Origin of the sequence: Pontibacterium sp. (assembly GCF_964228735.1) — a bacterium.
In the GTDB taxonomy this organism is placed as follows: Bacteria; Pseudomonadota; Gammaproteobacteria; order Pseudomonadales; family Balneatricaceae; genus Pontibacterium.
Map to the genome: position 1 here is coordinate 1 of NZ_CAXRBQ010000028.1, position 42,886 is coordinate 42,886.

The 42,886-nt window shown below is 55.7% G+C and carries 39 protein-coding genes; 22 read left to right on the forward strand and 17 right to left on the reverse strand.

The window, feature by feature from the left end; genetic code table 11:
• Positions 1 to 491 precede the first annotated feature (491 nt).
• From tatC to ACEQ15_RS02675, 10 genes are all read right to left on the reverse strand, one after another.
• Positions 492 to 1,310 carry a twin-arginine translocase subunit TatC gene (tatC, locus tag ACEQ15_RS02630; RefSeq protein ID WP_370277474.1) on the reverse strand — a complete coding sequence of 273 codons (819 nt, stop codon included), beginning with the start codon at positions 1,308 to 1,310 and terminating at the stop codon, positions 492 to 494.
• Positions 1,310 to 1,741, reverse strand: coding sequence for a Sec-independent protein translocase protein TatB (gene tatB / locus ACEQ15_RS02635; RefSeq protein WP_370277475.1), 432 nt, complete (start codon positions 1,739 to 1,741; stop codon positions 1,310 to 1,312). Before tatB ends, tatC begins: the two co-directional genes overlap by 1 nt.
• Positions 1,742 to 1,755: 14 nt before the next feature.
• On the reverse strand, positions 1,756 to 2,004 hold the full coding sequence (gene tatA / locus ACEQ15_RS02640) for a twin-arginine translocase TatA/TatE family subunit (protein WP_370277476.1): 249 nt from the start codon (positions 2,002 to 2,004) through the stop codon (positions 1,756 to 1,758).
• A gap of 22 nt (positions 2,005 to 2,026) precedes the next feature.
• Positions 2,027 to 2,362 (reverse strand): histidine triad nucleotide-binding protein, encoded by a 336-nt coding sequence (locus ACEQ15_RS02645; RefSeq protein ID WP_370277477.1) that lies wholly within the window; start codon positions 2,360 to 2,362, stop codon positions 2,027 to 2,029.
• Positions 2,363 to 2,366: 4 nt separating this feature from the next.
• Positions 2,367 to 2,699 (reverse strand): phosphoribosyl-ATP diphosphatase, encoded by a 333-nt coding sequence (locus ACEQ15_RS02650; RefSeq protein ID WP_370277478.1) that lies wholly within the window; start codon positions 2,697 to 2,699, stop codon positions 2,367 to 2,369.
• A gap of 6 nt (positions 2,700 to 2,705) precedes the next feature.
• Positions 2,706 to 3,095 carry a phosphoribosyl-AMP cyclohydrolase gene (gene hisI, locus ACEQ15_RS02655; RefSeq protein ID WP_370277479.1) on the reverse strand — a complete coding sequence of 130 codons (390 nt, stop codon included), beginning with the start codon at positions 3,093 to 3,095 and terminating at the stop codon, positions 2,706 to 2,708.
• A 102-nt stretch (positions 3,096 to 3,197) separates the two neighbouring features.
• Positions 3,198 to 4,829 (reverse strand): ubiquinone biosynthesis regulatory protein kinase UbiB, encoded by a 1,632-nt coding sequence (gene ubiB, locus ACEQ15_RS02660; RefSeq protein WP_370277480.1) that lies wholly within the window; start codon positions 4,827 to 4,829, stop codon positions 3,198 to 3,200.
• Positions 4,830 to 4,905: 76 nt separating this feature from the next.
• Positions 4,906 to 6,480 (reverse strand): diguanylate cyclase, encoded by a 1,575-nt coding sequence (locus tag ACEQ15_RS02665; protein ID WP_370277481.1) that lies wholly within the window; start codon positions 6,478 to 6,480, stop codon positions 4,906 to 4,908.
• Positions 6,481 to 6,645: 165 nt separating this feature from the next.
• Positions 6,646 to 7,281 carry a thiol:disulfide interchange protein DsbA/DsbL gene (locus ACEQ15_RS02670; protein ID WP_370277482.1) on the reverse strand — a complete coding sequence of 212 codons (636 nt, stop codon included), beginning with the start codon at positions 7,279 to 7,281 and terminating at the stop codon, positions 6,646 to 6,648.
• Positions 7,282 to 7,401: 120 nt separating this feature from the next.
• Positions 7,402 to 8,004, reverse strand: a complete 603-nt coding sequence (locus tag ACEQ15_RS02675; RefSeq protein ID WP_370277483.1) for a cytochrome c — start codon at positions 8,002 to 8,004, stop codon at positions 7,402 to 7,404.
• Positions 8,005 to 8,213: 209 nt separating this feature from the next.
• On the opposite strand from ACEQ15_RS02675, the gene yihA reads away from it, so the two are divergent.
• Positions 8,214 to 8,870, forward strand: a complete 657-nt coding sequence (gene yihA / locus ACEQ15_RS02680) for a ribosome biogenesis GTP-binding protein YihA/YsxC (protein ID WP_370277484.1) — start codon at positions 8,214 to 8,216, stop codon at positions 8,868 to 8,870.
• A 216-nt stretch (positions 8,871 to 9,086) separates the two neighbouring features.
• Here yihA and polA read toward each other — a convergent pair whose 3' ends face one another.
• On the reverse strand, positions 9,087 to 11,834 hold the full coding sequence (polA, locus tag ACEQ15_RS02685) for a DNA polymerase I (protein WP_370277514.1): 2,748 nt from the start codon (positions 11,832 to 11,834) through the stop codon (positions 9,087 to 9,089).
• 90 nt (positions 11,835 to 11,924) lie between these two features.
• On the opposite strand from polA, the gene ACEQ15_RS02690 reads away from it, so the two are divergent.
• From ACEQ15_RS02690 to ACEQ15_RS02730, 9 genes are all read left to right on the forward strand, one after another.
• The gene (locus tag ACEQ15_RS02690) at positions 11,925 to 12,200 is read left to right on the forward strand and encodes a DUF2782 domain-containing protein (RefSeq protein ID WP_370277485.1); all 276 of its coding nucleotides are present in this window, start codon (positions 11,925 to 11,927) and stop codon (positions 12,198 to 12,200) included.
• Between the two features lie 4 nt (positions 12,201 to 12,204).
• Complete coding sequence (locus ACEQ15_RS02695; protein ID WP_370277486.1) at positions 12,205 to 13,176, forward strand: homoserine kinase; 972 nt, start codon at positions 12,205 to 12,207, stop codon at positions 13,174 to 13,176.
• Positions 13,177 to 13,254: 78 nt separating this feature from the next.
• The gene (gene uvrD, locus ACEQ15_RS02700) at positions 13,255 to 15,462 is read left to right on the forward strand and encodes a DNA helicase II (RefSeq protein WP_370277487.1); all 2,208 of its coding nucleotides are present in this window, start codon (positions 13,255 to 13,257) and stop codon (positions 15,460 to 15,462) included.
• A gap of 533 nt (positions 15,463 to 15,995) precedes the next feature.
• Positions 15,996 to 17,276: an alkaline phosphatase family protein gene (locus ACEQ15_RS02705; protein ID WP_370277488.1), complete on the forward strand. Its 1,281-nt coding sequence runs from the start codon at positions 15,996 to 15,998 to the stop codon at positions 17,274 to 17,276.
• Between the two features lie 75 nt (positions 17,277 to 17,351).
• Positions 17,352 to 18,827 carry an ABC transporter substrate-binding protein gene (locus tag ACEQ15_RS02710; RefSeq protein WP_370277490.1) on the forward strand — a complete coding sequence of 492 codons (1,476 nt, stop codon included), beginning with the start codon at positions 17,352 to 17,354 and terminating at the stop codon, positions 18,825 to 18,827.
• A 73-nt stretch (positions 18,828 to 18,900) separates the two neighbouring features.
• A complete protein-coding gene (locus ACEQ15_RS02715; RefSeq protein WP_370277491.1) occupies positions 18,901 to 19,848 on the forward strand; it encodes an ABC transporter permease in 948 nt (315 codons plus the stop codon).
• A gap of 16 nt (positions 19,849 to 19,864) precedes the next feature.
• Positions 19,865 to 20,758: an ABC transporter permease gene (locus tag ACEQ15_RS02720; protein WP_370277492.1), complete on the forward strand. Its 894-nt coding sequence runs from the start codon at positions 19,865 to 19,867 to the stop codon at positions 20,756 to 20,758.
• An 18-nt stretch (positions 20,759 to 20,776) separates the two neighbouring features.
• On the forward strand, positions 20,777 to 22,813 hold the full coding sequence (locus ACEQ15_RS02725; RefSeq protein ID WP_370277493.1) for a dipeptide ABC transporter ATP-binding protein: 2,037 nt from the start codon (positions 20,777 to 20,779) through the stop codon (positions 22,811 to 22,813).
• 53 nt (positions 22,814 to 22,866) lie between these two features.
• The gene (locus ACEQ15_RS02730) at positions 22,867 to 23,523 is read left to right on the forward strand and encodes an HAD family hydrolase (RefSeq protein ID WP_370277495.1); all 657 of its coding nucleotides are present in this window, start codon (positions 22,867 to 22,869) and stop codon (positions 23,521 to 23,523) included.
• 103 nt (positions 23,524 to 23,626) lie between these two features.
• On the opposite strand, the gene ACEQ15_RS02735 is transcribed toward ACEQ15_RS02730, so the two are convergent.
• From ACEQ15_RS02735 to ACEQ15_RS02745, 3 genes are all read right to left on the reverse strand, one after another.
• Entirely contained in the window at positions 23,627 to 24,541 is a 915-nt protein-coding gene (locus ACEQ15_RS02735) for a LysR substrate-binding domain-containing protein (RefSeq protein ID WP_370277496.1), read from the reverse strand.
• 218 nt (positions 24,542 to 24,759) lie between these two features.
• Complete coding sequence (locus ACEQ15_RS02740; protein WP_370277497.1) at positions 24,760 to 25,269, reverse strand: hypothetical protein; 510 nt, start codon at positions 25,267 to 25,269, stop codon at positions 24,760 to 24,762.
• Between the two features lie 278 nt (positions 25,270 to 25,547).
• Positions 25,548 to 25,949 (reverse strand): acyl-CoA thioesterase, encoded by a 402-nt coding sequence (locus ACEQ15_RS02745; RefSeq protein WP_370277499.1) that lies wholly within the window; start codon positions 25,947 to 25,949, stop codon positions 25,548 to 25,550.
• A 341-nt stretch (positions 25,950 to 26,290) separates the two neighbouring features.
• On the opposite strand from ACEQ15_RS02745, the gene ACEQ15_RS02750 reads away from it, so the two are divergent.
• The 6 genes from ACEQ15_RS02750 (at position 26,291) to ACEQ15_RS02775 (ending at position 34,737) form a co-directional block, all read left to right on the forward strand.
• Positions 26,291 to 27,262: a PstS family phosphate ABC transporter substrate-binding protein gene (locus tag ACEQ15_RS02750; RefSeq protein ID WP_370277500.1), complete on the forward strand. Its 972-nt coding sequence runs from the start codon at positions 26,291 to 26,293 to the stop codon at positions 27,260 to 27,262.
• A gap of 162 nt (positions 27,263 to 27,424) precedes the next feature.
• On the forward strand, positions 27,425 to 29,698 hold the full coding sequence (locus ACEQ15_RS02755) for an ABC transporter permease subunit (protein WP_370277501.1): 2,274 nt from the start codon (positions 27,425 to 27,427) through the stop codon (positions 29,696 to 29,698).
• Positions 29,699 to 29,724: 26 nt separating this feature from the next.
• Positions 29,725 to 31,413 carry a phosphate ABC transporter permease PstA gene (gene pstA / locus ACEQ15_RS02760; protein ID WP_370277502.1) on the forward strand — a complete coding sequence of 563 codons (1,689 nt, stop codon included), beginning with the start codon at positions 29,725 to 29,727 and terminating at the stop codon, positions 31,411 to 31,413.
• Between the two features lie 37 nt (positions 31,414 to 31,450).
• Positions 31,451 to 32,284, forward strand: a complete 834-nt coding sequence (gene pstB / locus ACEQ15_RS02765) for a phosphate ABC transporter ATP-binding protein PstB (protein ID WP_282355187.1) — start codon at positions 31,451 to 31,453, stop codon at positions 32,282 to 32,284.
• Between the two features lie 84 nt (positions 32,285 to 32,368).
• Positions 32,369 to 33,106, forward strand: coding sequence for a phosphate signaling complex protein PhoU (gene phoU / locus ACEQ15_RS02770; protein WP_370277503.1), 738 nt, complete (start codon positions 32,369 to 32,371; stop codon positions 33,104 to 33,106).
• Between the two features lie 113 nt (positions 33,107 to 33,219).
• Positions 33,220 to 34,737 (forward strand): diguanylate cyclase, encoded by a 1,518-nt coding sequence (locus ACEQ15_RS02775; protein WP_370277504.1) that lies wholly within the window; start codon positions 33,220 to 33,222, stop codon positions 34,735 to 34,737.
• A 43-nt stretch (positions 34,738 to 34,780) separates the two neighbouring features.
• On the opposite strand, the gene ACEQ15_RS02780 is transcribed toward ACEQ15_RS02775, so the two are convergent.
• A complete protein-coding gene (locus tag ACEQ15_RS02780; protein WP_370277505.1) occupies positions 34,781 to 35,365 on the reverse strand; it encodes a DUF1415 domain-containing protein in 585 nt (194 codons plus the stop codon).
• A gap of 122 nt (positions 35,366 to 35,487) precedes the next feature.
• On the opposite strand from ACEQ15_RS02780, the gene ACEQ15_RS02785 reads away from it, so the two are divergent.
• From ACEQ15_RS02785 to ACEQ15_RS02805, 5 genes are all read left to right on the forward strand, one after another.
• Positions 35,488 to 36,027, forward strand: a complete 540-nt coding sequence (locus ACEQ15_RS02785) for a chorismate lyase (RefSeq protein ID WP_370277506.1) — start codon at positions 35,488 to 35,490, stop codon at positions 36,025 to 36,027.
• A gap of 27 nt (positions 36,028 to 36,054) precedes the next feature.
• Entirely contained in the window at positions 36,055 to 36,942 is an 888-nt protein-coding gene (ubiA, locus tag ACEQ15_RS02790; RefSeq protein ID WP_370277507.1) for a 4-hydroxybenzoate octaprenyltransferase, read from the forward strand.
• 131 nt (positions 36,943 to 37,073) lie between these two features.
• On the forward strand, positions 37,074 to 37,769 hold the full coding sequence (phoB, locus tag ACEQ15_RS02795) for a phosphate regulon transcriptional regulator PhoB (RefSeq protein ID WP_282355197.1): 696 nt from the start codon (positions 37,074 to 37,076) through the stop codon (positions 37,767 to 37,769).
• Between the two features lie 9 nt (positions 37,770 to 37,778).
• The gene (gene phoR, locus ACEQ15_RS02800; protein WP_370277508.1) at positions 37,779 to 39,107 is read left to right on the forward strand and encodes a phosphate regulon sensor histidine kinase PhoR; all 1,329 of its coding nucleotides are present in this window, start codon (positions 37,779 to 37,781) and stop codon (positions 39,105 to 39,107) included.
• A 159-nt stretch (positions 39,108 to 39,266) separates the two neighbouring features.
• Entirely contained in the window at positions 39,267 to 40,289 is a 1,023-nt protein-coding gene (locus ACEQ15_RS02805; RefSeq protein WP_370277509.1) for an IS110 family transposase, read from the forward strand.
• Between the two features lie 343 nt (positions 40,290 to 40,632).
• On the opposite strand, the gene cysZ is transcribed toward ACEQ15_RS02805, so the two are convergent.
• Together cysZ and ACEQ15_RS02815 are read right to left on the reverse strand one after the other, a co-directional pair.
• On the reverse strand, positions 40,633 to 41,406 hold the full coding sequence (gene cysZ, locus ACEQ15_RS02810; RefSeq protein WP_370277511.1) for a sulfate transporter CysZ: 774 nt from the start codon (positions 41,404 to 41,406) through the stop codon (positions 40,633 to 40,635).
• 8 nt (positions 41,407 to 41,414) lie between these two features.
• Complete coding sequence (locus ACEQ15_RS02815) at positions 41,415 to 41,642, reverse strand: hypothetical protein (RefSeq protein WP_370277512.1); 228 nt, start codon at positions 41,640 to 41,642, stop codon at positions 41,415 to 41,417.
• 133 nt (positions 41,643 to 41,775) lie between these two features.
• On the opposite strand from ACEQ15_RS02815, the gene ACEQ15_RS02820 reads away from it, so the two are divergent.
• Positions 41,776 to 42,714, forward strand: coding sequence for an NADP-dependent oxidoreductase (locus ACEQ15_RS02820; protein WP_370277513.1), 939 nt, complete (start codon positions 41,776 to 41,778; stop codon positions 42,712 to 42,714).
• Positions 42,715 to 42,886: the final 172 nt, after the last annotated feature.

Genomic DNA, 42,886 nt, shown 5'->3' on the forward strand with positions numbered 1-42,886 from the left:
CACTTGGTTGCTTATCTGGATAAAGTTTTTTGTGCTTTATCCTGACAAGCGCCCACACGAATTATCTGATCAATTTGTTAAAGAGCGGCTTGTGACGCTGCGTTAGCGTTGTCTCAAGCGAGGCGCATATTTTACTGCGCACGGTGTCGTTGTCAACCGTTTATTTGCAAGTTTTTCAAAAGTTTTTGAAGCTTGCCGGTGAAAACGACGGTTCAAATAATCCGTTAATTTATCATGTAAATCAACAACTTATTCAAACCCATCTCAGCGATTAATCTGTGCTGCGTTGCAGCGTCGCTGTGATGTGGGGGCGCATTCTACAGACCTCAGAAATGCCGTCAACACCCTTTTTAAAAAAAACGTCAAAAAAGGTAAATAAATTACAAAACGATTAAAAAACCACCAGCGCTGATTAATAAATAGCCAATCCTGAACGACAAGCACAAAAAAGGCGCATGCCGGCGCCTTTTTAGAATCTTTGCTAAGTGCTGTTAGTCGCGATTGTTTGTTTCCTCTTCACGCATCGCGTCTTCAAACTCATCATCAAACTCGTCATCATCTTCATCCTTGTCTTTTCTGACCAGGATACGTCCCATCAGGATACCGAGCTCAAAGAGCAGCCACATCGGCACCGCCAATAGACTCTGGGAGATGATGTCCGGTGGAGTCAACAGCATGCCCAACACAAAACAGCCAACCACCACGTAGGCACGCTTTTGCGCCAGACTGTCCGGTGTTGAAGCGCCGGTCCAGATCAACAGTAACGTGGCAATCGGGATCTCGAACACAATACCGAATGCAAAGAACAGCTTAAGAACAAAGTTCAGGTAGCTGCTGATGTCGGTCATCACATCGACATTCTCGGGACCCACACTGGTGAAGAACCCAAAGATCAGCGGGAATACGACGTAATAAGCAAATGCGATACCGGCGTAGAACAGGAACACACTGGATACCAGCAGTGGTACCGCCAGGCGTTTTTCATTCTGATAGAGACCCGGTGCGATAAAACCCCAGATCTGGTGCAGGATCACCGGCATTGCCAGGAAGATGGAGGCAACCAACGTTAACTTGAATGGCGCGAAGAACGGCGAGGTTACATCCGTGGCGATCATACTGGTCCCTTCCGGCAACAGCGCGGTCAGCGGTGCAGAAAGGTAGCTGTATAGATCGTTAGCAAAATAGAACAGTCCCAGGAAGATCAGCAGAACAATCAGCAGGACACGCATCAAACGCTGACGCAGTTCCAACAGATGCGAGATCAGCGGTTGTTCCTGATCCTGGTCGGGCAGATGATTGGTGTCGGTCATTATTTCTCTGCCTTAGTACCGGTCTCAGAGGTGCCGGTTTCTGTACCGGAAGAAGGAGTCTCTTCCTGTGCAGGTGGGGCAATACTGTTTTCAGAGGGAGATTCGTGTTCCGCTTTCTGCTGTTTGGACTGCAGCTCTTCCGGAGAGGAAACACTGTCACCGAACGGCGAGTAACTGGATTCGGAGCCAAACGGCGTACGCATCTCTGCCAACTCTTTGTCCAGCTCTTCTTTCTTGATCGCTGCGGTACGGCGCATCTCGTCGATACGAAGCTCTTCCGAGATCTCGTTTTGAATACCACTCAGGGTACGACGGATACGACCGATCCAGAGACCTGCCGCACGTGCCGCCGTTGGCAGCTTTTCGGGTCCGAGGACCACAAGCGCCACCACGGCAACGATCAGCAGTTCAGCAAAGCCGATATCAAACATTTATGTCCGCCGGCTTACTTGTCAGACTTGGTTTCTTCTTTCTTCGCCGCAGCGGTGTCCGCCTCGTTGAAGTTAGCGTCTTCTTTGTCGAGCTGCTTAGGCTGCTCTTCTTTTTTCTCGTCTTCGTTGACCGCTTTCTTGAAACCTTTGATTGCGCTACCCAGGTCACCGCCCATGCCACGCAGTTTCTTAGTACCGAACAGAAGAACGATGATCAGCGCTACGATCAAAAGCTGCCAGATACTGATACCACCAAAGCCCATACTAAAACTCTCCGATTTTTTCTTATATCTTGGGCAGTTTTCCGCCACCCATCAGATGAAAATGGATATGGTAGACCTCCTGACGGCCACCCCGCCCGGTATTTGTCACCGTGCGGTAGCCATCGGTCAGACCGTTCTCACGCGCTATCTGCGGGAGGGTCATCATCAGGTGGCTGATCAATTCAGCGTCGTCCACCTGCAGGTCATCTAAATTCCGTATATGTTTTCGCGGTATCACCAAGAGGTGGATAGCCGCTTTAGGCGCCCTGTCCCTGAACGCAACAAGGTGCTCATCCTGATACACAATCTTTGCAGGCGCGTTACCTGCGGCAATCTGGCAGAAGATACACTCTGCCATCTAATTACTTATTGGTGCGGGATGCTTTTTCTTCAAGGCCTGACATGTCAAAACGACGCGCCAGCTCATCCAGCACGGCCTGCGGGCTTTCCCCCAAGTGGGAGAGCATCACCAGGCTATGGAACCAGAGATCTGCAGTTTCGTAGATCACCTCTTTATTGTCACCACTGTGCTTGGCATCCTTGGCGGCAATGATCGCTTCCACAGATTCTTCACCTACCTTTTCCAGGATCTTATTCAGACCCTTGGCATGCAGGCTGGCCACATAGGATTTTTCAGAGGATGCGTTTTTACGCTCTTCCAGAATTACACCCAACTGGGTTAATACATCACTCATTGCGGCCTACTTTTTGTAAATGTTATCCGGGTCTTTCAGCACCGGCTCAACCGGTACCCACTCTTCATCTTTCAGTACGCTGTAGAAGCAACTCTGACGGCCGGTATGACAGGCGATACCTCCCAGCTGTTCTACCTGCATCAGGATCACATCGGCATCACAATCCAGACGGATCTCGTGCAGCTTCTGCACATGGCCAGACTCTTCACCTTTTCGCCACAGTTTCTTGCGGGATCGGGACCAGTAGATGGCACGTTGCTCCTGAACGGTCAGCGTCAGTGCTTCTTCGTTCATCCACGCTACCATCAGAATACGGCCGGTTTCGTGATCCTGAGCGATGGCTGGAACCAACCCGTCGCTATTCCATTTAATCTGCTCAAGCCAAGGTGCTGACATCTGCTTACTTCTTTAGAGAGTGCTAATTCAAAGCCGAAAGCATACCCTAACAGATACACTTCCACCATCCTTTACAACTAAAGCCCCTAGTAGCGGAATTAGCTAGCGCCGTAACGCCAACCAGCCACCAACCGCCACTACCAACCAACTACTTGCCGGCAGTTCACTGAGCCACTGCAAGCTCTGTTCGTTTCCCGCCAACAATGCCACCGCTATCAACCCAATGCCGATATAACGGCCTGGTCGACGCTTTTGCTCGAGCTCTGCTTTCGCAGCAGCATAAGCACGCAGATCACGGGTCCGGTTATCATCCAGACGACGCACCTGGTTGAGGGCATCAAAGACCAGCTGAGGCATATGCGGCATCTTCTCAAGCCAGTCCGGTGCCTGCTGCTTGATGGTACGGTAGACTGCTTTAGGTCCCATCCGTTCCTTCATCCAGCCTTCCAGGAATGGCTTAGCGGTCTTCCACAGATCCAGCTCCGGATAGAGCTGACGCCCCAACCCTTCAATATTGAGCAGGGTTTTCTGCAGCAACACCAATTGCGGCTGTACTTCCATATTGAAACGACGGGCAGTCTGGAACAACCCCAGCAATACCTGACCGAAGGAGATCTCCTTCAGCGGCTTCTCAAAGATCGGTTCACACACGCTGCGGATCGCTGTTTCAAAGGCATCCACGTTGGTGTCGGACGGCACCCAGCCGGAGTCCACGTGCAGCTGCGCCACCTGACGGTAGTCACGCTGGAAGAATGCCAGGAAGTTGCGCGCCAGGTAGCTCTGGTCTTCCGGGGTCAGGGAGCCCACGATGCCAAAATCAACGGCTATATATTGTGGCGACTGCGGATTCTCACGGGAGACAAAGATATTGCCCGGGTGCATATCAGCATGGAAAAAGCTGTCGCGGAACACCTGGGTAAAGAAGATCTCCACACCCCGTTCAGCCAGCTTTTTCATATCGGTGTTTTGTGCGTGCAGCTGATCCACATCAGCCACCGGGATACCGTGGATACGCTCCATTACCAAGACGTTGGCACGGGTGTAATCCCAGTAAATTTCAGGCACATAGAGAATATCGGAACCGGCAAAGTTGCGGTGCAGCTGGGAACCGTTGGCGGCCTCCTTACGCAGGTCCAGTTCGTCAAAAATGGTCTGTTCGTACTCTGCTACTACTTCAACCGGGCGCAGACGGCGGCCGTCAGCCCAGATTGCCTGTACGATCTCTGCCACGCCGTACAACAGGGCCACATCTTTCTGGATGGTCCGTTCAATACCCGGGCGGATAACTTTCACCACCACATCACGGCCATCACCCAAGGTCGCTTTATGGACCTGTGCAACAGATGCCGACGCCAGTGGCTGCTGTTCAAACTTGGCGAACAACTCACTCACCGGCTGGCCCAGTGCCTGTTCGATAATCCGTTGCGCTTGGGCACCCTCGAACGGCGGCACCTGATCCTGCAGTTTTTTCAGCTCTTCCGCCACATCATCTGGCAACAGGTCACGGCGGGTGGAGAGCATCTGGCCAAACTTGATGAATACCGGGCCCAGTGCTTCCAGTGCCAGACGCAGACGCTCACCGCGTGGTTTGTCCGCTGCAATCATGTAACGCCATGGCAGCAGCATCAACAGAGCACGCAGATAGATAGGCAGGTTCAGGCCGTCAAAAAAAGTATCGAGACGGTAGCGAGCGACGACCCGCAGGATTTTAAAACTTCGCAGCAGACGTTTCACAAACAGGAGATCCCGTAATTCAGCTAATTCGGCGCGACAATGCTACACCATTCCAGCAGAAATGCATTGTTGGATATCAGCCGATCACAACCTGGTCACGGCCGTTGGCCTTGGCTTTATAGAGCAGCTCGTCGGCACGGCTGAACAGCGACTCGCCGTTATCCCCTTCCTGGGCTTCGGTTACACCAAAGGACATGGTCACACCCACCGGTTTGCCGTGGAAGTTAAACGGGCTCTTGCTCACCGCCTGGCGGATTTTGTCGATTGCCTTTTGTGCTTCAACCGCGGAGGTGGACGGCATGATGATGACAAACTCTTCACCGCCGTAACGGGCAATAAAATCAGCACCACGCAGTTTCAGTCTAATCACCTTGGCGATCAGGCGCAGCACTTTGTCTCCTGCCAAGTGACCGTAGTTGTCATTGATGCGTTTGAAGTAATCCAGATCCCCAACCGCAACCGAGAAATGGGTGTTGTAACGGCGCCAGCGTTCCACCTCTTCGTTGATACGCTCGTCGTAGGCTGCACGGTTCGGCAGGCCGGTCAACGCATCGGTGGTGGCGCGTGCTTTTTCTGCTTCCATATGAGCCCGTACTTCGCGGGTCTCTTTCTCCATCTGCTCGACCTTATCGAGCAGATTTTCGTAACGTTCACGCAGTCGCTGTTCGCGCTGGTCTTCATCACGCTTAAAGTCATCCATCGCCTGGACCACGTGCTGCAGCTTGCCGGCGACAGCTCTTTTCAGTTCGTTCAGGTCGTGGGTACTTTTCACGGTTTCGTGCAGCTGCTGCACATTGGAACGCACCTGCATGTCCAGCTTTCGCTGGTTTTCACCGATGCTGGTCTGCTCTGACTGGCTGTCCTTGATGAAGTTTTCCACTTCACTCAGCTGCGAGCTCAAATCAAGCAGATAGGATTCAAACTCCTCATTGCCGCTGCTGTAGCTTTTGCCCACCAGCTTAATCACCTGGCGCAAAATTTTCGGCAGATCCGAGAGCACAATACCCTCGTCAATGCTGCGCATCAGTTTGCGGTTTTCTTCCGCTTCTTCACGTGCCAGAGACAAACCGGAGAGCAGTGTATTCAGTTCTGTTGCGATAGCCTGCAGCAGGCGGATCTGTTCTTCAGCAGAATCGCCAACGACTGTTGCTGGGACTGAACTTTCTGACAGCTGCGGGGCAACCTGCTGATCTTCTGCTATACCGGCCTGGAGCTCAACCAGGTCACTCAGCAGAGAGGGAAGTTCGTAAGTTGCGGTGGTCAGGTTGTTGCTGCGCTGTTCACAACCATCGAGCAGGTTCTGAACATTGCTTTCATCGGAAGAGAAGCGCAGTTGGCGAATCCAGCGCTGAACTGCTTCGAGGATGGACTTGGCTTGCTTCTCGCGGGATTCGTCGCGCTGGCGCAGGTGTTTGTCGAGCCCTTTGGCAATACGCGCAAGCGTGCGCGTATCCTCCGTATGCACCAGATTGGCTTTCAGCTCATTCAGTTCCAGATCCAGCTTGGCATCTTCACCTTCCAGGCCCAGTACCATGCTGCCAATAATCTGGTTGAGAAGACTCTCCTGTTTTTCGAATCGGGACTGATTGTCCTCGATCTCAAGCGCCAACTCCCTGTATTTCTGCTTCCAATCTTCTTTCTGTGCTGACACGGTCCACCCCAGTCGAAACAGCTGCACAATATATAACAGTTATCTCCCTATGGTAGAGGAAGCGTGAGCCCAACTCTAGGGATATAAAACAACAAAGCACCACTCAGACACAAAAAAACCGCCCATAAAGGACGGTTTTTTCAAACAGAGGAAGCGGTTTGCTGATTACTGGGCAGCCTTGCGCTCTTTCTCCACCAGGAAGTCGACAACTTCCAGCATTTTCTGGTGGCTACCCGCCATCTGCGCGGTAATACGGTACTTACCGTTCACAACCATGGATGGCACACCATCAACGCCGTAACCACGGATCTTGGAATCACCCTGACGCAGTTTCATAGTTACTGCGAAGGAATCAAACATCTTGCTGAACTTCGCTTTATCCACACCCAGCTGACCGTAGAAGTCCGCTAGCTGCTCTTTGTTACGGAAACGACGACGCTCTACATGCACCGCATTAAACGTCGGCACGTGAGTTTTTTCGACTGTCTTCATTAGCTCAGAGCTATAGTAAGCACGCGCAAACGGCTCCCAGCTGCGACCAAATACCACCGGGATACGTACGAAATTCACATCGTCCGCTTTCTTCTTTTCCCAGTTCTGGATCAGGGGTTCGAAGCTGTTACAGTGTGGGCATGGGTAGCCAAACGCCTCGACCACTTCAACACGGCTCTCATCGCTCGTTTTTACCGGAAACGGCAGCGAGACGTAGTGTACACCTTCTTTGAATTGTTCCGCGGTTGCGACTCCGGACACTAAAGGCAGCACCAGGGCAACCAGCATCATTCCTAGTTTTTTCAGCATTTTTAACTCCAATACACACTCAGGCAGCAGTCTGAGACCATGCCCGGCATCAATAAGTTCGATTCTGCCAATAAAAAAGGCAGCTTACGCTGCCTTTTCTTTATAAAGCCTGAATGTCGCTTAGTTCAGACCCTGAATGTAAGCAGCAACCGCTTTGATTTCAGCATCACTCAGTTTAGCAGCGATGTCGCGCATCATCTTGTTAGGATCGTTAACACGTTCAGCGTTGCGGAACATCTTCAGCTGTTTCTCAACGTATGCAGCGTGCTGACCGCTAACTGCAGGGAATGCTGCAGATGCGTTACCTGCACCAGTTGGACTGTGACAAGCAGTACAAGCGGCTACGCCCTTGTCCGCGATACCTGCACGGTAGATTTTCTGACCCGCTTCAACCTGGTCCTTCGCCGCGTGACCGATCTGAGCGCCCTGCTTTGCGAAGTAAGCACCGATGTCAGCCAGATCCTGATCGCTCAGGTTATCCAGCAGACCGGTCATTTCTACAACCGGACGTACACCGTTTTTGATGTCCTTCATCTGCTTAACCAGATACTTTTCGTTCTGGCCAGCCAGCTTAGGGAAGTTAGCGATTGCACTGTTACCATCGGCACCGTGGCACGCTGCACAAACTGCAGTCTTAGCCTGCCCGGCAGCAGCATCACCTGCCGCGTGAGCTACACCAGTGATACCCAGGGTCAACAGCATGCTGATCAGTAGTTTATTCATCGACGAGAACCCAGACTCTTGATTTTAATAAGTTTTTTGACGAGCACCGACAGTGTTCAGGACTGATTTACGGCGCCCGTGAGAACCTCACTTGCCCGCGACACTAGAGCCTTTCGCATATCGCAGGTAAAATTTGGCGCAATTATAACCTAATATCCATACAAACTGGAACGGCAATATCCGGTCCAACAAGGTGCGAACTCTTATCCATGTCAATAAAACGCTCTCCGATCAGCTACAACTCAGCACGTTTTAATAAAAGTGCAGCCAAACTCAGCCAGTGTCCGGAGGACATCGGTGCGGAGGTAGCGTTTGCCGGCCGCTCCAACGCGGGTAAGTCCAGCGCTATCAATACCTTGACCAATAACAGCAAACTGGCCAGAACCTCGAAAACCCCGGGCCGCACGCAGTTGATCAACTTTTTCGATCTGAATATCGAAAACCTGCGCATCGTCGATCTGCCCGGTTACGGCTTCGCAAAAGTGCCGCTGGAGATGAAGCTACACTGGCAGAAACACCTGGATAACTACCTGCAGAAACGCGAATGTCTGCGTGGTGTGGTGTTGGTGATGGACATCCGTCACCCGATGAAAGAGTTCGACCAAATGATGACGGAATGGTGTAAAGCCACCGGCATGCCGATGCACGTTTTGCTCACCAAAGCCGATAAACTGAAAAAAGGTCCGGCCCAGAGCACCATGCTGAAGATAAAAAAACAGCTGAAAGCCGAGCTGGGTGACAAAGTGACCGTACAGACCTTCTCTGCCCTGAAACGCCAGGGTATCGATCAGCTGACCATGCGCATCGACAGTTGGCTACTGGAGGATATGGAGCAGGAAGCGGAAGTTCAAGACACTGAAGAGTGATCGACGGGATCTAACAAAAGCCTGAATTTCAGGCAAAAAGAAGCCCTGGATACCTGGAAGGGGAACAAGGGGATATCACAGGGCTTCAACGCATGCTTGTTTTTGAGAGCCACTACCATGGCACAGTCTTAATGTGACTCACCTATGTGACCGGCGCGAGTCCGGAAAGTTCAATAACCGTACAGATTAAAATAGTATTGCTGTAAAAACAGGCACTTAGTGTGCCTGCTCCCAGTTATCACCGATACCTGCATCCACCACCAGCGGCACATCCAGATCAGCCGCAGCAGCCATCTTCTCTTTCACCGCTGCGACAAATACCTCCACCTGATCTTCGCGCACTTCGAACACCAGTTCATCGTGCACCTGCATGATCATGCGGGCATCCATCTCACCGCTTGCCAGCCAACCATCCACCGCCAGCATCGCCTTCTTGATGATATCCGCTGCGGTACCCTGCATCGGCGCATTGATCGCGGTACGTTCCGCCGCCTGACGGCGCATGGCATTACGTGCTTTGATTTCCGGTAGGTATAATCGACGGCCAAACAGGGTTTCAACGTAGCCCTCTTCTGCAGCCTTGGCACGGATATCGTCCATGTAGTGCTGCACCCCTGGGTAGGTCTCGAAATAGTGCTCGATATACTGCTGCGCTTCGTTCCGCCCCACACCCAGCTGTTTACCCAGACCAAAGGCAGACATACCGTAGATCAGGCCGAAGTTGATCGCCTTGGCGCGGCGGCGCTGCTCGGCAGTCACATCCTCCACGCTGGTTTTGAATACTTCAGCCGCCGTGGCCCGGTGCACATCGTCGCCGTGGCTGAAGGCATTCAATAAGCCTTTATCCTGGGACAGATGCGCCATGATGCGCAGCTCGATCTGGGAGTAATCCGCCGCCACGATCTTGTAGCCTTCGGGCGCAACAAACGCCTGGCGGATACGGCGGCCTTCGGCGTTGCGTACCGGGATGTTCTGCAGGTTTGGATCGGAGGAGGACAGGCGTCCGGTTGCCGTCACCGCCTGATGGTAGGAGGTGTGGATACGGCCAGTCTGCGGGTTGATCATCAGCGGCAGCTTGTCGGTATAGGTGGACTTCAGCTTGCTCAGGCTGCGGTGTTCCAGGATCAGTTTTGGCAGCGGGTAGTCCAGCGCCAGTTCCTGCAGTACTTCCTCAGCGGTGGACGGTGCACCTTTTGGGGTTTTCTTCAGCACCGGCAGTTTCTTCTGCTCGAACAGGATCGCCTGCAGCTGCTTGGTGGAGCTGAGGTTGAACGGTTCACCCGCTTCGTCGTGAGCGGCTTTTTCAATCTCCTGCAGACGCTCTGCGATCTCCAGGCTCTGTTGGCCCAGCAGATTGGCATCCACCAGCGCACCGTTACGCTCGATGTGGGACAACACACGGATCAGCGGACGTTCGATCTCCTCGAACACCGGTTTCACCGCCGGAGTAGTCTCCAGCTTCGCCGCCAGGGCCTGGTGCAGACGCAGGGTGATATCCGCATCTTCTGCCGCATACGGCGCCGCCTGCTCCAGCTCGATCTGGTTAAAGGTCAGCTGCTTCTTGCCCTTACCGGCGATATCTTCGAAGTGAACAGTCTTAACACCCAGGTATTTGTCGGCGAGGCTGTCCATATCGTGGCGGGTGGCGGTGGAGTTAAAGACGTAGGACTCCAACATGGTGTCGAACGCCACACCACGCAACTCAATGCCGTAACGCGCCAACACGTTCATGTCGTATTTGATGTGCTGCCCCACTTTCAGGTGGTCTTCGCTTTCCAGCAGCGGCTTGAGTTTTTCCAGCAGGCGCTCACGACTGATCTGCTCCGGCGCACCCATGTAGTCGTGTGCCACCGGCACGTAGGCCGCCTTGCCTGGCTCGACTGCAAAAGAGACACCCACCAGCTCCGCTTCCATATAGTTAAGGCTGGTTGTTTCGGTATCAAAGGCAAACAGCTCGGCCTTTTCCAGTGCTTCCAGCCAGCGGTCCAGCGCGGCTTCATCCAGTACGGTTTCGTATTCGACATTTTCCGGCGCCTGCGGCTCGGCATCACCGGCAGCCACATCTTCAGCGGTTGGTGCTTCACCGCTCAATTCACGTACCCAGCTGCGGAATTCAAAGGTGCTGAACAGCTCTTTCAACGCAGCCGCATCCGGCGCGGGTAGGACGAAATCCTCAACTTTACAATCCAACTCCACGTCGGTCTTGATGGTTGCCAGCAGGTAAGACAGTTCTGCCGCTTCGCGGTTGTCTTCCAGCTTCTTCGGCATGGACTTGGAACCGCGGAAACCCAGCGCAGGAATCTTCTCCAGGTTTTCGTATAGGTCCTTGATACCGCCCACACCCTGCAGCAGGGCCAGCGCGGTTTTTTCACCCACCCCCGGCACGCCCGGGATGTTGTCGACTTTATCCCCCATCAACGCCAGGTAATCGATGATCAGGTGCGGTGGGATACCGTATTTCTCTTCCACGCCGGCCACGTCCATTACCGTATCGGTCATGGTGTTGATCAGGGTGACGTGCTTGTCCACCAGCTGCGCCATATCCTTATCGCCGGTGGAGATCAGGGTATCCACCCCCTTGCTGCTGGCTTCTACCGCCAGGGTACCGATCACATCATCCGCTTCCACACCTTCCACGGCGATCAGCGGCAGACCCATCGCCTTAACGATGTTGTGGATCGGCTCAATCTGCAGGCGCAGATCATCCGGCATCGGTGGACGCTGGGCTTTGTATTCCGGATAGATGTCATCACGGAAAGTTTTACCCTTGGCATCAAACACCACCACAACAGGACTCTGTGGGTACTGCTTGATTAGACTGCGCAACATGGAGGTCATCACTCGCACCGCCCCGGTTGGCACCCCGTCGGAGGTGCGAAGGTCCGCTTGCTGGGAGGCAAAAAACGCGCGGTATAAATAGGAGGAGCCGTCAACTAGAATGAGAGGGGAGTGCTGTTCGCTCATGGCGGTATCCATGTTGGTTGCAGTTCGATCGGGTTCAGGGCGACAATCATAGTCCATATCGATGCAGCCAAACACATTAAAGGACATATTATGAAACGATTGCTGCTGACCGCGCTGTTACTGACCGCGCCACTGGCGCAGGCGGAGTCTCTGCCCCAGTTCGATGAAAATGAACCGGAGATCACCATCCGTCACGATGAAGGGTCCACCTTCTATGAATACCGTATAAACGGCCAATTACGTGAAATTAAGGTGGTACCGAAAAACGGCAAACCGTACTATCTGGTTCCGGCTGATGGCGAAGAGTTTATCCGCTCCGATCAGTCGACTCTGTTAATTCCGAAATGGATTCTGTTCCGCTGGTAATTTTGTGGCTGTATATACCGAAGTAACCCCAAACGATTTGGACCTGCTGCTGAAGGATTTTGACCTCGGCACGCAGGTCGCTCTGGAAGGTATCCAGGGCGGTATTGAAAACACTAACTACTTTGTCACCCTCGAGCAGGACAAACAGCAGCAACGCTATGTGCTGACCCTGTTTGAAGAGCTGAGCGAAGAGGAGCTACCGTTTTTTGTCGAACTGGCGCAGTGGCAAGCGAAGCGCGGTATTCCGCTGCCCTATGGCATCCCCGACCGAAATGGCATCGCCCAGAAACGCCTGAATGACCGTCCGGCGCTGCTGCAGCCCTGCTTCAGCGGCCGCATTATCGATCGCACCCAACTGACACCCGAGCACTGTGCCCAGGTGGGTACCGCACTGGCCCAGTTCCACAAGGCAGGCGAGGATTTCTACCTTAAGCGCCAAGCACACCGTGGTGTCTTCTGGTGGCGCAGCGAAAGCAGCCGAATCCAGTCGCATCTGCCGGAAGAGGACGCCAAACTGCTACTGGACGAAGTCGCAGCATTCGACGAACTGCGTGACCATGCAGACAAACTGCCAAGCGGTGTGATCCACGGAGACCTGTTCCACGACAACGTGTTGTTCGACGGTGACCAGCTGAGTGCCATTCTCGATATCTACAACGCAGCGACCGCATTCTGGCTGTTCGACCTGGCGATCGTCGCCAACGACTGGTGCAGCCTGCCCGACGGCAGCATCGACAGCGAGCGCGAAAACGCCCTGCTGAGTGCCTACCATGCCGAGCGCCCGTTTGTAGAGTTCGAATACGAAGCCTGGCCGATCCTGACCCGTACCGCCGCAATGCGCTTCTGGCTGTCCCGCCTGTTGCCGGCGCTGGGCCTTGAAGACAACGGCGACAACGACAAAAAGATCAAAGATCCGGACGAGCTGAAGCAGATCCTGCTGAGCCGCCTCCGCACCCCTGGCGTGCTGCCACGCTAATCAACTGTAAACATATACAGTATCAGAGGGTATAATCGGTACCCTCTGCTTTTAACTTTCACAGACAGCGACAGTTCTATGGACGTTACCCACATCATCGAATCCCTAAACGACGCCCAGTGCCAAGCGGTAACCGCACCGGTGCAAAACATGCTGGTGCTGGCTGGCGCCGGTTCCGGTAAAACTCGCGTACTGGTACACCGTATCGCCTGGCTGATCCAGACCGAAGGGATGTCGCCTTACTCCATCATGGCGGTGACCTTTACCAACAAGGCCGCACGCGAGATGCGGGGACGTATCGAAGAACTGCTGGGCATCAACCCGCAGGGGATGTGGGTCGGTACCTTCCACGGTCTGGCCCACCGTCTGCTGCGCTCCCACTGGCAGGATGCCGGGCTGCCGGAAAACTTCCAGATCATGGACAGCGACGATCAGTTGCGCCTGATCAAACGTCTGGCCAAAGAGATGGGCCTGGACGAGAGCCGTTGGCCGGCCCGTCAGTTCCAGTGGTACATCAACGAACAAAAAGACGAAGGCCTGCGCTCACAGCATATCGAACCAATCGGTGACCAGTTCAACCAGATGATGCTGAAGATGTACCAGGCCTACGAACAGGCCTGTGAACGCGGCGGCATGATCGACTTCGGCGAACTGTTGCTGCGCGCGCTGGAACTGTTGCGCGACCGCCGCCCGAACCTGCTCGCCCATTACCAGGAGCGTTTCCGCTATATCCTGGTGGACGAGTTCCAGGATACCAACAGCATCCAGTACGGCTGGCTGCGCCTGCTGGCCGGTAACGACCGTAAACTCATGGCTGTAGGTGATGACGACCAGTCGATCTACGGCTGGCGTGGCGCCAAGATCGAAAACATCCAGAACCTGGAGCAACACTTTTCCGGTCTGGAAACCATCAAGCTGGAACAGAACTACCGCTCCACCAACACCATCCTGCAGGCAGCCAACGCGGTGATCCGCAACAACATGGGCCGTCTGGGTAAAGAGCTGCGCACCGACTCCAGCGACGGCGAGCCGATCTCGCTGTACGCCGCTTTTAACGAGCAGGACGAGGCGCGCTTTATTGTCGACCAGATCGACCAGTGGGTTCGCGACGGCAACCTGCGCCGCGAATCGGCGATCCTGTACCGTTCCAACGCCCAGTCCCGTGTGATGGAGGAAGCGTTGATCCGGGCTGGTATGCCGTACCGTATTTACGGTGGGCAGCGTTTCTACGACCGCCTTGAGATCAAAAACGCCCTCGCCTACTTGCGCCTGATTGCCAACCGCGATGATGACACGGCGATGGAGCGTGTGGTCAATGTGCCGACCCGTGGCATCGGCACCCGCACCGTGGAGGTGATCCGCGAGCACGCCCGTACCGAGCAGATCTCCATGTGGCGCGCGGCAACTGAGGTTGTGGGTCTGAAGAAACTGCCAGCCCGCGCCAGCAACGCGCTGGTGGTGTTCCTCGACCTGATCAACGACCTGACCCGCGAAACCGAAGGCACCGAGCTGCACGAACAGACCGAACACGTGATCCAGCGTTCCGGCCTGATCGAGCACCACATGAAAGAGAAAGGCGAAAAAGCCCAGTCCCGCATCGAGAACTTGGAGGAACTGACCAACGCCGCCAAGCAGTTCCTCAACCAGTGGGACGAGTCTTTCGAAGAGGCGTTCACTTCGCCGCTGGCAGCCTTCCTGGATCAGGCGGCACTGGATGCCGGTGACGCCCAGGCGGACGAGCACCAGGACAGTGTGCAGCTGATGACCTTGCACTCGGCGAAAGGTCTGGAGTTCCCACTGGTGTTCCTGGCGGGTATGGAAGAGGGTCTGTTCCCGCACAAGATGTCGGTGGAGGAACCCGGCCGTCTCGAAGAAGAGCGCCGCCTCTGCTACGTGGGTATCACCCGTGCCATGCAGAAGCTGCACATCACCTATGCAGAATCCCGCCGTCTGCACGGTCAGGAAACCTTTAACCGTCCATCACGTTTTATCCGCGAGATCCCGGACGAAATGTTGGAGGAGGTACGCCTCAACGCCAGTGTCTCCCGACCTGTGTCAGCCCGCCCGGAGAAATCCAGCCTGTTTGGCGGCGGCAGCTCACTCTCCAGTGCGGAAGTACCGGCCACCAACCTGGCCCTGGGGCAGCGCGTGATGCACCAGAAGTTTGGCGAAGGCACCATCACCAACTTTGAAGGTTCCGGTCCAAAAGCGCGGGTGTATATCAACTTCGACTTTGAAGGTCCGAAGATCCTGATTGCGGGCTTCGCCAACTTGCAGCCGCTCTGATCAGAGCACGTAACTATTAGAAAGGAGGCTTGATGCCTCCTTTTTTATTGCTCGATATTGCCCTTACCTCACATGTACTGCTTCTTTTACAAGACGAAAGCGCCTAAAAAATAAAACCTTAGACACCAGACCCCGCTTATTTTTATCACAGCCCCACGGAGGCCCTCCTTAGAAAAACTAGGCCTGGTCAATTTATACACAGCCATGCCCCTGTGCGCAGTGCTGAGCTAAGTCCCTATCCGCCTCCGGTCGATAACAATTCTCAAACCGACTTTAAACTCAAACGTTTACAGACAAAGTACACAGTGGCGGGCGCTGCATCGCCGTTATCACGAAAAGATCACACGAGTGGTTCCACAACATTGCCACATATGGCAGCCCAGAAATGACGCGGCCTGCAGCCTTACCATTAGACAAACTAGGGCATTTCCCCGAAATGCTATTAGAAAAACTCAGCTTTTATAACGCCGCTGACACATTGCGCTCCTAGGATTCTCCCCATCGAATCCACCCGTAGTGAGGAGCAAAGCACCGTGGGCAAACTCATCATGATCATGATCGACGGCATCAACGCCGATCATTTTGAACAGTACCGTCAGCACTTGCCAAACCTCGACCGTCTGGCACGCACCGGCACGCAGCTGAAGGGGATGCGTCCGGAGATGTGCGGTACCTCCTGCCCGGGCCGCACCTCCATCATCGCCGGTGTTGCCCCGTCCGAGCACGGTGTCTACGGCAACTACATCTTTGCCGACGGCGGTTTCCGCTGGGCCAACCCATACGACGTCAAAGTGGACACGCTGCCCGGTCTGGCCAAAAAGCAGGGTCTGGACGTGGCCTGCATCGGTTACGGCATGGTACGCCCGGAAGACTGCACCTTGTATCACGGTCCGTGGTGGGTCGACGAGATGCTGATGCGCGGCAAAGATGCAGAGCCCCTGCCAGCAGATCTGCAGTGGCAACATGCGGGCAAAACCTACGATCCGGAAAGCCGTATCGCTGCGCTGAACTGCGAAACACCGGAAACACCAAACCACAGCCCGGACATCAAGCTGCAGCTGGGTATGCTGGCCGATCAGCAGCTGCTCGACATCGCAGCCGGTCTGGCTTGCTCGGAGCAGGCGCCGGATTACATCCTGCTGGAGATCGCCATTACCGACTACTTCCTGCATAAGTACGGCCCGGATCACGCCCTCACCCGTTGGTCCCTGCGAGTCGCAGATGCACAGATCGGTACCCTGCTGGCCCGCCTGGATGCAGCCGGAAAAGGTGATCTGTACAACTTTGCCATTGTCAGCGACCACGGCCATGCGGGTATGCCACAGGGCCTCTACGTTGACCGCCTGCTGGGCGACGACGTGACTTGGTCCAGTGAAGGTGGCGTGCTGCTGGTGAAACCACGCGATGCCGTTCAGGCACAGGAAGTCAGTGATAAATTGCTCGCGGAAGGTATGGAGATCTGCAGCAGCGACTTCATGCCAGCCGAACAGCAGGAACAGCTGATCGCCTTTATGGTCCCGGCCGGTTCCGATATCAGCTTTGAAGCCGCGGTCCCAGGTACCGAAGGGATCTACGGCCCGTCCAAGTACACCTCCAACCACGGAATGCGCCCGGGCACATGGGCCGATTTCCGCTTCTGCATCTTCAGCGGACCGGATGTCCCCCAGCAGCGGCTGGGCATCGCCGACAACACCCGTTTTGCCCCAACCATGGCGCAGATCCTGGGTGTAGAGACCCCATGGCAGGCCACCTCCCTGCTGGAGCAGCCACCGGAAACCCACGATTTCTCTGAATACCTGCAGCAGTCGCGCTAAAGCGGCTGCGCAGTTCAAGTTCGAACGTTCCCGATTCTTAATTTAGACAGACTCTTGAAGTTACAGGAGACCACCATGAAACACCTGATGACCTCCCTGGTCGTAGCGACCTCCCTGATCAGTACCGCCGCCGTTGCCGGTACTTTCCGTCTGGCCCACGACGTAGGTTACGCCGGTGCCGAATCTCTGGACCCGATCTCCCCAAGCCGTTTCTTCTACGCCAATCAGATGCTGTACAGCCGCCTGGTACGCCAGGACGCCAACGGTCAGCCAAGCCCGGATATCGCCACCCAGTGGTCTGCATCTGCCGATGCGAAAACCTGGACCTTCGAACTGCGTGAAGGCGTGACATTCCACGACGGTTCCGACCTGACTGCAGCCGACGTTAAGTACACCCTGGAGCGTATCAAGGACCCTGCAATCGACTCCCCGGTGGCGGCCGTACTGGGTGTAATCGAGAAGGTGGACGTAATCAACGATCACAAGGTTGAGATCAAGCTGTCTGCCCCACACGCTGACCTGCCGCTGCTGCTGATGGACTACCGTGTTCGCATGATCCCGGAAAACAGCGGTGACACCATCGCCAAAACCGGCATCGGTTCCGGTCCATTCATGCTGGAAGAACTGGACGCGGAAGGTACCACCGTACTGAAAGCCAACCCGAACTACTGGGAAGGCGCACCAGCCGCTGACGCCATGGAGATCATCGGTATCCCTGACTCCCAGGCCCGTGTACAGGCCCTGATGGCGGGCCAGATCGACTTCGAAGACAGCGTACTGTCCCAGCAGAAGCGTCTGTTCACCAGCAACCCACAGTTCAAGACCCAGAGCATCGCGACCGGCGAGTGGCGTGCCCTGGTATTCCGTACCGACACCGCGCCATACGACAACGCCAAGGTACGTAAGGCGCTGCGTCTGGCGGTTGATCGCAACGAGATGATGAAGCTGGTATCCGGCGAAGGCGCAGGCACCGTGACCTGTGACCACCCGGTATGGTCCGGCGATCAGTACCGCACCGAGATCAACTGTGACCAGAACATCGAAGAAACGAAACGTCTGCTGAAAGAAGCCGGTTTCGAAAACGGTATCGATGTTGAGATCAGCGCGGCGGACAACGAGCCGGAATGGATTCGCATGATCGAGGTGTACCAGCAACAGGCGAAGAAAGCGGGCATCAACATCAAGCTGAACATGGTGCCGTCTGATGGTTACTGGAGTGATGTCTGGATGAAGCACCCGGTGGTTGCGACCCGTTGGTCCCAGCGCCCGGCTGACCAGGTTCTGAACGAAGCCTTCCGCTCTACCGCGGCATGGAACGAGACCTACTTTAAAAACGCCAAATTCGACTCCGCCCTGGACGCTGCACGCAGTGAACTGGACTTCGAAAAACGTAAAGGCCTGTACGCCAACCTGCAGAACACCCTGTGGGAAGAAGGCGGCGCAATGATCCCTTACCACCTGAACCAGACCCGCGTACTGCGCAGCGCAGTAACCGGCCTGGACGCGGTAGAGAACTTCTCTATCCGCTGGAACAAGGTCGACGTTAACTAAGACCTGTCTTAACCCTGCCCGTGATCGCGGTACGCCGCCGGTCACGGGCATTTTTCGTTCTGATTGAGTAGCTATGTTTAAACTGATTCTGCAACGACTTGGCCTGGCGGTATTCACACTGTTCACCGTCTGTGTGCTGGTGTTTGGTGTCACCGAAGCACTGCCTGGCGATGTCTGTACCGCATACCTTGGGCGTGACGCTCAGGGCACCCGTCTGGAAAACTGCCGACAGGCCCGCAATCTGGATCAACCCGCACTGCAACGCTTTGCCGACTGGGGTAAGGGTGTATTGCAGGGTGACTTGGGCACGTCCCTGAAACGGGACAAACCGATCAATGACCTGGTCGCTACACGGATGCGTAACACCGCAGTATTGGGCTTGGGCGCCGCGCTCATCGGTATTCCACTGGCGATCTTCCTCGGTGTACTGGCCGCCCTTCGGCGTGACCGCACCCCCGATATGGTGATATCGGGCAGCTCCATCTTCGCCATGACCATCCCCGAATTCGTCACCGCCACGGTGCTGATCTACGTGTTTGCCATCCAGCTACAGTGGTTTCCGGCGGTCACCACCGTGCGCCACAACGCACCGCTGGAGCAACTGATTCCCAACATCATCCTGCCGATGATCACACTGGCATTGGTGATGATGGCGCACATCCTGCGCATGATCCGCAGCGCCATGATCGACGTGATGGCCGGTGACTTCGTGCAGATGGCGCGCCTCAAGGGTGTGCCGTACTGGCGCATCGTGTTCCTGCATGCTCTACCAAGCGCCATGCTACCGGCGATCAACATCATCGCCCTGACCATAGCCTGGTTGCTGGGTGGCGTGGTGATTATCGAGCAAGTGTTCAACTACCCGGGTATCGGCACCCTGATGATCCGCGCCATCTACGACCGTGACCTGCCACTGGTGCAGGCAATCGCCCTGATCCTGGCAGCAGTGTATGTGGCCTGTAACCTGCTGGCGGACCTCTCATCCCTGGCGCTCAACCCACGTCTGCGCAGCGCGCGATAAGCAGAGGAGAACCACGATGACTGCAATTACCGCGAACACCACGCTGCCGGAAGTCCAGAAGCAATCCCGCTGGAAGCAGGTGTGGAAGAACATGCGCCGCTCTCCGGCCGGCATGATCGGCCTGTTTGTGCTCTGCGCCCACCTGATCATTGCCGTGCTGGCGCCCTACATCGCGCCACACGACTGGACCCTGCAGAACGGCTACATCATGCTGCAGGCGCCGAGCACCGAGTACTGGTTTGGCACCGACAATATGGGCCGCGACCTGTTCAGCCGCACCCTGATGGGCGGCCGTGAAGCGATCATGGTGACTCTGCTGGGCACCCTGCTGGCGATCGTCTGGGGAGGCCTCGCCGGTATCACGCTGGGGTTTGTTGGCGGCAAAGTTGATGAGTGGCTGATGCGTATTGTTGACGCCCTGCTGGCCATTCCATGGCTGCTGTTCCTGCTGCTGATCATCGCGCTTACCGGCCAGCAGAGCTGGACTCTGATCCTGACCCTGGGTTTCTTCTACGGCATCGCGGTGATCCGCGTGGTACGTGGCGCCACTCTGGAATATGTACCACGCGACTTCGTCGTGGCCGCCAAAACCCGTGGCGAATCCCGCCTCACCATCGTGGTGAAAGAGCTGCTGCCCAACGTACTGGATGCCCTGCTGGTTGAAGCGGCGATGCGCTGGGCCTGGATGTTGCTGGCGTTCAGCTCCCTCTCCTTCCTGGGTTTTGGTGTGGTACCGCCAACGCCGGACTGGGGCCTGATGATCGCCGATACCCGCGGTATGATCTCCATCGCCCCATGGGCCGTGATGTTTCCGGCCCTGGCGCTTTCAACCCTGATTATCAGCATCAACCTGACCGCCGACTCGTTTGCCAAAGCGATCGGTCTGGACCGTGCCAAGGCACCGGTGTAATCGGGGAGGACATACAGAATGACAAGCAAGATGATTCTCGAAGTAAAAGATTTCTCCCTCGGCTACACCGCTGCCAACAATCAGTTGGTAAGCGTGCTGCGTAACGTGTCCCTGCAGATCAAAAAAGGCGAAGCGATCGGTCTGGTGGGTGAATCCGGCTGTGGTAAAAGCACGCTGGCGCTGGCGATGATGGCCTTTTTACGCAGCGGCTCTCAGGTGCAGAGCGGAGAGATCCGCTACCACGGCGATAACCTGTTTGAAAAATCAGAGAAAAAGCTGGCGAAACTGCGTGGCGGCATGATCGGCCTGATCCCGCAGAACGCCGGCCAGTCCCTGACGCCAACCATGAAGATCCGCGCCCAGCTGTTCGAAGCACTGCAGTTGCACTCCGATGTGCCCCGCAACCAGTGGCAACAACGTGCCATCGAACTGCTCAAGCAAGTCCGCCTACCGGCACCGGAAGCGATGCTGGACCGTTACCCTCACCAGCTCTCCGGTGGTCAGCAGCAGCGTGTGGCGATCGCCATGGCATTGGCGGGCAGCCCGGATCTGCTGGTGTTAGATGAACCGACCACCGGTCTGGACGTCACCACCCAGGCACACATTCTGGAACTGCTGGGCAACCTGCGTGCCGAGCTCGGCATGACCATGGTATTCGTCAGCCACGACTTGGGCGCCGTCGCCCGTATCAGCGACCGCATCGCCGTAATGTATGCCGGTGAGATTATCGAGCTGGGCAGCTGCGCCGACGTACTGCGCACCCCGGCCCACCCGTACACCCGCGGCCTGCTGGGTTCGATCCCACGCCTGGACCAGACCGGTCTGCCACCATCCCTGCCGGGCTACCCACCCAAAGTGGGTTCGGTGAAGCAGGGTTGTGCCTTTGCCCCTCGCTGCAAACACGCCAAAGAGCACTGCGTGTCGGCAAATGCACCAGTCATTGCACGCGACAGCCACCAGGTACGTTGTCATCTGGCGGACGAACTGCCAGATACAGGCAGCAACGTCACCGTACTGAAGCCGGTGCCCCGTACCACCGATGAAGCGCTTCTGGATATCCAGAAACTACAGATCAGCTACCACAAACCGGGGCTGTGGGAGCAGCTACGTGGCACCGAACCACCGGTGGCGACCGTGGATGATATCGACCTGCTGCTGAAGCGTGGTGAGACCCTGGCCCTGGTGGGTGAATCCGGCAGCGGCAAATCCACCATCATGCGCTCGATCAGCGGTATCCAGCCACCCCGCCAGGGCAAAATCAAGCTGCTCAACGAGAGCCTGAACGAGCCGGTGGAGAAACGCGACAGCCAGCTGAAACGTCGCGTGCAGATGATCTTCCAGAACCCGGATGCCTCTCTGAACCCACGCCATACCGTAGCGGAAATTCTGCAACAGCCACTCAAGCTCTACTACGGACTGGATGTCCAGGCCTGTCGTCAGCGCGCGGCCGAGCTGCTGAATCTGGTGCGTCTCGCCCCCCACTACCTGGACCGCATGCCGGGCCAGCTCTCCGGCGGTGAAAAACAGCGTGTCGCCATCGCCCGCTGTTTCGCCGGTGATCCGGAACTGATCCTCTGCGATGAGGTGACCTCCGCGCTGGACGTCTCCGTCCAGGCGGCGGTGCTGAAACTGCTTAAGGAACTGCAGCAAGATAAAGGGGTGACCTACCTGTTTATCGCCCACGACCTGGCGGTGGTAAAAGCGATCGCTGATCAGGTGGCGGTCTTGTACCAGGGCCGTCTCTGTCAGGTCGGTCCGGTAGATGAGGTATTCAACGGCTACCACCACCCGTACACCCAGGCCCTGCTGAACGCGGTACTGGAACCCGATCCGGATCATGTACCCCAGCTGTCCGGTGACGATGCTTCCGAACAGCACCCGCCGGCACAGGGTTGCGCCTATCAGCGCCGCTGCCCGATGGCTACGCGAATGTGTGCAGAATGGACCCCACCGTGGCAGGAAGACGGCCACAACCACATCCGCTGCCATTACACACTGCGCGAGCTCGAACGGGGTGACGAAGAGGCGCAACTGATCAGGTTCGCCAACGCCTGAGCTGTATAACAGCACACCGTTTTTTGATTTAAGACTTTGACTAAGGAAGACCCATGGCACTGGTTATTTACGATCTGGACGACACCCTGATCAACGAGGACGCGTCTAGACTCTGGCTGCAGTTTATCGGTGATCGCGGCCACGCTTGCCGCGACACCCTGCTGCAGGAGGAGGCGCGTCTGGATGCCCTCTACAAACAGGGCAAGCTGGATATGCGCGACTACCTGCTGATGCAGCTGGGCCCCCATATCGGCCTGCCACTCAGCGTTGTCTGCGCCGAGATCAACAGCTTTATCAGTGACTATGTGATGCCCCATGTACGCCCGGCTGCACTGGACAACATCCGCGAACACCAGGCCAAAGGCGACCGCTGTCTGGTGATCTCTGCATCCACTGCCTTTCTGGTAAAACCGATCGCCAAGCGCCTAGGAATCGATGATGCCATTGGTGTTGAGATCGAACTCGACAACGGCCTTATCACCGGCCGCCCCGACGGTGTGATCAGCTACCAGGGGGGCAAGATTACTCGCCTGCAGGAGTGGCTGGAAAAGGAACAGGAAGCACTTGAGGATAGCTGGTTCTACAGCGACTCCCGCAATGATCTGCCACTGCTGGAGCTGGTCAGCAATCCGGTGGCGGTCAGTGCCGATCCTCACCTGCGTGCCGTGGCCATTGAGCGCAACTGGCGCCAGGTAGAGTGGCATTTTTAAGGCACTAAAAAGTAGCGCGTTTGAAGGGGAGTAAAAGGGTGTGGGCTTCGCTGAATCCCACACCCTTTTTCTTTATTGGGATCTGTAAAAAACAGTGGCGGAGTTACGGCCGGATATACTGCTCTTCGCTTTCCAGAGTCGCCTGCAACCAGTCGCGGAACGCGATCACTTTCGGTGACGGCGGTTTGTTGGGTAGCACCAGATAATGGGCGCCGGACGCCTTCAGAGTGTAGGAGTGCGCCTGCACCAGCAGGCCACGGTCCATCATGGGCTTGAGGTTAAAGCTACGCGCCAACAATAAACCGATACCGTTACAGGCCGCATCAAAAGCCGAGGTGCTGGTATCACATTCCAATACCGGCATCGGCATCAGGTTGCTCAGGTTCTGTTTGCGGAACCACTGCTGCCAGTTCTCACGATCACCAATAATGCTGATCAGCGGCAGCTGCAGGATCTTCATGGCATCGTCGTTGATCTCGTAACGCTCCAGAAACTCCGGACTGCCCACTACGATCAGGTTTTCCCGCGTCAGACGCTCCACCTGCATGCCGGTCCAGTCACCGAAACCGTTGGAGATCTCAACATCCGCTTCCTCCACCTCATTCTGCGACGGCCAGACGGAGGACATCAAACGGATGCGGATACCCGGGTGTTTGGCATAGAAGTCACTCAAACGCGGTACCAGCCACTGCTGCATAAAACTGGTGCCACACTTTATCGTCAGCAGCGCACGGTGATCGGTGCCAAACAACTCGTTGGTACTGGCCAGCAGGTTATTGAAGGCGTCGGTCAGGACCGGCAGGTAAGCCCGTGCTGCATCGGTCAGCTCCAGGTTGCGTGGCTTGCGAATCAGCAGCTGTGTATCCAGGTACTCCTCCAGCAGTTTAACCTGCTGACTGACCGCGCCCTGTGTCACATGCAACTCCTCCGCCGCACGTGTCAGGCTACGCAGACGTGCAGCCGCTTCAAAGGCTTTCAGCGCTTTCAGTGGAGGCAGTGGCTTGCGGTTATTTTTCATGGAGACACTCAATACTGGCTTGGTGAAGACCAGGTGAAGACTGGAAGCAGTGCTGACTGACACTGGCTCGCAGCAACACACCCGGTGGCGTACGATAAGCCGTCTCCTTATAGCAGAACCAGATGACAGAAATACTGCAGCAAAGCAGATAGCCAGAAACCAAAAAACCCCGGTCTTCACCAGGGCTTTTTATATAGCGGCGATATATAGCTTTTATATCAGCAGGACAGTCCCACCATCAGTGGCGGCAGGCTTTCGTGTTGCCAGCGCTGTACGCAGTATCCTTCAACCACAATCACTTCGCACTCGTCGCCGTTGTTGAGGCGGCCCTGCATGTGGCCTTTTAGGATATCGATCAACTGGTCGGTATCTTCAGCGCAAACAAATCGGTTGATAAAGTGACTGAAGCCGTAAGCCTCATCGTAGATACTCAACACCACCCGGTTTACCGCCCGTACGCTTGGCGCGTGGCTGAAGATATCCTGCTTTCGATCGAAATCACCCTGATGAATCCACAGGCATGGTTCCGGGTCGAGAATCTCCAGGCCATGCTTGGTGGTCATCATGTATTCCCAGAGACGGAAGTTTTCCATCTCCACCAGGCGCATCCGCTGCTCTCCTTCGCCGTTTGAAGTGAAACACTGCACCAGTTTCTGGGACTGCTGATATTCCAGAAGAGGCACGGTATTCAGTTCTGCCTCAAACGCTGCTTTCTTCGTGGTACTCAAAACGAAGTCTCCTATTGAATCTTCTGGCAGGTCGTCCTGACCGCTCAGGGTGCCAAACAGTCTAGGTGCTAGGGGAAGTATCCGCAATCCGTTCACGACGCCGGGAGTGATCAGTATCAAACATCCTCGGGTTTGATCCTACCATATCACATTCAAGTGACAGGTTAAGGGGACAGGCAGTATGACAAGCGCGAATAGGGAGGGGATGCGCACAGGCGCGGGCAGGCGGAGATTGGGGATTCCGTTGTCGCACGGTCATCCCCAAAGCATATGGAGGCTTAGCCGAAGTTGATGGCGCGGATGTGGCCGTGGCCGTCGATCGCCACCTGTACACATTCGGCTTCAGTCACCTTACGCAGGTCACTGCCATCCGGGCAACGGCCCCACACCTCAACGCGAATACGCAAAGAGCTGCGACCGGATTCCAGCACGCGGGTATAAAAGGAGAGTACAGTGCCCACCAGAACCGGTGACATAAACTCCATGTTGCCGACTGAAACCGTGGCAACACGACCACTGGTTACCTCAGCCGCCTTAATTTCGGCCGCCAGTACGATCTGGGAGGAGACCCAGCCGCCGTAAACATCACCAAACATGTTGGTGGCCTGGGGATCTGCTGGCAGGGTCAGGGTCAACTGACCTTCCGGTGACAGAATCTGATCTTCTTTTTTATCTACCATGGTGCAGTTTCCACTCAAACTACATTTATAGGATTCGTCAGCACCGGAATTACACGTATCCGGTGCACACCACTTTTACCGCTCTCACAGAAGAGCCTTCTATATAGACAGCAAGACCCGTGACTTTACTGAGTCCGGATATTGATCGTGCTGCAACGGTATCATTCGGTTACAACTAAAGTCTACTGATTATACACCCCCACTTGGGCGCTTAGGATCAGTTCTTTTTATGCGAGCAGAAAAATGGACGCGATGCTGTCACAACTCTGTCACAAAGCACTTCTATAGTAGGCCCCATATTATTACTTCAAACCAAAAAACTTCTCTCTCTGGAGATAAAGATGAAACCAATGAAGAAGCTGTTTGCAGCTGTTGCGATCTCTGCAACCTGCATGACTGCAAACGCTGCAGACCTGCTGGACAAAAACCTGCCTGTTTACCAGAAAGCTTCCGGTGTATCCGGTAACCTGTCTTCCGTCGGTTCCGACACTCTGGCGAACCTGATGACTCTGTGGGCTGAAGAGTTCAAACGTGCTTACCCTAACGTTAACATCCAGATTCAGGCTGCCGGTTCTTCTACTGCACCTCCTGCACTGACCGAAGGTACTGCTAACCTGGGTCCTATGTCTCGTAAGATGAAAGACAAAGAGCTCGCTGCATTCGAGAAGAAATTCGGTTACAAGCCAACTCCTGTAGCGGTCGCAATCGACGCTCTGGCTGTATACGTACACAAAGACAACCCGGTTAAAGGCCTGACTATCCCTCAGGTTGACGCCATCTTCTCCTCCACGCGCAAGTGTGGTGGCGCTGCTGACATCACTAAGTGGGGTGATGCTGGCGTAGAAGGTTCCCTGGCATCTAAGTCTGTGCAGATCTTTGGTCGTAACTCCGTATCCGGTACCTACGGTTACTTCAAGAAGAAAGCACTGTGTAAAGGTGACTTCAAAAACAACGTAAACGAGCAGCCAGGTTCTGCTTCCGTTGTACAGTCCGTGTCCACTTCCCTGAACGGCATCGGTTACTCCGGTATCGGTTACAAAACGTCTTCCGTACGTGCATTACCACTGGCTAAGAAACCAGGTCAGAAGTTCGTAGAAGCGACTCCTGAAAACTCTCTGAACGGCTCTTACCCACTGGCGCGTTCCCTGCTGGTATACGTGAACAAAAAACCAGGTCAGCCACTGGCTCCGCTGGAGCGTGAGTTCCTGAAGATGGTTATGTCTAAAGTGGGCCAGGAAGTTGTTGTAAAAGACGGTTACATCCCACTGCCAGCCAAGCTGGTTGAAAAACAGATGTCTGCTCTGGGCCTGTAAGCCAGCGGTTTATCTGACGAGACCTACGGGTCTCAAAGATTCAGGGGGGTTCCGAAAGGAGCCCCCCGTTTGCGTTAGTGACACCCCTGTAACAATAGCGTAACAAACTTGCCTTATTGTACGCCCGACGCTAATTCCAGGACCTCTCAGGACCTTTGTGCCATGAGCATTGATAACACAAACCTAGCCACTGAACTCGATTTCGACACACCAGCGGCCAAACGTCTGCGCAAGTTCCGCGCCCTTAAAGACAAGTCGGCTTCTGTAGGTATCGCCTTCGGCGGTATCAGTGTCATCATCGCCATCCTGCTGATTTTCTTCTACCTGCTGTATGAAGTTGCACCGCTGTTCCACTCTGCTGAGATTAAACCTTGGCAGGTAAACGGCCAGACTGCAGCACCTTACGAAGCACCAGGACGCGGTAAAACCCTGTACCTGACCATGGAAGAGCAGGCAGAGATAGGCATGCGTGTCACTGATGAAGGCGAGATTGTCTTCTTTGACACCCGCACTGGCGATGTATTGCAACAGTCCAATATCCCTGTACCGGCCGGTGCAGAGATCACCAGCTTTGCCCTGGCATCTGATGCCAGCCGTATTTTTGCGGTAGGCCTGAGCAACGGTGAAGTACAGGTACTGAAGCACAGCTACAAGGCGACCTACCCTGAGGGTAAACGTGTTATCACTCCGTTCATCGAATACCCATTTGGTGAAGCGCCACTGGCCGTAACAGACAGTGCTATCAACGAGTTGGCCCTGAACGGTGATGAGGAAAACTGGAGCGTTATCGCTAAAACCAACCAGGGTCTGACGGTTGCAAACCTGGCGTTTGAGGAGAACTTCCTGACCGGTGAGGTGGAAACCAGCATTGAGACTGAGATGCTGCCAGCGCTGAACATGCCGGTTAAGAAGCTGCTGCTGATGCCGGACCGTCGTTGGTTGCTGATCTCCGGTAACAGCAACAAGCTGGCGGTGATGGATCTGGCGTCTGCCGACACCGAAACCACTCAGGTGCTGGAAGCATCCTCTGGCAACATCACTGGCTTCCAGTTGCTGCTGGGCGGCAACTCCCTGATGGTTGCCGATGACAAGGGCAACATCAGCCAGTGGTTCCTGGTGCGTGACGATCAAAACGTTTGGCGCCTGACTAAGATCCGTGAATTCGAAACCGGTTCTAAACCAGTGAACGCAATGTCTATGGAGCACCGCCGTAAGGGCTTCGCGACCATGGACAGCGAAGGCACCCTGCGTCTGTACAACTCCACAGCTAACCGTAACGTACTGGTTGAGCAGGTGACCCAGGGCCAGGCTGATACTGTTGCCTTGTCTCCACGTTCCAACGCTCTGCTGATTGAGAAAGACAACACCCTGGCGTTCTGGCTGATCGACAACGAACACCCGGAAGTATCCTGGGATGCCCTGTGGGGCAAGGTTTGGTACGAAGGTTACCAGGAGCCGGAATACACCTGGCAGTCCTCTGCATCGACCAACGACTTCGAGCCTAAATACAGCCTGATGCCGCTGGCATTCGGTACCCTGAAAGCGGCCTTCTACGCCATGCTGCTGGCAACGCCGCTGGCGATCTGTGGTGCGATCTACACCGCTTACTTCATGGTGCCGGCTCTGCGTCGTAAGGTGAAGCCGTTCATCGAATTGATGGAAGCACTGCCAACGGTAATCCTGGGCTTCCTGGCGGGTCTCTGGCTGGCACCATTTATGGAAACCAACCTGGCCGGAATCTTTGTCTGCCTGCTGCTGATTCCGTTCGGTATACTGGCCTTCGCATTCGCCTGGGCACGTGCACCGAAGCATATCCGTTACATGATCCCGGAAGGCTGGGACACAGTAATGCTGATCCCTGTTGTGATCCTGACCACCCTGTTTGGTCTGTGGATTGCGCCGGGCGTTGAAGCTGCGTTGTTCGGTGGTGATATGCGCCAGTGGGTGACCGACGATCTGGGTATCGCATACGACCAGCGTAACGCTCTGGTAGTGGGTATTGCGATGGGCTTCGCGGTTATCCCAACCATCTTCTCCATCACCGAGGACGCGATCTTTGCTGTACCGAAGCATCTGAGCTACGGCTCCCTGGCATTGGGCGCGACCCCGTGGCAGACCCTGGTGCGCGTGGTGATGCCAACGGCAAGCCCGGGTATCTTCTCTGCGGTAATGATCGGTATGGGCCGTGCGGTAGGTGAAACCATGATCGTACTGATGGCGACCGGTAACACCCCGATCATGGATATCAACATCTTCGAAGGTATGCGTACTCTGGCCGCAAACATCGCGGTAGAGATGCCGGAATCCGAGGTGGGCAGTACCCACTACCGTATTCTGTTCCTGGCTGCTTTCGTACTCTTCCTGTTTACCTTCATGGTGAACACCCTGGCAGAGACGATTCGTCAGCACCTTCGCAAGAAGTATGGCTCTCTGTAACACGGCTTGATTGAGGAATAAAACCGATGAAAGTTTCATTAAAAGAATGGACTAAATCCGGCGAGCCGTGGGTATGGTTGAACGCTGGTGCAGTCGCGATCTGTATGATCATGGTTGTTGGCCTGCTGTCCCTGATCGCCGTACGCGGTCTGGGTCACTTCTGGCCAGCCAACGTCTACCAGGCGGACTATGTCGAAAACGGCAACTCCCTGCGTCTGGCGGGTGAACTGGTCGACTCCGAAGATGTACCGGCAGACCAGCTGCGTGACAGCGGCGTGGCGGTACCAGAAGGCGTTGAGTTCATGCAGCGCGACCTGCTGAAGATCGGCAACCGTGATGTGGGCGGCTCCGACTTTATCTGGGTGCTGGATGACTTCCTGGAAAACCGCAGCAACCCGGAGATGCTGTTCGCGGCAGAACGTCGTGAGTGGGGTAACTTCTACGGTTACCTGCGCAGCCTGAAAGAGAACGGCCAGGTCGTCGCAAGCTACGACGGCTATGAGAAAAACGCCGAGTATATGCAGCTCTGGAACAAGTTCGAGGCAAGCATCGAGCGTGCACTGGACCTGCACGAAGAGATTGCAGAGATCGAGAAACACGAGATCGGCGCAATCAACCACGAGCTGGAACGTCTGCGCCTGAAAGAACGCGCCCTGCAGTTGAAAGAGGTGACCGATCAGTCCCGCTATGCGGAGATCGATCAGCGTCGTAAAGAGCTGGATGCGGAATACGAAGTCCTGCAGAAGAACCTGCTGGACCTGTACACCCAGTTCAACCGCGATTCTTTCACCGCTGAAACAGCCGGTGGTCAGACCATCGAGGTGGATATTTCCAAAGTTGTACGTGCATTCCTGCCGAACAACATGAGCATCACCGAGAAGGTTCTGCACTACTTCTCCAAGATCTGGGAATTCTTGTCTGAAGATCCGCGTGAAGCAAACACCGAAGGTGGTATCTTCCCGGCAATCTTCGGTACCGTGATGATGGTTATCCTGATGTCCGTGATGGTAACCCCATTCGGCGTGGTTGCTGCGGTTTACCTGCGTGAATACGCGAAGCAGGGTTTTGTTACCCGTCTGATCCGTATCGCAGTAAACAACCTGGCCGGTGTACCATCTATCGTATACGGTGTATTCGGTCTGGGCTTCTTCGTTTACTTCCTGGGTGGTCACATAGATGACGCTTTCTTCCCGGAAGCTAAACCGGCTCCAACCTTTGGTACGCCAGGCCTGATGTGGGCATCCCTGACCCTGGCACTGCTGACCGTACCGGTGGTAATCGTGGCAACCGAGGAAGGTCTGTCCCGTATCCCACGCGCGGTACGTGAAGGTTCCCTGGCACTGGGTGCAACCAAAGCCGAAACCCTGTGGAAAGTGGTCCTGCCAATGGCATCCCCGGCAATGATGACCGGTGTGATCCTGGCGATCGCCCGTGCTGCGGGTGAGGTAGCACCGCTGATGCTGGTCGGTGTAGTGAAGCTGGCACCAAGCCTGCCGCTGGATGGCAACTACCCGTACCTGCACCTGGATCAGAAATTTATGCACCTGGGCTTCCACATCTACGATGTAGGTTTCCAGAGCCCGAACGTTGAAGCGGCCCGTCCGCTGGTATACGCAACTGCGCTGTTGCTGGTTATCGTAATCGCCCTGCTGAACATGTCCGCGATTGCAATTCGTAACCACCTGCGCGAAAAGTACAAAGCACTTGAAATGTAACGCTGGATAGCGGAATTTATTAGAAAGGTTTTAAGCCATGACTAGCGAAGCAAAAACCCACGCCATTGATATTTCTGCCATGCAGCGAGATAACCGTATTCTGCGACTGGAAGACGAAACCTGCACACTGCAAGTGAAAGACCTGCGTCTTTCCTACGGTGAGAAGGAAGCCCTGCACGGTATCGACATGACGATCCCGAAGAACCGCGTAACGGCGTTCATCGGCCCATCCGGTTGCGGTAAGTCCACCCTGCTGCGTTGCTTCAACCGTATGAACGACTTGGTAGACAGCTGTAACATCACCGGTCAGATTCTGATGGACGACCAGAACATCTATGACCGCAGCGTTGACGTAGCCGAGCTGCGTCGTCGCGTGGGCATGGTGTTCCAGAAGCCAAACCCGTTCCCGAAATCGATCTACGAGAACGTTGCATACGGCCTGCGTATCCAGGGCATCAAGAAAAAGCGTGTGATCGACGACACCGTAGAATGGGCACTGCGCTCTGCGGCACTGTGGGATGAAGTTAAAGACCGTCTGCACGAAAGTGCACTGGGTATGTCCGGTGGTCAGCAGCAGCGTCTGGTTATCGCCCGTACCATCGCAGTAAAACCTGAAGTACTGCTGCTGGACGAACCGGCATCCGCACTGGACCCGATCTCCACCCTGAAGATCGAAGAGCTGATCCACGAGCTGAAGAAAGACTTCACCATCGTGATCGTAACCCACAACATGCAACAGGCAGCACGTGTATCCGACTACACCGCCTTCATGTACATGGGTGACCTGATCGAGTTTGGTGTGACCGATACCCTGTTCACCAACCCGAGCAAGAAACAGACCGAAGACTACATCACCGGTCGTTACGGTTAAGGCCCAGCGTGAAATTTCCGGGGGATGGTCTATCATCCCCTATCGTCTATTGCAGATTCACTCCTCATTACGGAGAGTTCAGACGTGAATTTTGAAGATAATTACTCAACCCATATCTCTCAGCAGTTTAACGAAGAGTTGGAACAGATTCGTACCCAGCTGCTGACCATGGGTGGCATCGTTGAACGCCAGGTTCACGATGCTGTAGAAGCATTGCTGACCGGCGATGCTGACCTGGCAGAAAAGTCCCGTCGTACCGACCAGCAGACCAACGAAATGGAGCTGATGATCGACGAGCAGTGCACCACCATCATCGCCCGTCGTCAGCCTGCTGCCAGCGACCTGCGCCTGATCACCGCTATCTCCAAGGCCACTTCCGACCTGGAGCGTATCGGTGACGAAGCCAGCCGTATCTGCCGTCACGCCATCGATCTGGCCGATGAAGGTACCGGCCAACGCGGTTACCAGGAAGTGCGTCACATCGGCACCCTGGTACGTGAGATGGTTAAGGATGTACTGACCGCGTTCGCCCGCAGCGATACTGAACTGGCCTACCGTGTTGCCAAACAGGACAAAGCGGTTGACCAGGAATACCGTACTGCGATGCGTTCCCTGATCACCTACATGATGGAAGATCCACGTGCGATCTCCAGCAGCCTGAACGTAATCTGGGTTCTGCGTAGCCTGGAGCGTATCGGTGACCACGCCTGCAACATGGCCGAGCACCTGGTGTACCTGGTAAGCGGTACCGACGTACGCCACGCTTCCCTGAAAACCATGAAAGCAGCTGTTGAGCAGGGCGACGATTCCCCGGCTGAATAAGCTCTCTCCCCGACGTGCGTTTACCTGATCAAAAAACGGGTAAACGCACGTTTTATGCCCTCCCCCACTTGTGGTAACGTTGCCCTAAAGCCCAGCTGACTCCGGGAATCAACATGCTGCAATACGTGGTTTACGCCGATCTAAACTGCCCTTTCTGTTACGCGCTGCAGGAGCAGCTGCAAGCCATGGATCTGCTGGACCAGGTCGATTGGCGGTTGATCGAGCACGCCCCCGACATCAGCGTCTTTAACACCACCCCTGAAAGTCAGGCCGAACTGGCCAGCGAAGTATTCACTGTGCGCAGCCGCGCGCCTCAGGTTCAGGTGGCTCTGCCGCCACTGCGCAGCGACAGCCGCTTCGCCAACCTCTGTGTCATTGCCGCCCGAGAGATCGACGAAGCCAAGGGCCGTCAGCTGCTGATCAACCTGTACCGCGCCCTCTGGGTGGAAGGGAAAGACATCAGCTCCACCGCCGTGATCTACGACTGCATCGTGGCTGCCGGCCTGCCGGGCGAACTGTCCATCGAAGAGCCGCACGAGCATTGCCTGCAGAACTGGCAACACCAGTGGGAGCGCGGCAGCTACAACCTGCGTATCCCGGTGCTGACCAGCAGCGGCGAGGATGAAGCACGTACCCTGCTGGGCCTGCCAAGCCAGGAACATATCAGCGCCTTCTTTGGTGGTGAGCAGCCTGCCGGACCGATCGGCAGCTTCGATCAGTGCCACGGCCGCGATCAGCAGACCATCGCCTTCTACGGCCATGACGGTGTGCAGTCGATCTGGAACGTGATCGCCGCGGTACGCGAAGACTACAACATTATCCTGCCCGCCTCCGTGCAGGAGCTGCGCAAGATGCTCAATCAGCCGGGCGAAACCCCGGACCTGATTCTGCTCAACAGCATCAACCACTTTCAGTCCATGCTGGAAGACACCACCGAGATCGTGCATCAGGCTGCTGAAAGCCACACACCGGTTGCCCTGGTGGGTGATCCACTCAGCGATATGGACGAGATCAAGGTGTACGAAACCGGCGCCTCCGACTATCTGGTCAAGGACCGCGCCAACGGCATACTCAAAGCCCGTATCCGTACCCTGCTGATGCTGAAGCGCAGCCACGACCTGCTGGAGCGTGCCGCCCGTATCGACGGCCTGACGCAGATCTACAACCGCCGCGAGTTCGAACGCAGCCTGGAAGTGGAGTGGCTGCGAGGTCAGCGCTCCAAACAACCGCTGAGCCTGATCATGCTCGATGTGGACCACTTTAAGGATTACAACGACCACTACGGCCACCTCACCGGTGATGGCTGTCTGCAGCACGTGGCGACTGCCATCACCGAAAGCGTAAAACGCGCCCAGGATATGGTGTGCCGCTTTGGCGGCGAAGAGTTTGTGGTGCTGCTGCCGGAAACTAACGCAGAAGGCGCCAAGGTGCTGGCGGAAAAGATCCGAAAAACCGTGGAAGACCTGACCATCGAGCACGCACGCTCATCGGCGGGTGAACACGTCACCATCAGCCTGGGTCTGGCCAGCCTGAATCCGTTCGACAACAGCAACCCACGCGAACTGATCCAACTGGCCGACGACGCCCTCTACCGCGCGAAAAGCAACGGTCGCAACTGCGTCGCCGGTTAATTTAATAAGACGTGGTTAAATCTAAGATTGAATCCGGGGCCGCTCAGTCCCGGATATAGTCCGCAAATGGTGGGAAACGTTCGATCAGGCCGTCCCGTCCCAGCTCCCGCATCAGCGTCATGTTGCGCTCCGGAATCTCGTCGGGATCACCGTAGTTCATCAGCACCCGACTCATCATCCCCTCACGGATCAGGTGGAAAGACGGGAACGGTGAACGGTTGGTCCAATTGGTGATATCGTCCGGCTCGACACCGGCAAATTGATAGCGGGGGTGGAAGCTGGCCAGCTGAAACACACCGCCCAGGCCAGAGCGGTCCAGCAGACCCTGCAGAATATCCAGCATATCCAAGTACTGTTCAAAGTCCGGCAGGGCATTTGGCGTCACCAGCAGCGTGGTCGCCAGTTCATCCTCCTCACTCGCCTGGATCCGATCCAGTTCCGCCAGAAAGGCCTGTATCACCGCTTCTTCCTTGTCCCCCATCTCGATGGCGTAGTGGATGGTTGCCTGTTTCACAACGGGCGCAGCAAACGGGCAGAGGTTCATGCCAACCACCATCGCATCCACCCAGGCTTGGGTGAGGGCTTCGGCATTCTCTGGAGAGTATTTGAGTGAGTGTGTGGTATTCATAGCGGCGATGCTACCTGAAGGCCCGGAACAGGCAAAGGCCAGATCACCAGAGTGTTGACGTACAGCAGACTTTTACGGCCCGGCGGTGATAACATACGCGCAGATTTTGAAGGAAACAGACCGTGCCCATTGCCCGAGCCCTCACCGAACCAAACTTCGACACCCGCTGGACCTCCCTACGCCGCCCGAGCATTACTCAGGCTCCGCAGATCTGGCGCAGCTGGCTGACCGACGCCGGTTCCCTCACCAAACGCCTGATCGCGCTGAGCGAAGGTGATTTCGAGGTCGAGGTGGTGCGTCAGGGTTGGCAGACCCCAACCCGATCCGAAGCCAAGGCACTCAACATGGGCAGCCGTGAAAAGGCACTGGTGCGCGAAGTACAGTTGATCGGCAAAGGCGAACCGCTGGTGTATGCCCGCACCATCATCCCCGCCACCACACTGACTGGTCGTCAGCGCACGCTGAAACTGCTGGGTAACCGCTCGCTGGGATCCATGCTGTTCTCCGACCCCACAATGCGCCGCGGCCCGTTGCAGATCAGCCGCCTGCGTCTGCAGGACAAACGCACCGATGTCTGGGCACGGCGTTCTCTGTTCTACTTGTCGGAGAAACCACTGCTGGTGTGTGAGGTTTTTCTACCCGCCCTGCAGCAGTTAAAATAGCGGCATCGGATAAGAGAAGCAGTGAAGATGCAGTCACAGGCCCAACAGACCTTTACCCTGAAAGAGAAGCTGACCGCGTACGCGCAACTGATGCGGATGGACAAGCCGATTGGCACCTATCTGGTGATGTGGCCGGCACTGTGGGCACTGTGGATCGCGGCTGAAGGCGTGCCGGATCTGAAGCTGCTGTTTATCTTTGTCGCCGGGGCTTTCCTGACCCGCTCCGCCGGCTGCGCCATCAACGACTTTGCCGACCGCAAGGTGGACGGCCACGTTAAGCGTACCCAGCATAGGCCCATCCCAAGCGGCCGGGTCTCCCCCAAGGAAGCGGTGCTGCTGTTCTCCGGCTTTATGCTGCTGGCCTTTGTACTGGTCCTGTTCACCAACTGGCAGACCATCCTGCTGTCGTTTGGCGCCGTGGCCCTGACAGCCGTGTACCCCTTTATGAAACGTTACACCCATCTGCCACAGGTTGTGCTGGGTGCGGCGTTTGCCTGGGCCGTTCCGATGGCGTTCAGTGCTGTGACAGGTACGGTGCCTTGGTATGCCTGGCTGATATACGGTGCCACCGTGCTCTGGACCGTCGCCTACGACACCCTTTACGCGATGGTCGACCGCGACGACGATCTGAAGATTGGGGTGAAATCCACCGCCATTCTGTTTGGTGATGCAGACAAGCTGATCGTCTCCATCCTCAAGATACTCACCCTCGCCCTGCTGATCGGGCTGGGCCTGCACCTGCAGCTGTCGATCTGGTATTACTTGGGCCTTGCAGGTGCGGCGGTCCTCTTTATCCGCCAGCAGTACATGGTTCGCAACCGCGAACGGGACCTGTGCTTCAGCGCTTTCCTCAACAACCACTACGTGGGTTTACTGGTATTTACCGGTATCCTGGCGCACTATTTGAGTGCGTAAACCCACTGATCTGACTGGATTTCCACCTAATACGCGCCTCCGTTAAGGAAATGGCGTGCGCGTCATATTAGTGTAACAATATTGTCTTGTAATAATGCCGTCTTTTATTAACCCCAAAAGAGGCAGACGTCATGTCTTCTACGAAAAAGGTGCTGATCGTTGACGACGAAGCACCGATTCGCGAAATGATTGCGGTCGCACTGGAAATGGCCGGTTACGAGTGTCTTGAAGCGGAAAACGCCAATCAGGCACATGCACTGATCGTAGATAGCAAACCGGATATGGTCCTGCTCGACTGGATGATGCCAGGCACCAGCGGTGTCGACTTCGCCCGCCGACTGCGCAAGGACGAACTGACCGCCGACATGCCGATCATTATGCTGACCGCCAAAGGCGAAGAGGAAAACAAGATCAAGGGTCTTGAGTCCGGCGCCGACGATTTCATCACCAAACCATTCTCACCCCGTGAGCTGGTTGCCCGCCTGAAAGCGGTACTGCGCCGTACTACGCCAAAAGGCGTGGAAGAGCCGGTATCCGTAGATGGTCTGACCCTGGATCCAATCTCTCACCGCGTGACGGCGGAAGGCGCACCGATAGAGCTTGGTCCGACCGAATTCCGTCTGTTACAGTTCTTCATGACCCACCAAGACCGTGCATATTCCCGTGGCCAGCTGCTGGATATGGTTTGGGGGGGGAACGTCTACGTAGAGGAGCGTACAGTTGATGTACATATCCGTCGTCTGCGTAAGGCACTTGGTGAACGTCACGACTACTTGGTACAAACCGTACGCGGCACCGGCTACCGCTTCTCTGCCAATGTAGCCTGAGGGTAAAACATGCAGCACAACCGCCACTCAATGCTAAGTAACCTGTTTCTGTTTGCGGGACTCGGGTTGTTTGTGGGGTTTGTGTTTGGCTATCCGGCAGAATTCCTATCTGCCGGTTTGTTGATCTGGTCGCTGTTGCAGGTGAAGCAGTTTGGCCGTCTGAATGAGTGGTTACACCGCGACAAATCAGATGCCGAGCCACCCGAGTGCACCGGTCACTGGGGTGATCTGTTTGACGAATTTTCCCGTCAGCAGAAGCGCACTGCCTCCCGCGAAGCGTTCCTGCGCAGTGTGATCAAACGCTTCCAGCAGTCCTCTGCTGCCCTGCATGATGCGGTGGTAATCATCAATGACCAGAATAACCTGGAATGGTGGAACCGCTCGGCCGAGCGCCTGTTGGGCTTCAAAACAACCACTGACCGCGGCAAGCCAGTCATTAACCTACTGCGTGATCCGCGCTTCATCCGTTATTACAAGCGCAATAGTTACGAAGATCCCCTGCAACTGCCGTCACCGGTCAATCACGAAATCGAACTGCAGTACCAGATCACCCGCTTTGGTAAAGGGGACCGCCTGCTGGTTGCCCGTGACATCACTCAGATGCTGCGCCTGGAACAGACCCGCCAGGACTTTGTGGCCAACGCCTCCCACGAGCTCCGTACTCCGCTCACCGTGATCCTGGGGTACCTGGAAACCTTCCTGGATCAGGATTTACCACGCCCGCTTAATCGGGGCATGACCCAGATGCAACAGCAGGCGCGCCGTATGCAGAATCTGGTCTCCGACCTGTTATTACTCTCCCGTCTGGAAGCAACCCGTCAGGTCACCGATGAGCATCCGGTACAGATCCAGAGCCTTATCCATAACATCCACGACGCCGCCGTCGAGCTGGCACGTGGCAGAGGTCATGAATTCGAGCTGGACCTGGATCCACAGCACGACCTGCTGGGCCAGGAAGTTGAGCTGCACAGCGCCTTTTCCAACCTGGTCTACAACGCGGTACGTTATACCCGTGAAAACGGTAAGATCCGCATCCGTTGGTGGGCCGATAAGGACGGCGGCCACTTCTCGGTAACCGACAACGGCATCGGCATCGACGCCATGCATATCTCCCGACTGACCGAACGATTCTACCGCGTGGACGAAAGCCGTTCCTCTGAAAGCGGCGGTACCGGATTGGGTCTGGCGATTGTGAAACACGTGTTGTCGCGCCACGGCGGTCAACTGACTATTCAGAGTAAGAAAGGTGAAGGCAGTACCTTTACCTGCCACTTCCCACTGGACCACCTGATGCTGGTATCAGTGAATGAGGATGACGATTATAAGGATGCGGGCTGAGCCCCAAGCTGATTCTTCAGACAAATAAAAAAGGCGCTCCAGAAGGGCGCTTTTTTTCGTTAAGTCGTAGGTTGATGAGATGGTCTCCTCCCGTCCAACGGCGTCGCAATGCGCCAAGATAGATGTATAGCCAACATCTGAGGAACAAAGGAGGAGACCATGATTAAGCCTAGTGTCATCGGACTCGATTTAGCAAAAACTACCTTTCATCTTGTACATCTCAACCGTCAGGGGCGAGAGGTTCACGCGAAACGTTTAAGTCGTACTCAGGTAGCGCGATACTTCGCCCAGCAATCACCCATCCACGTGGCCATGGAGGCTTGTGGCAGCAGTCATTACTGGGCTCGGGTGCTCCAGGCGCAGGGGCACCAGGTGGAACTGATGCCTCCCCAGCATGTAAAAGCCTATCTGCGCGGACAAAAGAATGATTACAACGATGCACGGGCCATTGCTGAAGCGTGCCTGCACGGTCGAGTCCGGCCGGTAGCCATTAAGCAGGTCGAGCAGCAGGATGAACAGATGCTGCATCGGATACGCGAACAGCTCATTCGTGAACGCACAGCCCAGGCCAATCAGATCCGTGGGCTACTGGGTGAGCGGGGGTGTGTAATCCGGGCAGGTTTAGCCGCCGTCAGGCAACGGGTACCAGAAATCCTGGCACATACCAATCCAGAGCTCACAGCTCTGAGCCGTCGCTTGGTGGCACGGCAATACGCCCGCTTGCAGGCATTGGACGAAGAGATAGCTTGGTACGACCAACAGTTACAACAGCAAGTGAAGCAGGATGAGGTCTGTCGCCGACTGGCTGAACTGCCAGGGTTTGGTCCCGTAGTTAGCAGCATGTTTAAAAGCTGGCTCGGCAGTGGTGAACAGTTCCGGCGTGGCCGGGATGCGTCAGCCGCGCTTGGGCTAGTGCCCCGTCAGTACACGACCGGCGGCAAACCGCGTCTGGGCCGAATTACTAAATGCGGTGACAAGAGCCTACGCAGCTTACTGATCCATGGCGCTCGGGCGGTGGTGCAACGCAGTGGTGGAAAAACCGATCCGTTGAGCTGTTGGATCAATCGGTTAAAAGCCACCCGTGGCATCAACAAGGCCACGGTGGCGTTGGCCAATAAATTATGCCGTATCGCGTGGGTCTTGGTACGTCGCGGTGAACGCTACCGACCTGCGGCGAGCTAAGCATTATCAGGTAACAGCAAACACACCCAGAGGTTGCGAAGGCAGTGTGTAAACGATGACAGAACAGGTCAAACCGGCACAGTGAAACCCTGGCTCGTCCCACGGTAGATCGATACCGTTAGGTTGATAAGGCCACTGTGCGCGAACGCTCATCAAGGCCAGATGCTCAAATAGCTTCACAGAACAGGCCGGATATATGGCAGCAACCTGTCAAATCATCGGAGCATCCAGCCATTGCAAGCTGGGAGGAGACCATATATGGGTCGAGCCATAGGCGACACCCAACAGAAAGGGTAGATAGACAAGTTGGGTGTCGCTACGCTCGACCCAACCTGCTTCCGGCCTATCGATCCAGTTGTGGTCGTCCTGAATTCATATCACCCAAATGATCACCGATATGTTCCTCAACCCAGTAGCAGGTTGCCCCCACCACCGCTGCAGGCATCAGCACCAGGTTCAGCACAGGAATCATCATACCCAGCTGCACCAGGCCACCAAAACCTACGGAGGTCAGGCGTCGGGCCTTCAGCAGCTCTTTCATCTGCTTGAAGCTCACCTTGTTGTTATCCATCGGGTAGTCGCAGTACTGGATTGCCATCATCCAGGCACCAAACATAAACCACAGAAATGGCGCGGCGATATTGATTACCGGGATAAAGGTCAGCACTAGCAGCAGGATAAAACGTGGCAGATAGTAGGCCAGCTTGGACAACTCGCGGCCGATAGCACGTGGCACCAGCGCAATAATCGCCTGCCAGCCCTCATCAGTCACCACCTCACCCCGCAGCTTGCGCTCTACCTTCTCCGACAGGAAGCCGTTAAACGGCGCCGCGATCAAGTTCGCCACCAGGGTAAAGCTGTAATAAACCACCAGCAGTACCATCAACGCGAACAGCGGCCACAACAGATACTCCAGGAAGGAGGCCCAGTCGGGTAGAAACCCCAGCAGGAAGTCGATCCAGACATCAAACTGGGTCAGCAGCAGCCAGATGGCGCCCACAAATAACAGAATATTTACAATCAGCGGGATCAGCACAAAGGGGCGGATGGCCGGGTCCGGCAGCATCGACAGTCCCTTCAGCAGATAACCCGCGCCTTTAGCGGGATTTCCTTTCATAACACCTATCAACTCATAAAGTATGCGTACAGGCGCAGCGCAACAGCTACGATCATCATACTCAGACCTGCACGGTTCACTTTAAATTCCATCACATTGAACTGAATATTGGGCTGCCAGAACATCAGCACCGATTTGAAGTCCTTGGTACGTCCTGCGTAAAGGGCCAGCGACACGAAAAACACCACCAGGCCGCCCCAAAACAACAGCTCTTCGATCATTGCCAGATATATCATACTCGCCTTACGTCCACTTTCTGCTAAGTTTCTAGAGGCACCAAGCCTAACAAAAATTAGATGTAACGGCTGCAATCCCTAGGTCCAAGACACCCTGTTTGCACCCTGAGTCGTACCTGCGATGGAGAGACAGATGAGAGCGATACAGATCCACGAGTTTGGCGATACCAGCAACCTGAAACTGGAAGAGGTGGACACGCCCGTACCACAACGTGGCGAGGTCCTGATTCGCACCGAGGCCTGCGGGATTAATCCGATCGACTGGAAAACCTGCGCCGGTGGCGGCGCCGCACCGTTTATTGGTGAGCTGCCGTTTATTCCCGGCTGGGAGTTTGCCGGCACAGTGGAAGAGGTGGGTGAAGGCGTGAGCGGTTATGGCCGCGGCGACAAAGTATTCGGCATGATTCGCTTTCCGGAGCGGGCGGGCTGTTACGCGGAGTATATTGCTGCCCCCGCCGCCGAGATCGCCAAACGTGGTGACGACCTGGATAGTGTAACAGCAGCGGGGATTGCCACCGCCGGCCTGACCGCCTGGCAGGCACTGTTTGATAAGGGCAGCCTGCAGGCAGGCCAGCGCGTGCTGATCCTGGGTGCCGCCGGCGGTGTTGGCCATCTGGCGGTACAACTGGCTAACTGGGCCGGAGCCGAGGTGTACGGTACCGCTTCAGGCCGCAACCACAGCTTTCTGCGCAGCTTGGGCGCACATAAGCTGTATGACTATCACCTTGATGATGTCACCCAGGTATTGAGCGATGTTGATCTGATCATCGATGCCGTGGGTGGCGACACTGCGATTAATGCCCTGCCCTGTCTGAAACCGGGTGGCGTGATGGTCACCCTGCCTTCCGTCACCAAGGATCAGGTGATTGCCGCCGGTGACGAGATCGGCCATGCAGTGCTGCCGATCCGTTGCGAAGCCAACGCCGACCAGCTGGCCGAACTGGCAACATTGCACAGGGAAGGTAAATTGCGGGTTGCTCTGGCGGAAGCCCTGCCGCTGGAGCAGGTAGCCGAGGCATTCCGCCTCAGCCAGGAAGGTCATGTACGCGGTAAGTTGGTACTTACACTCTAACTATCACAAAGAAAAAGGCCGCGATTGCGGCCTCAGGTTGCTGACGAACCCCGCTTTTTAGCGGGGTTCTCTCTTTTAAAGGCTTATCGCACGGTTTCCAGCGATCAGTGAAGCCTTAACGATGAATGTGCGTTTCCGGCCCTCATAGGCAGCCCTGCTCTCCCAGTTGCCT

Excerpts from the sequence above, each read along its gene's own strand:
- tatC (WP_370277474.1), bottom strand. The coding sequence starts at position 1,310 with ATGACCGACACCAATCATCTGCCCGACCAGGATCAGGAACAACCGCTG.
- tatB (WP_370277475.1), bottom strand. The coding sequence starts at position 1,741 with ATGTTTGATATCGGCTTTGCTGAACTGCTGATCGTTGCCGTGGTGGCG.
- tatA (WP_370277476.1), bottom strand. The coding sequence starts at position 2,004 with ATGGGCTTTGGTGGTATCAGTATCTGGCAGCTTTTGATCGTAGCGCTG.
- ACEQ15_RS02645 (WP_370277477.1), bottom strand. The coding sequence starts at position 2,362 with ATGGCAGAGTGTATCTTCTGCCAGATTGCCGCAGGTAACGCGCCTGCA.
- ACEQ15_RS02650 (WP_370277478.1), bottom strand. The coding sequence starts at position 2,699 with ATGAGTGATGTATTAACCCAGTTGGGTGTAATTCTGGAAGAGCGTAAA.
- hisI (WP_370277479.1), bottom strand. The coding sequence starts at position 3,095 with ATGTCAGCACCTTGGCTTGAGCAGATTAAATGGAATAGCGACGGGTTG.
- ACEQ15_RS02670 (WP_370277482.1), bottom strand. The coding sequence starts at position 7,281 with ATGCTGAAAAAACTAGGAATGATGCTGGTTGCCCTGGTGCTGCCTTTA.
- ACEQ15_RS02675 (WP_370277483.1), bottom strand. The coding sequence starts at position 8,004 with ATGAATAAACTACTGATCAGCATGCTGTTGACCCTGGGTATCACTGGT.
- yihA (WP_370277484.1), top strand. The coding sequence starts at position 8,214 with ATGTCAATAAAACGCTCTCCGATCAGCTACAACTCAGCACGTTTTAAT.
- polA (WP_370277514.1), bottom strand. The coding sequence starts at position 11,834 with ATGAGCGAACAGCACTCCCCTCTCATTCTAGTTGACGGCTCCTCCTAT.
- ACEQ15_RS02690 (WP_370277485.1), top strand. The coding sequence starts at position 11,925 with ATGAAACGATTGCTGCTGACCGCGCTGTTACTGACCGCGCCACTGGCG.
- uvrD (WP_370277487.1), top strand. The coding sequence starts at position 13,255 with ATGGACGTTACCCACATCATCGAATCCCTAAACGACGCCCAGTGCCAA.
- ACEQ15_RS02710 (WP_370277490.1), top strand. The coding sequence starts at position 17,352 with ATGAAACACCTGATGACCTCCCTGGTCGTAGCGACCTCCCTGATCAGT.
- ACEQ15_RS02715 (WP_370277491.1), top strand. The coding sequence starts at position 18,901 with ATGTTTAAACTGATTCTGCAACGACTTGGCCTGGCGGTATTCACACTG.
- ACEQ15_RS02720 (WP_370277492.1), top strand. The coding sequence starts at position 19,865 with ATGACTGCAATTACCGCGAACACCACGCTGCCGGAAGTCCAGAAGCAA.
- ACEQ15_RS02725 (WP_370277493.1), top strand. The coding sequence starts at position 20,777 with ATGACAAGCAAGATGATTCTCGAAGTAAAAGATTTCTCCCTCGGCTAC.
- ACEQ15_RS02730 (WP_370277495.1), top strand. The coding sequence starts at position 22,867 with ATGGCACTGGTTATTTACGATCTGGACGACACCCTGATCAACGAGGAC.
- ACEQ15_RS02735 (WP_370277496.1), bottom strand. The coding sequence starts at position 24,541 with ATGAAAAATAACCGCAAGCCACTGCCTCCACTGAAAGCGCTGAAAGCC.
- ACEQ15_RS02745 (WP_370277499.1), bottom strand. The coding sequence starts at position 25,949 with ATGGTAGATAAAAAAGAAGATCAGATTCTGTCACCGGAAGGTCAGTTG.
- ACEQ15_RS02750 (WP_370277500.1), top strand. The coding sequence starts at position 26,291 with ATGAAACCAATGAAGAAGCTGTTTGCAGCTGTTGCGATCTCTGCAACC.
- ACEQ15_RS02755 (WP_370277501.1), top strand. The coding sequence starts at position 27,425 with ATGAGCATTGATAACACAAACCTAGCCACTGAACTCGATTTCGACACA.
- pstA (WP_370277502.1), top strand. The coding sequence starts at position 29,725 with ATGAAAGTTTCATTAAAAGAATGGACTAAATCCGGCGAGCCGTGGGTA.
- pstB (WP_282355187.1), top strand. The coding sequence starts at position 31,451 with ATGACTAGCGAAGCAAAAACCCACGCCATTGATATTTCTGCCATGCAG.
- ACEQ15_RS02775 (WP_370277504.1), top strand. The coding sequence starts at position 33,220 with ATGCTGCAATACGTGGTTTACGCCGATCTAAACTGCCCTTTCTGTTAC.
- ACEQ15_RS02780 (WP_370277505.1), bottom strand. The coding sequence starts at position 35,365 with ATGAATACCACACACTCACTCAAATACTCTCCAGAGAATGCCGAAGCC.
- ubiA (WP_370277507.1), top strand. The coding sequence starts at position 36,055 with ATGCAGTCACAGGCCCAACAGACCTTTACCCTGAAAGAGAAGCTGACC.
- phoB (WP_282355197.1), top strand. The coding sequence starts at position 37,074 with ATGTCTTCTACGAAAAAGGTGCTGATCGTTGACGACGAAGCACCGATT.
- phoR (WP_370277508.1), top strand. The coding sequence starts at position 37,779 with ATGCAGCACAACCGCCACTCAATGCTAAGTAACCTGTTTCTGTTTGCG.
- ACEQ15_RS02805 (WP_370277509.1), top strand. The coding sequence starts at position 39,267 with ATGATTAAGCCTAGTGTCATCGGACTCGATTTAGCAAAAACTACCTTT.
- cysZ (WP_370277511.1), bottom strand. The coding sequence starts at position 41,406 with ATGAAAGGAAATCCCGCTAAAGGCGCGGGTTATCTGCTGAAGGGACTG.
- ACEQ15_RS02815 (WP_370277512.1), bottom strand. The coding sequence starts at position 41,642 with ATGATATATCTGGCAATGATCGAAGAGCTGTTGTTTTGGGGCGGCCTG.
- ACEQ15_RS02820 (WP_370277513.1), top strand. The coding sequence starts at position 41,776 with ATGAGAGCGATACAGATCCACGAGTTTGGCGATACCAGCAACCTGAAA.